This is a genomic window from Nocardioides sp. cx-173 (assembly GCF_021117365.1).
In the GTDB taxonomy this organism is placed as follows: Bacteria; Actinomycetota; Actinomycetes; order Propionibacteriales; family Nocardioidaceae; genus Nocardioides.
The window spans coordinates 2,065,001-2,121,633 of the sequence record NZ_CP088262.1; the positions used below are offsets into that span (position 1 = coordinate 2,065,001).

The 56,633-nt window shown below is 71.4% G+C and carries 54 protein-coding genes, 1 tRNA gene and 2 rRNA genes (2 of these 57 running past the window's edge); 43 read left to right on the forward strand and 14 right to left on the reverse strand.

What is annotated here, in order from left to right; genetic code table 11:
• The 3 genes from LQ940_RS10010 to LQ940_RS10020 all read left to right on the forward strand — a co-directional run.
• Nucleotides 1-1,655, forward strand: a 23S ribosomal RNA gene (locus LQ940_RS10010); it begins 1,478 nt to the left of the window's first position.
• 128 nt (nt 1,656-1,783) lie between these two features.
• Nucleotides 1,784-1,900 (forward strand): 5S ribosomal RNA (gene rrf, locus LQ940_RS10015).
• Nucleotides 1,901-2,165: 265 nt separating this feature from the next.
• Entirely contained in the window at nt 2,166-2,669 is a 504-nt protein-coding gene (locus tag LQ940_RS10020) for an ASCH domain-containing protein (RefSeq protein ID WP_231245111.1), read from the forward strand.
• A gap of 89 nt (nt 2,670-2,758) precedes the next feature.
• Here LQ940_RS10020 and LQ940_RS10025 read toward each other — a convergent pair whose 3' ends face one another.
• Nucleotides 2,759-3,223 carry a hypothetical protein gene (locus LQ940_RS10025; RefSeq protein WP_231245112.1) on the reverse strand — a complete coding sequence of 155 codons (465 nt, stop codon included), beginning with the start codon at nt 3,221-3,223 and terminating at the stop codon, nt 2,759-2,761.
• Between the two features lie 282 nt (nt 3,224-3,505).
• On the opposite strand from LQ940_RS10025, the gene LQ940_RS10030 reads away from it, so the two are divergent.
• Nucleotides 3,506-3,862, forward strand: coding sequence for a single-stranded DNA-binding protein (locus LQ940_RS10030; RefSeq protein ID WP_231245113.1), 357 nt, complete (start codon nt 3,506-3,508; stop codon nt 3,860-3,862).
• On the opposite strand, the gene LQ940_RS10035 is transcribed toward LQ940_RS10030, so the two are convergent.
• Nucleotides 3,840-4,964 (reverse strand): DUF1015 family protein, encoded by a 1,125-nt coding sequence (locus LQ940_RS10035; protein WP_231245114.1) that lies wholly within the window; start codon nt 4,962-4,964, stop codon nt 3,840-3,842. The genes LQ940_RS10030 and LQ940_RS10035 overlap by 23 nt on opposite strands.
• A gap of 49 nt (nt 4,965-5,013) precedes the next feature.
• Between LQ940_RS10035 and LQ940_RS10040 the strand changes: the two genes are divergently transcribed.
• The 24 genes from LQ940_RS10040 to LQ940_RS10155 all read left to right on the forward strand — a co-directional run bounded on the left by LQ940_RS10040 (nt 5,014) and on the right by LQ940_RS10155 (nt 28,012).
• A complete protein-coding gene (locus LQ940_RS10040) occupies nt 5,014-6,009 on the forward strand; it encodes an HAD-IIA family hydrolase (RefSeq protein ID WP_231245115.1) in 996 nt (331 codons plus the stop codon).
• 34 nt (nt 6,010-6,043) lie between these two features.
• On the forward strand, nt 6,044-6,337 hold the full coding sequence (locus LQ940_RS10045) for a hypothetical protein (RefSeq protein ID WP_231245116.1): 294 nt from the start codon (nt 6,044-6,046) through the stop codon (nt 6,335-6,337).
• A gap of 8 nt (nt 6,338-6,345) precedes the next feature.
• Complete coding sequence (locus tag LQ940_RS10050; RefSeq protein ID WP_231245117.1) at nt 6,346-7,185, forward strand: TlyA family RNA methyltransferase; 840 nt, start codon at nt 6,346-6,348, stop codon at nt 7,183-7,185.
• A complete protein-coding gene (locus LQ940_RS10055) occupies nt 7,182-8,129 on the forward strand; it encodes an NAD kinase (protein WP_231245118.1) in 948 nt (315 codons plus the stop codon). Before LQ940_RS10050 ends, LQ940_RS10055 begins: the two co-directional genes overlap by 4 nt.
• On the forward strand, nt 8,126-9,874 hold the full coding sequence (gene recN, locus LQ940_RS10060; protein ID WP_231245119.1) for a DNA repair protein RecN: 1,749 nt from the start codon (nt 8,126-8,128) through the stop codon (nt 9,872-9,874). The genes LQ940_RS10055 and recN overlap by 4 nt, the downstream gene beginning before the upstream one ends.
• Nucleotides 9,875-9,904: 30 nt before the next feature.
• Nucleotides 9,905-11,602 (forward strand): CTP synthase, encoded by a 1,698-nt coding sequence (locus LQ940_RS10065; protein ID WP_231245120.1) that lies wholly within the window; start codon nt 9,905-9,907, stop codon nt 11,600-11,602.
• 92 nt (nt 11,603-11,694) lie between these two features.
• A complete protein-coding gene (locus LQ940_RS10070; protein ID WP_231245121.1) occupies nt 11,695-12,291 on the forward strand; it encodes an NUDIX domain-containing protein in 597 nt (198 codons plus the stop codon).
• Between the two features lie 89 nt (nt 12,292-12,380).
• Nucleotides 12,381-13,496, forward strand: a complete 1,116-nt coding sequence (gene ald, locus LQ940_RS10075; protein WP_231245122.1) for an alanine dehydrogenase — start codon at nt 12,381-12,383, stop codon at nt 13,494-13,496.
• Between the two features lies 1 nt (nt 13,497).
• Nucleotides 13,498-14,457, forward strand: a complete 960-nt coding sequence (xerD, locus tag LQ940_RS10080; RefSeq protein ID WP_231245123.1) for a site-specific tyrosine recombinase XerD — start codon at nt 13,498-13,500, stop codon at nt 14,455-14,457.
• A gap of 124 nt (nt 14,458-14,581) precedes the next feature.
• Nucleotides 14,582-17,131: a DEAD/DEAH box helicase gene (locus LQ940_RS10085; RefSeq protein ID WP_231245124.1), complete on the forward strand. Its 2,550-nt coding sequence runs from the start codon at nt 14,582-14,584 to the stop codon at nt 17,129-17,131.
• A 535-nt stretch (nt 17,132-17,666) separates the two neighbouring features.
• A complete protein-coding gene (locus tag LQ940_RS10090) occupies nt 17,667-18,503 on the forward strand; it encodes a ParA family protein (protein WP_231245129.1) in 837 nt (278 codons plus the stop codon).
• On the forward strand, nt 18,488-18,829 hold the full coding sequence (locus LQ940_RS10095) for a hypothetical protein (protein ID WP_231245125.1): 342 nt from the start codon (nt 18,488-18,490) through the stop codon (nt 18,827-18,829). The genes LQ940_RS10090 and LQ940_RS10095 overlap by 16 nt, the downstream gene beginning before the upstream one ends.
• 7 nt (nt 18,830-18,836) lie before the next feature.
• Nucleotides 18,837-19,697 carry a segregation and condensation protein A gene (locus LQ940_RS10100; protein WP_231245126.1) on the forward strand — a complete coding sequence of 287 codons (861 nt, stop codon included), beginning with the start codon at nt 18,837-18,839 and terminating at the stop codon, nt 19,695-19,697.
• Entirely contained in the window at nt 19,694-20,383 is a 690-nt protein-coding gene (gene scpB, locus LQ940_RS10105; protein WP_231245127.1) for an SMC-Scp complex subunit ScpB, read from the forward strand. Before LQ940_RS10100 ends, scpB begins: the two co-directional genes overlap by 4 nt.
• Nucleotides 20,380-21,132, forward strand: coding sequence for a pseudouridine synthase (locus LQ940_RS10110; RefSeq protein ID WP_231245128.1), 753 nt, complete (start codon nt 20,380-20,382; stop codon nt 21,130-21,132). Before scpB ends, LQ940_RS10110 begins: the two co-directional genes overlap by 4 nt.
• 160 nt (nt 21,133-21,292) lie before the next feature.
• Nucleotides 21,293-22,105, forward strand: a complete 813-nt coding sequence (locus LQ940_RS10115) for a helix-turn-helix domain-containing protein (RefSeq protein ID WP_231245130.1) — start codon at nt 21,293-21,295, stop codon at nt 22,103-22,105.
• A gap of 9 nt (nt 22,106-22,114) precedes the next feature.
• The gene (locus LQ940_RS10120; protein ID WP_231245131.1) at nt 22,115-22,516 is read left to right on the forward strand and encodes a VOC family protein; all 402 of its coding nucleotides are present in this window, start codon (nt 22,115-22,117) and stop codon (nt 22,514-22,516) included.
• A 9-nt stretch (nt 22,517-22,525) separates the two neighbouring features.
• On the forward strand, nt 22,526-22,909 hold the full coding sequence (gene aroH / locus LQ940_RS10125) for a chorismate mutase (RefSeq protein WP_231245132.1): 384 nt from the start codon (nt 22,526-22,528) through the stop codon (nt 22,907-22,909).
• A 31-nt stretch (nt 22,910-22,940) separates the two neighbouring features.
• Nucleotides 22,941-24,002: a prephenate dehydrogenase gene (locus LQ940_RS10130; protein ID WP_231245133.1), complete on the forward strand. Its 1,062-nt coding sequence runs from the start codon at nt 22,941-22,943 to the stop codon at nt 24,000-24,002.
• An 11-nt stretch (nt 24,003-24,013) separates the two neighbouring features.
• On the forward strand, nt 24,014-24,688 hold the full coding sequence (gene cmk / locus LQ940_RS10135; RefSeq protein ID WP_231245134.1) for a (d)CMP kinase: 675 nt from the start codon (nt 24,014-24,016) through the stop codon (nt 24,686-24,688).
• On the forward strand, nt 24,685-25,434 hold the full coding sequence (locus LQ940_RS10140) for a lysophospholipid acyltransferase family protein (RefSeq protein WP_231245135.1): 750 nt from the start codon (nt 24,685-24,687) through the stop codon (nt 25,432-25,434). Before cmk ends, LQ940_RS10140 begins: the two co-directional genes overlap by 4 nt.
• Nucleotides 25,431-26,801: a ribosome biogenesis GTPase Der gene (der, locus tag LQ940_RS10145; RefSeq protein WP_231245136.1), complete on the forward strand. Its 1,371-nt coding sequence runs from the start codon at nt 25,431-25,433 to the stop codon at nt 26,799-26,801. Before LQ940_RS10140 ends, der begins: the two co-directional genes overlap by 4 nt.
• A gap of 79 nt (nt 26,802-26,880) precedes the next feature.
• Entirely contained in the window at nt 26,881-27,864 is a 984-nt protein-coding gene (locus LQ940_RS10150; RefSeq protein ID WP_231245137.1) for a hypothetical protein, read from the forward strand.
• Between the two features lie 74 nt (nt 27,865-27,938).
• Nucleotides 27,939-28,012, forward strand: a tRNA-Pro gene (locus tag LQ940_RS10155).
• Between the two features lie 61 nt (nt 28,013-28,073).
• Here LQ940_RS10155 and LQ940_RS10160 read toward each other — a convergent pair.
• From LQ940_RS10160 to LQ940_RS10170, 3 genes are all read right to left on the reverse strand, one after another.
• On the reverse strand, nt 28,074-29,297 hold the full coding sequence (locus LQ940_RS10160) for an IS481 family transposase (protein ID WP_231245226.1): 1,224 nt from the start codon (nt 29,295-29,297) through the stop codon (nt 28,074-28,076).
• A 170-nt stretch (nt 29,298-29,467) separates the two neighbouring features.
• Nucleotides 29,468-30,688, reverse strand: coding sequence for an IS481 family transposase (locus LQ940_RS10165; protein WP_231365089.1), 1,221 nt, complete (start codon nt 30,686-30,688; stop codon nt 29,468-29,470).
• A gap of 206 nt (nt 30,689-30,894) precedes the next feature.
• On the reverse strand, nt 30,895-31,641 hold the full coding sequence (locus LQ940_RS10170; protein WP_231244486.1) for an SDR family oxidoreductase: 747 nt from the start codon (nt 31,639-31,641) through the stop codon (nt 30,895-30,897).
• A gap of 101 nt (nt 31,642-31,742) precedes the next feature.
• On the opposite strand from LQ940_RS10170, the gene LQ940_RS10175 reads away from it, so the two are divergent.
• On the forward strand, nt 31,743-32,579 hold the full coding sequence (locus LQ940_RS10175; protein ID WP_231244487.1) for a helix-turn-helix transcriptional regulator: 837 nt from the start codon (nt 31,743-31,745) through the stop codon (nt 32,577-32,579).
• Between the two features lie 101 nt (nt 32,580-32,680).
• Here the strand turns inward: LQ940_RS10175 and LQ940_RS10180 are convergent, their stop codons facing one another.
• Nucleotides 32,681-34,414: a M28 family metallopeptidase gene (locus tag LQ940_RS10180; RefSeq protein WP_231244488.1), complete on the reverse strand. Its 1,734-nt coding sequence runs from the start codon at nt 34,412-34,414 to the stop codon at nt 32,681-32,683.
• Nucleotides 34,415-34,687: 273 nt separating this feature from the next.
• On the opposite strand from LQ940_RS10180, the gene LQ940_RS10185 reads away from it, so the two are divergent.
• The 9 genes from LQ940_RS10185 to katG all read left to right on the forward strand — a co-directional run bounded on the left by LQ940_RS10185 (nt 34,688) and on the right by katG (nt 45,145).
• Entirely contained in the window at nt 34,688-35,749 is a 1,062-nt protein-coding gene (locus tag LQ940_RS10185) for a DUF2776 family protein (RefSeq protein WP_231244489.1), read from the forward strand.
• Nucleotides 35,746-37,395 (forward strand): APC family permease, encoded by a 1,650-nt coding sequence (locus tag LQ940_RS10190; RefSeq protein WP_231244490.1) that lies wholly within the window; start codon nt 35,746-35,748, stop codon nt 37,393-37,395. Before LQ940_RS10185 ends, LQ940_RS10190 begins: the two co-directional genes overlap by 4 nt.
• A gap of 244 nt (nt 37,396-37,639) precedes the next feature.
• The gene (locus LQ940_RS10195; RefSeq protein ID WP_231244491.1) at nt 37,640-39,109 is read left to right on the forward strand and encodes an APC family permease; all 1,470 of its coding nucleotides are present in this window, start codon (nt 37,640-37,642) and stop codon (nt 39,107-39,109) included.
• A gap of 41 nt (nt 39,110-39,150) precedes the next feature.
• Complete coding sequence (locus LQ940_RS10200) at nt 39,151-39,555, forward strand: hypothetical protein (RefSeq protein ID WP_231244492.1); 405 nt, start codon at nt 39,151-39,153, stop codon at nt 39,553-39,555.
• Nucleotides 39,556-39,636: 81 nt separating this feature from the next.
• Nucleotides 39,637-41,025, forward strand: coding sequence for a glutamate decarboxylase (locus LQ940_RS10205; RefSeq protein ID WP_231244493.1), 1,389 nt, complete (start codon nt 39,637-39,639; stop codon nt 41,023-41,025).
• A gap of 101 nt (nt 41,026-41,126) precedes the next feature.
• Nucleotides 41,127-41,288 carry a hypothetical protein gene (locus tag LQ940_RS10210; protein WP_231244494.1) on the forward strand — a complete coding sequence of 54 codons (162 nt, stop codon included), beginning with the start codon at nt 41,127-41,129 and terminating at the stop codon, nt 41,286-41,288.
• Complete coding sequence (locus LQ940_RS10215) at nt 41,285-41,818, forward strand: hypothetical protein (protein ID WP_231244495.1); 534 nt, start codon at nt 41,285-41,287, stop codon at nt 41,816-41,818. The genes LQ940_RS10210 and LQ940_RS10215 overlap by 4 nt, the downstream gene beginning before the upstream one ends.
• 598 nt (nt 41,819-42,416) lie before the next feature.
• Nucleotides 42,417-42,875 (forward strand): Fur family transcriptional regulator, encoded by a 459-nt coding sequence (locus LQ940_RS10220; RefSeq protein ID WP_231244496.1) that lies wholly within the window; start codon nt 42,417-42,419, stop codon nt 42,873-42,875.
• Entirely contained in the window at nt 42,872-45,145 is a 2,274-nt protein-coding gene (katG, locus tag LQ940_RS10225) for a catalase/peroxidase HPI (RefSeq protein WP_231244497.1), read from the forward strand. The genes LQ940_RS10220 and katG overlap by 4 nt, the downstream gene beginning before the upstream one ends.
• A gap of 84 nt (nt 45,146-45,229) precedes the next feature.
• Here katG and LQ940_RS10230 read toward each other — a convergent pair whose 3' ends face one another.
• The 3 genes from LQ940_RS10230 to LQ940_RS10240 form a co-directional block, all read right to left on the reverse strand.
• The gene (locus tag LQ940_RS10230; protein ID WP_231244498.1) at nt 45,230-45,865 is read right to left on the reverse strand and encodes a hypothetical protein; all 636 of its coding nucleotides are present in this window, start codon (nt 45,863-45,865) and stop codon (nt 45,230-45,232) included.
• Nucleotides 45,862-47,406, reverse strand: coding sequence for a sulfatase-like hydrolase/transferase (locus tag LQ940_RS10235; protein WP_231244499.1), 1,545 nt, complete (start codon nt 47,404-47,406; stop codon nt 45,862-45,864). Before LQ940_RS10235 ends, LQ940_RS10230 begins: the two co-directional genes overlap by 4 nt.
• Nucleotides 47,407-47,554: 148 nt before the next feature.
• On the reverse strand, nt 47,555-48,541 hold the full coding sequence (locus LQ940_RS10240) for a hypothetical protein (RefSeq protein ID WP_231244500.1): 987 nt from the start codon (nt 48,539-48,541) through the stop codon (nt 47,555-47,557).
• Nucleotides 48,542-48,598: 57 nt separating this feature from the next.
• Between LQ940_RS10240 and LQ940_RS10245 the strand changes: the two genes are divergently transcribed.
• Nucleotides 48,599-49,021, forward strand: a complete 423-nt coding sequence (locus LQ940_RS10245; protein ID WP_231244501.1) for a hypothetical protein — start codon at nt 48,599-48,601, stop codon at nt 49,019-49,021.
• A gap of 19 nt (nt 49,022-49,040) precedes the next feature.
• On the opposite strand, the gene LQ940_RS10250 is transcribed toward LQ940_RS10245, so the two are convergent.
• Genes LQ940_RS10250 through LQ940_RS10260 form a run of 3 tightly spaced genes read right to left on the reverse strand, consistent with a single transcriptional unit; the run spans nt 49,041 to nt 52,659 of the window.
• Complete coding sequence (locus tag LQ940_RS10250; protein ID WP_231244502.1) at nt 49,041-51,158, reverse strand: xanthine dehydrogenase family protein molybdopterin-binding subunit; 2,118 nt, start codon at nt 51,156-51,158, stop codon at nt 49,041-49,043.
• Nucleotides 51,155-52,153 carry an FAD binding domain-containing protein gene (locus LQ940_RS10255; protein ID WP_231244503.1) on the reverse strand — a complete coding sequence of 333 codons (999 nt, stop codon included), beginning with the start codon at nt 52,151-52,153 and terminating at the stop codon, nt 51,155-51,157. Before LQ940_RS10255 ends, LQ940_RS10250 begins: the two co-directional genes overlap by 4 nt.
• Entirely contained in the window at nt 52,150-52,659 is a 510-nt protein-coding gene (locus LQ940_RS10260) for a 2Fe-2S iron-sulfur cluster-binding protein (protein WP_231244504.1), read from the reverse strand. The genes LQ940_RS10255 and LQ940_RS10260 overlap by 4 nt, the downstream gene beginning before the upstream one ends.
• Nucleotides 52,660-52,786: 127 nt before the next feature.
• On the opposite strand from LQ940_RS10260, the gene LQ940_RS10265 reads away from it, so the two are divergent.
• The gene (locus tag LQ940_RS10265; RefSeq protein WP_231244505.1) at nt 52,787-53,449 is read left to right on the forward strand and encodes a LysE family translocator; all 663 of its coding nucleotides are present in this window, start codon (nt 52,787-52,789) and stop codon (nt 53,447-53,449) included.
• Between the two features lie 41 nt (nt 53,450-53,490).
• The gene (locus tag LQ940_RS10270; protein WP_231244506.1) at nt 53,491-54,246 is read left to right on the forward strand and encodes a spermidine synthase; all 756 of its coding nucleotides are present in this window, start codon (nt 53,491-53,493) and stop codon (nt 54,244-54,246) included.
• Between the two features lie 152 nt (nt 54,247-54,398).
• Here the strand turns inward: LQ940_RS10270 and LQ940_RS10275 are convergent, their stop codons facing one another.
• Complete coding sequence (locus LQ940_RS10275) at nt 54,399-54,716, reverse strand: sigma factor (protein WP_231244507.1); 318 nt, start codon at nt 54,714-54,716, stop codon at nt 54,399-54,401.
• A gap of 129 nt (nt 54,717-54,845) precedes the next feature.
• Here LQ940_RS10275 and LQ940_RS10280 point away from each other — a divergent pair, with 129 nt between their 5' ends.
• Entirely contained in the window at nt 54,846-55,736 is an 891-nt protein-coding gene (locus tag LQ940_RS10280) for a B12-binding domain-containing protein (protein ID WP_231244508.1), read from the forward strand.
• A 104-nt stretch (nt 55,737-55,840) separates the two neighbouring features.
• On the opposite strand, the gene LQ940_RS10285 is transcribed toward LQ940_RS10280, so the two are convergent.
• Nucleotides 55,841-56,287 carry an Hsp20/alpha crystallin family protein gene (locus LQ940_RS10285; RefSeq protein WP_231244509.1) on the reverse strand — a complete coding sequence of 149 codons (447 nt, stop codon included), beginning with the start codon at nt 56,285-56,287 and terminating at the stop codon, nt 55,841-55,843.
• Between the two features lie 119 nt (nt 56,288-56,406).
• On the opposite strand from LQ940_RS10285, the gene LQ940_RS10290 reads away from it, so the two are divergent.
• A protein-coding gene (locus tag LQ940_RS10290; RefSeq protein WP_231244510.1) for a MerR family transcriptional regulator crosses the window boundary here: on the forward strand, nt 56,407-56,633 show its 5' portion. 52 nt of this gene lie beyond the right edge of the window; only the first 227 of its 279 coding nucleotides appear in the window; the start codon lies at nt 56,407-56,409; the stop codon falls past the right edge of the window.

The window sequence follows — 56,633 nt, forward strand, 5'->3', positions numbered from 1 at the left end:
GCGAGGCCGACAGGCGTAGTCGATGGACAACGGGTTGATATTCCCGTACCGGCAAAGTAGCGCCCATGACGAGCCCGGTGATGCTAACCATCTGAAACTCATCTGATCGGACCCTTCGGGGCGAGACGGGTGAGCGTAGCGTGGGATCCGAACCGGTAGTAGTCAAGCGATGGGGTGACGCAGGAAGGTAGCCCAACCGTGGCGATGGTTGTCCACGGGTAAGCAGGTAGGGTGTGTCCTAGGCAAATCCGGGACACTGTCTTTGATGACGGACCTGAGACGTGACGCCGACCCCGTATGGGGGAAGTGGGTGATCCTATGCTGTCGAGAAAAACCTCTAGCGAGCTATACGCCGCCCGTACCCCAAACCGACTCAGGTGATCAGGTAGAGAATACCAAGGCGATCGAGCGAACCATGGTTAAGGAACTCGGCAAAATGCCCCCGTAACTTCGGGAGAAGGGGGGCCCGAACCGTCATGACCTTTACGGTCGGCAGCGGGGAGGGCCGCAGAGACCAGGCCCAAGCGACTGTTTACTAAAAACACAGGTCCGTGCGAAGTTGTAAGACGATGTATACGGACTGACTCCTGCCCGGTGCTGGAAGGTTAAGGGGACCTGTTAGAGCCTTCGGGTTCGAAGCGGAGAACTTAAGCCCCAGTAAACGGCGGTGGTAACTATAACCATCCTAAGGTAGCGAAATTCCTTGTCGGGTAAGTTCCGACCTGCACGAATGGAGTAACGACTTGGGCGCTGTCTCAACCGTGGACTCGGCGAAATTGCACTACGAGTAAAGATGCTCGTTACGCGCGGCAGGACGGAAAGACCCCGGGACCTTTACTATAGTTTGGTATTGGTGTTTGGTTCGGCTTGTGTAGGATAGGTGGGAGACTGTGAAGCGGCCACGCCAGTGGTTGTGGAGTCAACGTTGAAATACCACTCTGGTCGTACTAGATATCTAACCTAGGTCCATGATCTGGATCAGGGACAGTGCCTGATGGGTAGTTTAACTGGGGCGGTTGCCTCCTAAAATGTAACGGAGGCGCTCAAAGGTTCCCTCAGCCTGGTTGGCAATCAGGTGGCGAGTGTAAGTGCACAAGGGAGCTTGACTGTGAGACAGACATGTCGAGCAGGGACGAAAGTCGGAACTAGTGATCCGGCGTCGGCATGTGGAAGCGACGTCGCTCAACGGATAAAAGGTACCCCGGGGATAACAGGCTGATCTTCCCCAAGAGTCCATATCGACGGGATGGTTTGGCACCTCGATGTCGGCTCGTCGCATCCTGGGGCTGGAGTAGGTCCCAAGGGTTGGGCTGTTCGCCCATTAAAGCGGCACGCGAGCTGGGTTTAGAACGTCGTGAGACAGTTCGGTCCCTATCCGCCGCGCGCGTAGGAAACTTGAGAAAATCTGTCCCTAGTACGAGAGGACCGGGATGGACGAACCTCTGGTGTGCCAGTTGTCCCGCCAGGGGCACGGCTGGTTAGCTACGTTCGGAAGTGATAACCGCTGAATGCATCTAAGCGGGAAGCACATTTCAAGATGAGGTTTCCCACCCCTTGTGGGTTAAGGCCCCCAACAGACTATTGGGTTGATAGGCCGGAGGTATACAGCAGCAATGCCTAGCCGACCGGTACTAATAGGCCGAGGGCTTGCCCCACAAACCCTCAACCAAAACCACAACCACCTGCTACTCAACGTATGCACGCGTCCACTACAAGACCACCCCACCCGGTGGCCCCCCAACTAACACGGGGGACCAGACCGGGTAATATGGGGTCATAGAGTTACGGCGGCCATAGCGTCAGGGAAACACCCGGTCCCATCCCGAACCCGGAAGTTAAGCCTGACAGCGCCAATGGTACTGCACCCGAGAGGCTGTGGGAGAGTAGGACGCCGCCGGACAATTCTTGAAGTAGGGCCATCCATTCGTGGATGGCCCTACTTTCATTTAGGTTCTCGTCAAGCCTGATCCGGTGATCGCTCGACGAGCCGGCGGCCCCCTCTGGCGGTTGAGGTGGGATAATTGAAGCCCAGCCGCGGTCATCCGTGCAATATGACTGTGTATCCATCCGCGCAGATTGCGGCATGAGGGGACGCGACCTACGAGCCGTTCGTCGGCGACAGTTCCAGTCCGTCGCCCTAGTCGACTCAAGGAGCAGTACCTAACGTGGACACCCCGCCAGCCGCCGCGGTGGACATCGCAGCTGCTCGTGCCATGTGGGCGGCGTATGCCGCTGCCCACCCCGAACGGGTACGGGCATGCCCGGAGTACACCGTCGAGCAGTTCGGCGACTCCCGCCGTTTGGCCGATGAGCTCTTGGCGGCTGTGACCGACGGACCGAAGCGGGCCACGTCCGAGTTGGTGACGGAGTTCCGCGCACGCGGCGACGACCTCCCACGCGTCGGGTCCCACTGGGTGGCGTGCGACGGCTCCGGGTCGCCTCGCGTGGTGCTGCGCAGCATCGAACTGCGAATCGGCACGTTCGACGAAGTCGATGAGCGGTTCGCCTACGACGAGGGCGAGGACGATCGATCCCTGTCGAGCTGGCAGTCCGAGCACCGTTGCTATTGGCAGCGCGCCTGCTCCGCCCGAGGCGCGGAGTGGTCAGAGCAGGACGAGATCGTCCTCGAGCGCTTCGCGATTGTCTGGCCACCAGAACTGGTTGGCTGAGCGCGTCAGTCTCGCTGAGTTGCCCTTCCGAGAGTGGGCTCTGACCCGCCCGCGCGCTGAATTCGGCCCTGTGCCGCGGGGACACCCGATTAGCGCCGTAGCGAGGGCAGAGCGCGGTCCTTCCGGTCGTTGTGGACGCTGGTTCCGGGGTCGTAGCCGTCTCGGTGGGGCAGGCCTACGCCGTGGCGGTCGGTGAGCCAGGTACGCAACAAGTTGGCGTAGCGGCTGGTGTCGTCGGTGCTGTTGAGGTGGAGGCGGACCGGGCCGAGCATGAGGGTGGTACGGCGCTGGTTGCGCAGGACGAAGGACCGCGAGTCGAGGTAGTCGCGCACGACCCCCAGTTGGACGTCGAGGGCGGCGGTCGAGTGGTGCTGGGCAGCAGTTTGGCGAGGCCCGACCTGGTGGATCACGAGGTCGGAGTTGGCGGCTACCCAGGTTCGCGAGCTCACGACCTTGGGGTGCTGGACGTTCGCGGCGAACTTGTCCCAGCCGGCGAGGGTCTGGAAGGCCTCGTTGAGGGCCTCAGCCCGCTTGGAACCCCAGCGCGAGACCATTGTCGGTGGTCAGCGCCTCGAAGGCGTTCTCGCGCAGGTGGTGCTCGCAGCGCGTCACGAATGGATCCGGGAAGGACGGAGCTGGGTGGGCTGGCCAGACACCTGACGGACGGCGTTGCCGATCTCGGCCGCGTTGTCGGTCATCGCTCTCACACGTCAATCGCGGAAGGGCCGGCAGGTGTCCACAGCGGTGCCTTGTGACGCTCCCTCTCCACAGGGGGTGCGGCTATGGGCAGCCATGGTCGGCGAACCCTGCGAGCGTTCCTCTCGGAGGTGGTGCGCATGTCGGCGCAGACGACAGAGGGCGGCGTCGAGGTCGCCAACGAGGTGCGGCTCGTGGGGCGGATTTCCCGCGACCCGGAGCTGAAGGAGCTGCCCAGTGGCGACTCGGTGTGGACGTTCCGGGTGGTCGTGCCGCGGGCGCCCGCGGCGGCGCGGCCGCACCAGAGCGTGGACGCCCTCGAGTGCTGCGTGTGGAGCGGGCGTCTCAGGCGCTCGGTCGCCGGCTGGCGTGCGGGTGACCGGGTGGCCGTGGAGGGCAGCCTGCGGCGTCGGTTCTTCCGCTCCGGTCACGGCGTTGCCTCCCTGGTGGAGGTCGAGGTCAGCGCCGGACGGCTCATCCGTCGTGCAGCGACCTGATCAGCACGCCGAGGCTGGGCTTGGGCTGGAACGACGTGGCCTTCTCGGGCAGCAGCCGGTCGTTGCGCACGATCCGCAGGATCCGGTCGACGAGCGGGGCCGGCATGAGCACGGCCACCCCGACATCGGGACTGACCTGAGCCAGGGCGTCGTCGACCGTGTGGTGGTACCGGATGTCGCGCGGGCCGTAGGGGAGCGCGGGGATGAGCTGGTCGTGGAGGAGCTGGACGGCCGTCCGGTCCGGCGGCACGGTGACCTTGAGTACCGCCCAGCGGTCGCTGTCGGTGACGACCAGGTGATCGGGGTCGAGAGCGGCGACGGCCGCCTCCGCGGTGGTCTCCTCGACGCCCATGCCCACACCGGCCGCCGCCGCGAGCACGTCGTCGACGGAGGTGCCGGTCAGCACCCGGTGGATCGCGCCGAGGAAGAGCGGGGTGTCCTCCTGGTCCACGAGCATGGCCAGCCCGTAGTCGCTGGCGCTGCCCGGGTCCCGGGTGTGCAGCCGCAGGTAGGCGGCGTAGCGGTGGTGGCCGTCGGCGATGAGGGCGGTCTCGTCCGCGAGCAGGTCCGCGATGGCGGCGAGGTCGCCGGGGTCGCGGATCGGCCAGACCCGGTGCTGCTGGCCGTTGCGGTCGGTGAAGTCGTGCTCCGGAGGGTGGCGCTGCACGCGGGCGAGGAGGGCCCGCAACGGAGCCGGGCCGCGGTGTACCAGCAGGATGGGCGCCGGATTCAGCTGCATCTGCGACATCCGGTCCGCCAGGTCGTCGGCCTGGGCCGGGTAGACGCCCTCGTGCGGCAGGATCGCGCGGTCCTCGGCGCGGGCGGCGCGTCGCGAGACGTCGAGCAGGCCCACGAGGCCGCGGATCGTGATGCCTGCCGCGGTGTACTCGTGCAGGTAGAGCGCGGGCTCCTCGTCCCTGGTCAGCTGGCCCTGGGCCCGCCACCGCTCCAGGCGCGCCGCGACGTCCCGATACGGACGCGCGAAGGCACGCGCCGAGCTGGGGTCTCCGATGCGCGAGGGCGCCAACATCAGGGCCCGGAAGGGGACCAGGCGCAGCGGACCGCCGACGTACGGCGGGGTGACCACGGCGCTGGACTCCATCATCGCATCGTAGGGTGCGCGGACCAGTCCACCTCACGAGGAGGCCCGCATGCTCGGCGTGTCCGGCACCAGCCTGTCCACCGACTACGACCTGGCGATGCTCGATCTGGACGGGGTGGTCTACATCGGACCGGACGCCGTGCCGGGCGCGGCCGGCCACCTGGACCGGGTGCGCGAGTCCGGGATGCGGCTGGCCTTCATCACCAACAACGCCGCCCGGCCACCGCAGGCCGTCGCGGCCCACCTGCAGGAGCTGGGGGTCACGGCGAGGCCCGAGGACGTGGTCACCTCCGCGCAGGCCGCGGCCCGGGTGCTGGTGGACCGCCTCGGCACGGGCGCCCGGGTGGTGCTCCTGGGCGCCGCCGGCCTGGAGGAGGCGCTCGCCGCCGAGGGCCTGGTGGCGACGCACGTGGAGGACGACGACGCGGTGGCGCTGGTGACCGGCTACGGGCCGGAGGTGCGCTGGCGCCACATCATGCGGGCCGCGGTGCGGGTGCGCGAGGGGCTCTGGTGGGTGGCGAGCAACACCGACTACACGATCCCCACCGCCTACGGCGTCGCGCCGGGCCACGGCGTGCTGGTGGACACCCTGTCCCGCTTCGCGGGGGTCTCGCCGGTCGTCGCCGGGAAGCCGGAGCGGCCGCTGCTCGACGAGACCGTGCGCCGCGTCGGCGGGCGCCGCCCGCTCATGGTCGGGGACCGCCTGGACACCGACATCGAGGGCGCCCGCAATGCCGGGATCGACTCGCTGCTGGTGCTGACCGGGGTCACCGGGCTGCCCGAGCTGGTCGCGGCGCGCCCGCAGGAGCGACCGACGTACCTCGCCCGCGACCTGGGTGGGCTGCTGCGGGCCCACGAGGCGCCCAGCCGGGCCGACGACGGGTGGGAGCTCGGCGGGTGGCGAGCGCGGGTCGCCGACGGACGCCTGGAGGTGTCCGGCTCCGGGGAGGCAGAGGCGTGGTGGGCGGTCGTCGCGTGCGCGGCGTGGGCCCACGTCGACGGGGGCGGGGACGTGCCCGTCGCCGACGACCTGGTGGCGCCCTGACGGGCGGACCCCGGCGGCCGGTAGCCTCGGAGCCATGACGCAGGAGCCCGTGCACGACGAGCACGACGCCGGGGACCAGCCCGGTGACCTCGAGGTCTCCCACGACCTGCCGGAGCGGGAGCGGGTGCGCACCGGCGACGAGCGGGTCGACGCCGTCCTGGCCGAGATCGAGGACCTGCGCGACCGGCCCGTGGAGGAGCACGTCGCGGCGTTCGAGCAGGCGCACGACAAGCTGCGCCGGGCCCTGGACGAGGTGCCCCCGGCGACGACGAGCGAGGCGAGCACTCCCACGGGGATGACGAAGCCCCTGCCCGCAGACCCGGCGTAGGCGGCGCCATGCCACCGCGCCGACTCCGCCTCGACGCCGAGCTGGTGCGCCGGGGCCTGGCCAGGAGCCGGGACCACGCCAGCGAGCTGATCGCGGCGGGTCGGGTCAAGGTGTCCGGCGCGGTCGCCGGCAAGCCGGCGACCGGCGTGACGACCGACGTCGCGATCGTGGTGAGCGACGACCCGGACCGCCCCGACTACGCCTCCCGCGGCGGCCACAAGCTGGCCGGCGCCCTCGCGGCGTTCGGGCCGCTCGGTCTCGAGGTGGCCGGGCGGCGCTGCCTGGACGCCGGCGCGTCCACCGGCGGGTTCACCGACGTGCTCCTGCGCGCCGGGGCGGCGCAGGTCGTGGCGGTCGACGTCGGGTACGGGCAGCTGGTCTGGCGCCTGCAGAACGACGAGCGCGTGGTGGTCCACGACCGCACCAACGTCCGGGAGCTGACGCCCGAGCTGATCGGAGGTCCGGTCGACCTGGTGGTGGGGGACCTGTCGTTCATCTCCCTGCCGCTGGTCCTGGACGCGCTGATCGGGGTGACCCGTGAGGACGGTGACCTGGCGCTCATGGTGAAGCCGCAGTTCGAGGTGGGCAAGGACCGCATCCCCAAGGGCGGGGTCGTGCGCGACCCGGGGCTCCGGGCGGAGGCGGTCATCGGCGTGGCCGAGGCGGCCGCCACGCGGGGCTGGGGCGCCGTCCACGTGGCGACCAGCCCGTTGCCCGGGCCCTCGGGGAACGTGGAGTTCTTCCTCTGGCTGCGGCGTGGCCCCGCGACGCTCACCGAAGAAGAGATCCACACCTGCGTGCGCCGAGCCACGGCGCCGGGGGTGCCGGGTGAGAGGGTGGAGCCGTGACCGACCACTCGCCCGTGCGCCGGGTCCTCGTGCTCGCCCACACGGGGCGCGAGGAGGCCCGCGACGTCGCCCGTGCCTTCTGCAAGGGCCTCACCGGCGAGGGCATCATCGTGCGGCTCCTGGCCGACGAGGCGGCCGACCTGGGGCTGGACCCGGTCGACTACGACCCCTGCATCGAGCTCACGGAGTCCGAGACCGACGCGAGCAGGGACTGCGAGATCACCTTGGTGATCGGCGGGGACGGCTCGATCCTGCGCGCCGCCGAGGTGACCCACGAGAGCCTTACCCCGGTCCTCGGCGTCAACCTGGGCCACGTGGGGTTCCTCGCGGAGGCCGAGCAGGACGACGTGGAGTCCACGCTCGCCGCGATCGTCGCTCGCGACTACACGCTCGAGGACCGGATGACGCTCGATGTCCGCGTCTACCGTGACGGTGAGCTGGTCACCAGCACCTTCGCGGTCAACGAGGCGAGCGTCGAGAAGGCCGCCCGCCAGCGGATGCTCGAGGTCGTCCTCGGCATCGACGGACGACCGCTGTCTCGCTGGGGCTGCGACGGCGTGGTGTGTGCGACCCCCACCGGCTCGACGGCCTACAACTTCAGCGCCGGCGGCCCCATCGTGTGGCCGAGCGTCGAGGCGATGTGCATCGTGCCGCTGAGCGCTCACGCCCTGTTCGCCCGGCCCCTGGTCGTCGCTCCGACCTCGGTCGTGGCCATCGAGGTGCTCGCACGCACCGAGGGTGCCGGCGTGCTCTGGTGCGACGGCCGCCGCACGGTCGACCTGCCACCCGGAGCCCGGATCGAGGTGCGCCGCGGCACCCAGCCGGTCCGGTTGGTCCGACTGCACGAGGCGCCGTTCACCGACCGCCTGGTGGCGAAGTTCGGGCTGCCCGTCGAGGGCTGGCGCGGCCCGGCCGAGCGCCGCTTCCGCGGGGAGGAGGCATGATCGAGGAGATCCGCATCGGATCCCTCGGGGTGATCGACTCCTCCGCGCTCGAGCTCGGGCCCGGGCTCACGGTCATCACCGGCGAGACCGGCGCCGGCAAGACCATGATCGTCACCGCGCTCGGCCTGCTGCTGGGCGGGCGCGCCGACACGGGCGCGGTCCGCACCGGGTCGAAGACCGCTCGCGTCGAGGGCGTCGTGACCGTCTCCGACCTGCCCGGCCTGGCTGAGGCGGTCGAGGACGCCGGGGGAGTGGTGGAGGACGACCGGGTCGTCCTGGCCCGCAACGTCTCCGCCGAGGGCCGGTCCCGCGCGTTCGTCGGCGGCGCCTCGGTCCCGGTCGCCACCCTCGCCGAGGTCGCTCAGCCCCTGGTGGCGGTGCACGGCCAGTCCGACCAGCACCGCCTCCTGCAGGCGAGGGCCCAGCGTGAGGCGCTGGACCGGTTCGGGGGCGAGGCTCTGGGCGCTGCGGCCGCCTCCTACGCGCGGGTGCACGCGCGGCTGGAGGACGTCGAGTCCGAGCTGGTCGAGGTGGTCTCCAGCGCTCGGGAGCGGGCTCGCGAGGCCGACCTGCTGCGGTTCGGGCTCGAGGAGGTCGAGGCCGTCTCACCAGAGCCCGGCGAGGACGTGGAGCTGGCCGCCGAGGAGGCGCGGCTGGGGTTCTCCGACACCCTTCGTGCCGCGGCGGAGACGGCGCGTGAGGCGCTGAGCAGCGAGCAGGAGGCACCCGACGCGCTGGCCACGACGTCGGCTGCCCGCACCGCGCTGGACGGCGTGCGCGAGCACGATGCCGAGGCGGGCGAGCTCGCCGACCGGCTCGCCGAGGTCACCTACCTGCTCTCCGACGTGGCCGCCGACGTGGCGTCGTACGCCTCCCGCATCGACACCGACCCCGCCCGGCTCGCCGTGGTCTCCGAGCGCCGGGCCGCGCTCACCGCGCTCACCCGCAAGTACGGCGACAGCGTCGAGGAGGTCCTGGCGTGGGCGCAGGAGGCGTCCCAGCGGCTGCTGGACCTCGACTCCACCGACGACCGCATCGCCGAGCTCAAGGGCGAGCGCGAGACCCTGCGCACCCAGTTGGCCCAGGCCGCCGCCGAGCTCTCCCGCCTGCGACAGGACGCCGCCGGACGGCTCGGCGACCAGGTCAGCGAGGAGCTGAGCCTGTTGGCGATGCCGCACGCGCGGCTGACCGTCGCGGTGACCCAGACCGAGGCCGAGCCCAGCGAGGGGCGCCGGGCGCCGTTGCGGATCGGCGCGAGGTGGCTGCGCTACTCCGCCCATGGCGTCGACGACGTGGAGCTCCTGCTCGCGGCCAACACCGGCTCCGAGCCGCGCCCGCTCGGCAAAGGGGCCTCGGGGGGCGAGCTGTCCCGGGTGATGCTCGCGATCGAGGTGTCCCTGGCGGGCACCAGCCCCGTGCCGACCTTCGTCTTCGACGAGGTGGACGCGGGCGTGGGGGGTGCGGCGGCCGTCGAGGTCGGACGCCGCCTGGCGCAGCTGGCCCGCACCGCGCAGGTCCTGGTCGTGACCCACCTGCCCCAGGTCGCCGCCTACGCCGACCGGCACGTCGTGGTCGAGAAGTCGAGCGACGGCTCGGTCACGAGCTCGGGCCTGACGGTCCTCGACGACGAGAGCCGCGAGCGCGAGCTGTCGCGGATGCTGGCCGGGCTCACTGACTCCGACACCGCGCTGGCGCACGCCCGTGAGCTGCTCGAGGTGGCCCAGTCGGCGCGTGGACGCGGATAGATCACCGATTCTGGGATACCCTGGTCTTCCGTGAAGAGCCCCACGCCGACCAAGCACGTGTTCGTGACCGGAGGCGTCGCCTCCTCGCTCGGGAAGGGGCTCACGGCTTCCAGCCTAGGCCGCCTGCTGCGCTCGCGCGGCCTGCGCGTGACCATGCAGAAGCTCGACCCCTACCTCAACGTCGACCCCGGGACGATGAACCCGTTCCAGCACGGCGAGGTCTTCGTGACCAACGACGGGGCCGAGACCGACCTGGACATCGGCCACTACGAGCGGTTCCTCGACACCGACCTGGGACAGATCGCCAACGTCACGACCGGGCAGGTCTACTCCAGCGTGATCGCCAAGGAGCGTCGGGGCGACTACCTCGGGGACACCGTCCAGGTGATCCCGCACATCACCAACGAGATCAAGGAGCGCATCCTCGCGATGGGCTCCGGCACCGGGGACGGTGAGGTCGATGTGGTGATCACCGAGGTCGGCGGCACGGTCGGCGACATCGAGTCGCTGCCGTTCCTCGAGGCCGCCCGTCAGGTGCGTCACGACATCGGTCGCGCCAACTGCTTCTTCCTGCATGTCTCCCTCGTGCCCTACATCGGGCCCTCCGGGGAGCTGAAGACCAAGCCGACCCAGCACTCGGTGGCCGCGCTGCGCCAGGTCGGCATCCAGCCCGACGCCGTCGTCTGCCGCGCCGACCGCGAGCTGCCGCAGTCGATCAAGAAGAAGATCTCGCTGATGTGCGACGTCGACGAGGAGGCCGTCGTCACCGCGGCGGACGCCCCGTCGATCTACGACATCCCGAAGGTCCTGCACCGCGAGGGCCTCGACGCCTACGTCGTACGCCGTCTGGACCTGCCCTTCCGCGACGTCGACTGGACCGTCTGGGACGACCTGCTGCGCCGCGTGCACCACCCCAAGGAGGAGGTGACCGTCGCCCTGGTCGGCAAGTACATCGACCTGCCCGACGCCTACCTCTCGGTGGCCGAGGCGCTGCGCGCGGGCGGCTTCGCCCACGAGGCCAAGGTGCAGCTGAGGTGGGTCGCCTCCGACGAGTGCGCGACACCCGCCGGGGCCCACAAGCACCTCCACGACGTCGACGCGGTCTGCGTGCCCGGGGGCTTCGGCGTCCGTGGCATCGAGGGCAAGCTGGGGGCCCTGACCTACGCGCGCACTCACGGCATCCCGACGCTGGGTCTGTGTCTGGGGCTGCAGTGCATGGTCATCGAGTACGCACGATCGGTGGCCGGCCTGTCCAAGGCCGCGTCCACCGAGTTCGACCCGGACTGCCCCGAGCCGGTGATCGCGACGATGGCCGAGCAGAAGTCCATCGTGGAGGGCGCCGGCGACCTGGGCGGCACGATGCGGCTGGGCCTCTACCCCGCCGATCTCGCGCCCGGCACCGTCGTACGCGAGGCCTACGGCGAGGCCACGATCCAGGAGCGCCACCGGCACCGCTACGAGGTCAACAACGCCTACCGCGACCAGCTCCAGGAGGCCGGCCTGGTCTTCTCGGGCACCAACACCGACCTGGGCCTGGTGGAGTTCGTCGAGCTGCCTCGCGAGGTGCACCCCTACTACGTGTCCACCCAGGCCCACCCCGAGCTGCGCTCCCGGCCCACCCGCCCGCACCCGCTGTTCGCCGGCCTCATCGGCGCGGCGATCGAGCGCCAGAAGGAGCTCCGCTTCCCGATCGACGAGAGCGCCCTGCGCCGCGCCGACGACGACTGACCCGTCACCAACTGCACGACATCCCCGCTGACCCGTCAGAAAGTTTGTGACGGGTCAGCGTTGGCGAGGGGCGGACCGATAGCGTCGGTGGGGTGAGCAACCCGGAGATCGCGGACGTCGAGGAGCACTGGCCGGTCGAGGACAGCACCGAGGTGTACGACGGAGGCGGCTGGGTGGTGCGCGTCCGCGCCGACCGGGTACGCCGGCCGGGTCGCCCCGAGGAGCGGCCGTTCACGCGGGTGGTGGTCGAGCACCCAGGCGCGGCGGTCGTCCTCGCCGTGGACGAGGAGGACCGCGCCCTATGCCTGTGGCAGTACCGCCACCCGGTGGGCCGCCGGCTGGTGCAGCTCCCGGCGGGGCTGGTCGACGTCCCCGGCGAGGAGCCGGCGGAGGTGGCGCGTCGCGAGCTGCGTGAGGAGGCCGGGCTCGAGGCGGGCGATTGGACCCACCTGGCGACGATGCTCTCCTCTCCGGGCCTGACCGAGGAGCGGGCGCACTACTACCTGGCGCGCGGACTCACCGACGTGGGCAGAGGCGACTTCGAGCTCGCGCACGAGGAGGCCGAGATGGAGGTCGGCTGGGTGCCGCTCGAGGAGCTGCGCGACGCCGTACTCTCCGGCGCGGTCGCCGACGCCCATGTGGCGATCGCGGTCCTCACAGCGCAGGCACGCGGGCTCACCTCCTCATGAGCCGTCCGGTCATCGTCCGTGTCGCCGGTGGCTCCGGGCGATAGTGTCGCGCGTGGCGCCACTGCGCCGCCCGGCGGAAGGAGCTTCAGGTGAAGGTCGGCGTGCCGAAGGAAGTCAAGAACCACGAGTACCGCGTGGCGATCACTCCGGTGGGGGTGCACGAGCTGACCGCGCACGGCCATGAGGTCGTGGTCGAGCGGGGCGCGGGGGTGGGCTCGTCGATCGACGACGAGGAGTACGTCGCGGCCGGGGCGCGGATCCTGGACTCCGCCGACGAGGTGTGGGGCTCGGTGGACCTGGTGCTCAAGGTCAAGGAGCCGGTGGCCGAGGAGTACCACCGACTGCGCGAGGGGCTGACGCTGTTCACCTACCTGCACCTGGCGGCGGACAAGCCGCTGACCGAGGCCCTGCTGGCGAGCGGGGTCACCGCGATCGCCTACGAGACCGTGCAGCTGCCCTCGGGTGGGCTGCCGTTGCTGTACCCGATGTCGGAGGTCGCGGGGTGTCTGGCGCCGCAGGTCGGTGCGCACAGCCTGCTGAAGGCCGAGGGTGGCCGGGGGGTGCTGATGGGTGGTGTCGGTGGGGTGGCCAACGCCAAGGTCGTGATCATCGGGGCGGGGGTCTCGGGACAGAACGCCGCGAACATCGCGCTGGGGATGGGCGCGGACGTGACGTTGCTGGACACCGACCTGGACAAGCTGCGGATGTCGTTCTGGCGCTACAGCAACCGGGTGCACGGGCTGGCCTCCTCGAAGCTGGCGGTGGAGCAGCAGGTGCTGGAGGCCGACCTGGTGATCGGTGCGGTGCTGATCCCGGGGGCGGCGGCGCCCAAGCTGGTCTCCAACGAGCTGGTCTCGCGGATGAAGCCGGGCAGTGTGCTGGTCGACATCGCGGTCGACCAGGGCGGCTGCTTCGAGGACACCCACGCCACGACGCACGCGGACCCGACGTACCAGGTGCACGGCTCGACGTTCTACTGCGTGGCGAACATGCCCGGTGCGGTGCCGAACACCTCGACGTACGCGCTGACCAACGCGACGCTGCCCTACACCGTCAAGCTGGCCGATCGGGGCTGGATCGAGGCGAGCCGTCAGGACCACAGCCTGGCGCTGGGGCTCAACACCCATGCCGGACAGCTCACCAACGGGCCAGTCGGGGAGGCCGTCGGCATCGAGGCGGTCGCCCTGGAGAGCGTGCTGGGCTGAGTTGGGCGACACGAACCGGCCGGCCGATGTCGGCAAGGACATCGAGCGGGCGATCCGCACCTACCTCGAGCACCTGTCGGTGGAGAAGGGCCTCGCGGCCAACACCCTGACGTCGTACCGTCGCGACCTGCGGCGCTACCGGGCACACCTCGCGGCCGAGGGCGTCGAGCGGCTGGACCAGGTGAGCGAGGCGACCGTGTCCGGCTTCCTGATGCGGCTGCGCGAGGGGGACGAGGACCACCAGCCGCTCAGTGCCACCTCGGCCGCCCGGACCGTGGTCGCGGTGCGGGGCTTCCACAAGTTCGCCGTGGCCGACGGCCTGGCCACGCTGGACCCGGCCAGGGGCGTGAAGCCGCCGACCCCGGCCAAGCGGCTGCCCAAGGCGCTGCCGCTCTCGGACGTCGAGGCGATCCTGGAGGCGGCGGGTGCTCCGGGCACGACGCTGGCACTGCGCGACCGGGCGCTGCTCGAGGTGCTCTACGGCACCGGGGCCCGGATCTCGGAGGCCGTGGGCCTCGATGTGGACGACCTCGACGACGTCGACGGCACGGTCCTGCTGCGGGGCAAGGGCAGCAAGGAGCGCCTGGTGCCGATCGGCTCGTACGCCCGCGAGGCACTGTCGGCCTACCTGGTGCGGGCCCGGCCCGAGCTGGTGGCCACCGGCTCCGGGAGGGTCGGTGGCGCGCTCTTCCTCAACGCCCGCGGCGGTCGTCTCTCGCGCCAATCGGCGTGGGCGGTGCTGGTCAAGGCGGCCGACCGCGCCGGCATCACGCGCGACGTCTCGCCGCACACGATGCGCCACTCCTTCGCCACGCACCTGCTCGACGGCGGCGCCGACGTCCGCGTCGTTCAGGAGCTGCTCGGTCACGCCTCGGTGACCACGACTCAGGTCTACACGCTGGTCACCGTCGACAACCTGCGCGAGGTCTTCGCGACCGCGCACCCCCGGGCGCGCGACTGAGTCCGCGGGCGTTGGGGAGAATGTCCCTCGTGAGCCCCCCACGCGCCTGCGCCCATCCCTCCGACGGTCCGGCCCTGACCGCCGGCGCCGGGTGGCACCACGTCCCGACGGTGCTGGACGAGCGGTGAGCGACCTCCTCGAGGAGATCACCACCGCGGTCGCCGCACGCGGCCTGGAGCTCTACCCGCATCAGGAGGAGGCCATCCTCGCGCTGCTCTCCGGCGACAACGTGGTGCTCGCGACGCCGACCGGCTCCGGCAAGTCGCTGGTGGCGGAGGCCGCGCACCACGCCGCGCTCGCCGAGGACCGGGTGTCGTTCTACACCGCGCCCATCAAGGCGCTGGTGAGCGAGAAGTTCTTCGCGCTGTGCGCGGTCTTCGGAGCCGAGAACGTCGGCATGCTCACCGGCGACGCCTCGGTCAACGTCGACGCGCCCATCATCTGCTGCACCGCCGAGGTGCTCGCCAACATCGCCCTGCGCGAGGGCGCCGACGCCGACGTCGGGCTGGTCGTGATGGACGAGTTCCACTACTACGCCGAGCCGGACCGCGGCTGGGCCTGGCAGGTGCCGATCCTGGCGCTGCCGCACGCGCAGTTTCTGCTGATGTCGGCGACCCTGGGCGACGTCAGCGACATCGCCGCGGACCTGAGCCGGCGTACCGGCCGCGAGACCGCCGTCGTGGACGACGCCGAGCGCCCGGTGCCGCTGTCGTTCGAGTGGTCGCTCACCCCCCTCGACGAGACCGTGCAGCGGCTCGTCGAGGAGCGGCAGGCCCCGGTCTACGTCGTGCACTTCACGCAGAAGGACGCCGTGGAGCACGCCACCAGCCTGCTCTCGCCGAGCTCGGCCATCGGCAAGCTCAGCCAGGCCGACAAGGACGCCATCGCCGAGGTGATCGGCGCGTTCCGGTTCGGGTCGGGCTTCGGCAAGACGCTGTCCAAGATGGTGCGCCGCGGGATCGGCATCCACCACGCCGGCATGCTGCCGCGCTACCGGCGCCTGGTGGAGCAGCTGGCCCAGGCGGGGCTGCTCACCGTGATCTGCGGCACCGACACGCTCGGCGTGGGCATCAACGTCCCGATCCGCACGGTGCTGTTCACCGGGCTGGCGAAGTTCGACGGCAGCCGGCAGCGGATCCTGCGCACCCGGGAGTTCCTGCAGATCGCCGGCCGTGCCGGACGGGCCGGGTTCGACACGGCGGGCTACGTCGTGGTCCAGGCGCCCGAGCACGTCATCGAGAACGACCGCGCCCGCAAGAAGGCCGACGCCAAGAACGCCACGATGAGCGCGGAGAAGCAGGCCAAGCGCAAGAGCAAGGCGCAGCTCAAGAAGCCCCCCGAGGGCATGGTGGTGTGGACCGAGCAGACCTTCGACAAGCTGGTCAACGGCGAGTCCGAGCGGCTGCAGTCGCGGATGAGGGTTGACAACGCGATGCTGGTCAACGTCCTCGCCCGCGAGGAGGACGCCTTCCCGGTGCTCCGCAGCCTGCTCGAGGACAACCACGAGGACCGCCGCAGCCAGCTCCGGCTCTGCCGGCGCGCGTTGCGCCTGATGCGGAGCCTGGTGCACTCCGGCACGGTGACGCGCCTCGACGAGCCCGACGAGTTCGGCCGGCGCTACGTCCTCACGGTCGACCTCCCGGAGGACTTCGCCCTCAACCAGCCGCTGGCGCACTTCGCCCTGGCCGCGCTCGACGTCCTGGATCCGGAGAGCGAGACCTACACCCTCGACATCCTCTCGGTGATCGAGGCGGTGCTCGAGGCACCTCGGCAGATCCTGTTCGCCCAGCAGCGCGCCGCGCGCGGCGTCGCGATCGGGGAGATGAAGGCCGACGGCATCGAGTACGACGAGCGGATGCTGCTGCTGGACGCCATCACCTGGCCGCAGCCGCTCGCCGAGCTGCTGGAGGGCGTCTACGAGATCTACCGCGGCACCCACCCGTGGCTGCGCGAGGACGCGCTGGACCCGAAGTCGATCGTGCGCGAGATGTACGAGCAGGGGATGAGCTTCACCGACTTCGTCGGCCGCTACGAGCTGGCGCGCTCCGAGGGGCTGGTGCTGCGCTACCTCACCGACGCCTACCGCACCCTGCGCCAGACGGTCCCCGAGGCGCACCGCACGCCCGAGCTCGACGACCTCATCGAGTGGCTGGGGGAGACCGTGCGCCAGACCGACTCCTCGCTGCTCGACGAGTGGGAGGCGCTCTCGGACCCCGAGCACGTGGCCCGGACGGTCGCCGAGGGCACGCCGCCGCCGATGAACCGGCCGATCAGCGCGCAGGAGCGGCCGTTCACGATCATGATCCGCAACGCGATGTTCCGCCGGGTCGAGCTGGTCGCGCGCGACGACCTGGACGGGCTGATGGCCCTGGAGCGCGCCGCTGCGGACCGGACCGACCCGCCCGGCGAGGTGCTCATGACGCGCTCCGCCTGGGACGCCGCGATCGAGGAGTATTACGCCGAGCACGACCGCGTCGACCTCGGCCCGGACGCCCGGGGCCCGTCACTGCTCGCCGTACAGCGCAGCGGTCGGCGGTGGGAGGTCCGTCAGACCATCCACGACCCCGAGGGCAACCACGACTGGGTGATCGAGGCGGTCGTCGACCTCGACCTGTCCGACGAGCTCGGAGAGCTCGCGCTCACGACCACCGCGATGCGCTGCCTGGGCGACTGATCCGGCCGACCGATCCGGGCGACTGATCCGGGAGGAGACGCTGGACCAGTGGTCCTCGCTCCTCCACAGGAAAGTGCACAGGCCGGCCTTCGCCTGTGCAGTCGAGCGGGCGCGAGTGCACAGGTCATGCACAGATCGCCCTTGCGCCTGTGGGATCTCGCCGTCGTCTTGGTCCGCCGTCGGCACCGGACCTAGAGTCCCCGGCGAGCCTGCGCAATGTCGTCGTGTCGACATTGTGTGATGGGGAGCAGAGCCCCACCGGACCACCTGACCGACATCCTGGGCCGACCACGAGGAGTGGCACATGAGCGACAACGGGACGTACCCCGGATCCGCCGGCAGCAGTGCCTTCGACATGCCACCCCGCGTGCCGGTCCCTTCCCCAGCAGCAGGAGATGAGCACGTGTCCGACCCCCTTCCCTTCGAGCGTCCCCAGCGCGAGGGAGTGCCCGAGATGGCCGCCAGCAACGAGGCGCCGTCCACCACGCTGGCGCCCGACCCGGTCCTCGAGGGCATCGAGGTCGCCGAGGTCGTCATGGGCCCCACCGGTCGGCCGATGCCGGTCCTGCCCGAGCCGCGGCCGGTCTCCGGGCCGACTCGCGCGCGGGTGATCTCGATGTGCAACCAGAAGGGCGGCGTCGGCAAGACCACGACGACCATCAACCTGGGGGCGGCCCTGGCCGAGCACGGCCGCAAGGTGCTGCTGGTCGACTTCGACCCGCAGGGCTCGCTGTCGGTCGGCCTGGGTCTCAACCCGCACGAGATGGAGCTGTCCATCTACAACCTGCTCATGCAGCGCGACGTGAGCGTCGAGGACGTCGTGGTGCCCACCCGGGTCCCCGGCATGGACCTGCTGCCCTCCAACATCGACCTGTCCGCCGCCGAGGTGCAGCTCGTGCACGAGGTGGCCCGGGAGCAGACCCTGCAGCGGGTGCTCGCGCCGGCCATGGACAAGTACGACGTCATCCTCATCGACTGCCAGCCCTCCCTGGGCCTGCTGACGGTCAACGCGCTCACCGCCTCCAACGGCGTGATCATCCCGCTGGAGTGCGAGTACTTCGCCCTGCGCGGCGTGGCGCTGCTGAAGACGACCATCGACAAGGTGCGCGAGCGGCTCAACCCGAGCCTGGAGATCGACGGCGTGCTCGGCACCATGTTCGACGGCCGCACGCTGCACTCGCGCGAGGTCATGGACCGCCTCGTGCAGGCCTGGGGCGACAAGGTCTTCCACACCGTCATCCGGCGGACCGTGAAGTTCTCCGATGCCACCGTCGCCGGCGAGCCGATCACGTCGTACGCCTCCACGTCCGGCGGCGCCGACGCCTACCGCCAGCTGTCCAAGGAGGTGCTCGCCCGGTGCCTCGACGCGTGAGCATGCCTACCGCCGACGACCTCTTCCGCCCGACCGCCGTCCACGCGGTCCCCGACGCTCCGGAGGTCACCGAGGACGCCAGGGAGGCGCCGGAGCCCGCGGTCCCCAAGCCGAGCGGCCGGATCCGGCACGACGAGAAGATGACGGTCTACGTCACCTCCGACGAGCTGCTGCACATCGAGCAGGCGCGGCTCACGCTGCGCAGCGCCCACGGGCTGGCCGTCGACCGTGGCCGACTGGTGCGCGAGGCGGTGGCGCTGGTGCTGGCCGACTTCGACGCCCAGGGCGACGACAGCGGGCTGGTGCGGCGGCTGACCGAGGTATGACTCCCCGATGACCGCGCTCGCCGCTCCCGGCGAGACGGGTGAGGCCACGCCGGGATTCGAGCTCCGGCTGGACAACTTCGAGGGCCCCTTCGACCTCCTGCTGAGCCTGATCTCCAAGCACAAGCTCGACATCACCGAGGTCGCGCTCTCGCGGGTGACCGACGAGTTCATCGCCCACGTCAAGGCCGGGGGACCGGTCTGGGACCTGGAGCAGACCACCTCCTTCCTGCTGGTCGCCTCGACGCTGCTCGACCTCAAGGCGGCCCGGCTGCTGCCGCAGGGCGACGTCGAGGACGAGGAGGACCTGGCGCTGCTGGAGGCGCGCGACCTGCTCTTCGCCCGGCTCATGCAGTACAAGGCCTTCAAGCAGGTCGCCGCGTTCCTGGACGTGCGCCTCGCCGAGGAGTCGCGCCGCTACCCGCGCGCGGTGGGCCTCGAGGAGCGCTATGCCAACCTGCTGCCGGAGGTGCTGATCGGGCTCGGCCTGGAGCAGTTCGCCGAGCTGGCGGCCAAGGCGCTGGCGCCCAAGCAGGTGCTGGAGGTGTCGCTGCAGCACATCCACGCCAACAAGGTCAGCGTGCGCGAGCAGGCCGCCCTGGTGGTGGACCGGCTGCGCCGTACCGGCACCATGACCTTCCGCGCGCTGTGCGGCGACTCGCCCGACCGGCTCACGACCGTGGCGCGTTTCCTCTCGCTGCTCGAGCTGTTCCGCGAGGGGGCGGTGTCCTTCGAGCAGGTGACCGCGCTGGGCGAGCTCACCATCCGGTGGACCGGCGCCGACGAGGACGAGATCGAGATCACCGACGAGTTCGACGGGGCGCCGCCCGAGCCGCAGGCGAGCGCCCCCGCTGACGAGGAGACCCCATGAGCGACACCCGCCCCGAGGCGCCCACCGACGACGGCGGCGAGCTGCTCGCCGTACCGCTGGCGGAGCTGCGCCCCGCCCTCGAGGCGGTGCTCATGGTCTCCGACCTGCCCCTCGACGACGTGAGCCTGGCCTCCACCGTCGGCTACCCCGCCGAGGAGGTCTCCGCGGCGCTGCGCGAGCTGGCCGAGGAGTACACCGCGCAGGGACGCGGCTTCGAGCTGCGCAACGTCGCGGGCGGCTGGCGCTTCTACTCGCGCGCCGAGTACGCCCCGGTCGTCGAGGCGTTCGTCCTGGAGGGCCAGCGCGGCCGGCTCACCCAGGCGGCGTTGGAGACGCTCGCCGTGGTCGCCTACAAGCAGCCGGTCTCGCGCGCGCGGATCTCCGCGATCCGCGGCGTCAACGTCGACGGCGTCATGCGCACCCTGCTCTCGCGCGGCCTGGTCGAGGAGGCCGGCCAGGACGGTGAGACCGGTGCCAACCTCTTCCGCACGACCAGCTACTTCCTGGAGCGGATCGGGGTGACGTCCGTCGAGGACCTGCCCGAGCTCGCGCCCTACCTGCCCGACCTGGACGACCTCGAGGACGAGCTGGCCGAGATGGCGGCCTCCGAGAGCGTGCACGAGGGACCCGCCGGCGGTGCCGAGCCGGTGCCCCAGCCGGAGCCCCAGCCGGAGCGGCAGCCGTGAGCCGCGAGGTCGCGACCGACGAGGACGGCCTGATCCGGCTGCAGAAGCTGCTGGCGCAGTCGGGGGTGGCGTCGCGCCGCAAGTGCGAGGAGCTGATGCTCGACGGGGAGGTCGAGGTGGACGGCGAGGTGGTCACCCGGCTCGGCACCAAGGTCGACCCGCGCACCGCGGTCATCCGGGTCTCGGGAAAGCGGCTGCCGCCGGTGTCGGACCTGGTCTACCTGGTGCTCAACAAGCCCACGGGCGTGGTGTCGACGATGTCGGACCCCGAGGGCCGGCGCACCATCTCCGACCTGGTCGAGCACCGCTCCGAGCGGCTCTTCCACGTCGGCCGCCTCGACACCGACACGTCGGGGCTGCTGCTGCTCACCAACGATGGCGACTTCGCCCAGCGCATGGCCCACCCGTCGTACGAGGTGGACAAGACCTATGTCGCCGAGGTGAGCGGTGAGGTCGGCAAGGCGACCGTCGCCCGGCTGCTGAGCGGGGTGACGCTCGAGGACGGCCCGGTGACGGTGTCGTCGGCGCGGGTCGTGGCGGCGGCGCCGGATAAGTCGATCGTCGAGCTGGTCATCCACGAGGGCCGCAACCGGATCGTGCGTCGGCTGCTCGACGAGGTCGGCCACCCGGTCCGCAAGCTCACCCGCACCGCCATCGGCCCGGTCTCGCTCGGCACCCTCAAGCCCGGCCACCTGCGCGAGCTCACGCTCGACGAGCTCGGTGAGCTGTTGGACGGGGCGCAGCTGTAGGCAGTGGATGGATACCCGGCTGACCGGGTATCCCGTCGCTTGTCAGGGGTTGCAACCCCTGACAAGCGACCGACACGCGCGCGCAGTGCGGCGTAAGGGATGGATACCCGGCTGACCGGGTATCCATCCACTCGGGGCGCCAGCGGCGTAGCGTGACGCCATGGACGCCCCGGCACCCGTCCCCGCCGCGCTGCGGCCGTACGTCGCCTGGCTGAGCGCCTACGACGTGGTCGGGCCACCGGGTGTCCACCGCGGGCTGCCGGGGACCTCGCTGACGTTCGTGCTGCCGATCGGGGCGCCGCTGGACGTGGCGTGGAGCGGAGATCCCGGGTCGAGGCGCGCGGTCTGGTCCAGCGTGGCCGGGCTGCACGCGGCGCCCGCCGAGATCCGCCACGACGGTCACCAGGAGGGGTTCTTCCTGGCGCTCACGACCGCGGGCGCACGGGCGCTGCTCGGGCTGCCGGCCGCGGCGATCGCGGGGCAGCTGCTGACCCTGGACGACCTGGTCCCCGGTCTGCGGCACCTGCCCGAGCAGCTGCATCAGTCGCGGACCTGGAGCGAGCGCGTCGCCACCCTGCACCAGGCGCTCACCACCGCCCTCGCAGCCGGGGGAGCTCCCGCGGCGCGGGCCGAGGTGGGGCGCGCGCTCGCCCGGCTGGCCCGAGGTGCCGCGGTCGCCGACGTGGCCGAGGAGGTCGGCTACAGCCGGCGCCACCTGCGCAACCTCGTGGTCGCCGAGACCGGGCTCGGCCCCAAGGAGTACCAGCGCGTCGCCCGCTTCGAGGCCAGCCGCGACCAGGTGCTGGCCGCGGCGCGGCGCGGCGGCACGCTCGCCGAGGTCGCGGCCAGGTGCGGGTACGCCGACCAGGCCCACCTGGCCCGCGAGTGGCGCGAGCTGGCGGGCTGTGCCCCGACCACGTGGCTGCGCGAGGAGTTCCCAGACGTCCAAGCCGGCGGCGTACCCGTCGGGTGAGGGTGGGGCATGACCTCGACGACCAGCAGAGCAGCAGACATCCGGCACTGGCAGAGCATGAGCTTCCGCGACGCGGACGCGATGATGCGCTGGCTCGGCGCCCTCGGCTTCACCGAGCACGCGACCTACCGCGACGAGCACGACCCCTCGGTGGTGGTGCACGCCGAGTGGGTGTGGGCCGGAGGCGGCGTGATGTTCGGCTCCGAGCGCCCCGACGCCGCCGTCGACAACGCTGGCGGCTCCGCGGCGTACCTGGTCACCGACGACCCCGACGACCTGTTCGAGCGGGCCGTCGCTGCCGGAGCGAGGGTGCTGAGGCCCATGGTCGACCAGGACTACGGCGGTCGCGGCGGCAGCGTGATCGATCCAGAGGGCAACCACTGGTCATTCGGGAGCTACCAGCCCCGATAGCATCGTGGGGTGCCAGTCAGAGCCGTCCGCGGCGCCACCCAACTCGATGTCGACCAGCGCGAGCACCTGCTCGAGCGGGTCTCGGAGATGGTCACGGACGTGATGACGTCCAACGGCCTGGAGGTCGACGACTTCATCTCCGTGATCTTCACCGCCACCTCGGACGTGGTCTCGGAGTTTCCGGCGTACGCCGCCCGCCAGCTCGGGTTCGGCGAGGTGCCGCTGATCTGCGCGCGGGAGCTCGAGATCGCGGGCTCCATGCCGCGGGTGGTGCGCATGATGGCGCACATCGAGACCGACCTGCCGCGCGCCGACATCACCCACGTCTACCTGCACGGCGCCGCCGCGCTGCGCACCGACCTGAGCCGCGTGCGGTCGGTCCCCGATGAGTGACTGCGACGAGCGGCCGGCATGAGTGACCGGCATGAGTGACACGCTCGTCGGTCCGGTCGAGATCGTCGGCGCCGGCCTCATCGGCACCTCCATCGCACTGGCCTGCCGCCGGGCCGGGCTCGAGGTGCTGCTGACCGACCCCTCCGACGACCACCTGCGCACCGCCTCCGGCCTCGGCGCCGGTCGTGCCAGCGCCCCCGGGGACCGGCCCCAGCTGGTCGTGGTCGCGGTGCCGCCGGACCACCTGGCGCAGGAGATCGGGCGGGCGCTCGCGGGCGACGCGGTGGTGACCGACGTCGGCAGCGTCAAGGCCGCCCCCCTGGCGGCGCTGGCCGGCGTGCCCGGCATCGCGCGGTACGTCGGCGGGCACCCGATGGCCGGCAGTGAGCGCTCCGGCCCCCTGGCGGCCAGTGCGGCGCTCTTCGACGGCCGGCCCTGGGCCGTCACACCCCACCCGGAGTCCGACCCCGCCGCGGTGGGGCTGGTCGAGGAGCTCGCGGCGCTGTGCGGGGCGGTGCCGGTCCGGCTGACCCCGGAGGAGCACGACAAGGCCGTCGCCCGCACCTCGCACGTCCCGCACCTCATGGCGTCCCTGGCCGCGGGGGCGCTGGCCGGCGCCCCGGCCGGCCACCTGGCGCTCTCCGGCCAGGGCGTGCGCGACGTCACCCGGGTCGCCGCGGGCGACCCCGCCCTCTACGGGCAGATCGTGGCTGCCAACGCGGCGGCCGTGGGTGCCCTCCTGACGGGGGTCCGCGCCCGTCTCGACGCGGTCATCGAGGCCCTGGCCGCGGGGGACCGCGCCGGCGTCGAGCGGGTCCTCGGCGAGGGCGTCCGCGGGACCCGCGCGATCCCGGGCAAGCACGGCGGCACGCCGCGTCCGACCGGAGCGGTGTTCGTGGCCGTCCCCGACCACCCCGGCGAGCTCGCGCGGCTGTTCGCCGACGCGGGGGAGAGCGGCGTCAACATCGAGGACGTGCGGATCGACCACGACCCGGGTCGTCCCGTGGGCCTGGTGGAGCTGATCGTCGACGAGGATCGCGCCGAGCACCTGCTGGACTCTCTCGAATCACGGGGTTGGGTGACTCACCGGTAGGGTCACCTCCCGTGGAGAGCAGCACCGGGGGGCCCGTGGTGGCCGTGGACGGCACCTCGGGCTCGGGGAAGTCGAGCACCTGCCGAGGCGTCGCCGATCGGCTCGGGCTGCGCTACCTGGACACCGGGGCCCAGTTCCGTGCCATGACCTGGTGGATGCTGCGCGAGGGCGTGGACATCCATGACGCCGACGCCGTCGCCGCGCGCGCCGGTGAGCCCACGATCGTCTCCGGCACCGACCCGCTGGCCCCCACCATCGAGGTCGACGGCGTCGACGTGGCCGTCGAGATCCGCTCCGACCGGGTCACCGGCGCGGTGTCGCCGGTGAGCACGGTCCCCGAGGTCCGAGCCCGGCTGCTGGAGCTCCAGCGCGAGATCATCGACGCCGACGGCGGCATCGTGGTCGAGGGACGCGACATCGGCTCGGTGGTCTGGCCCCAGGCCGAGGTGAAGCTCTACCTGACGGCCGACGCCAATGCGCGCGCCCTGCGCCGCGCCGCCGAGGAGGGCGGCTCCGACGTGGCCGCCACCGAGAGGGTGCTCGCCGAGCGCGACCGGATCGACTCCGGGCGCGCCACCGCCCCGCTGGTGATGGCCGACGGCGCCGTCCACGTCGACACCACCTACCACTCGCTCGACGAGGTCATCGACCAGGTGGTGCAGCTCGTCCAGCAGGCCGTCGGATGAGCCAGCACACCCAGCCGCCCCGCACCGACCGCACGCCCCACCCGCCACGGCCGATGCTCCAGGGGCTGCGGCCGCTCGCCCGCTGGCTGCTCCGGCGCCGCTACGACGTACGCGTGCACGGCGCGGAGCACGTCCCCGCCTCGGGGCCGGTGATCTTCGCGGCCAACCACGTCGGGGTGATCGACGGACCGCTGCTGGCGATCTTCGCGCCGCGCCCGGTCCACGCCCTGACCAAGATCGAGATGTTCCGCGGCCGGCTGGGCCGCTTCCTGCGCTACTCCGGGCAGATCCCCCTCGACCGCTTCGTCTACGACCCGGGCGCGGTCCGGCAGGGCCTGCGGGTGCTGCGCGACGGCGGCACGGTCGGGATCTTCCCCGAAGGACACCGCGGCGCCGGCGACCTCGACCGCTTCCACCGCGGAGCCGCGTACTTCGCCCTGGTGACCGGCGCCCCGGTCGTGCCGGTGATCCTGATCGGCACCCGCGAGCCCGGCGGTCACACCGGATCGCTCCCGCGCAGGGGCGCGAGGATTGAGCTGGTCTTCGGGGCACCCTTCACACTGGAGCAGACGGCATGGCCGCGCCGTCGCGACGACGTGGAGACCGCGTCGCTGCAGCTGCGCGACCGCATGCTCGACGACCTTCGAGAGGCGCTGGTGACCACCGGCCGGAGCCTCCCGGGACCCCTCCCGTCAGGGGAGCAGGAGCCCGACCCTTCCGGTGGCGTGACAGGAACGACGACGTGAGCCAGACCCCCGACAACTCCGAGACCACCCAGGGCCCCGACACCCCCGACGGGCCCGTGCCCGTGCTGGCGGTGGTCGGGCGCCCCAACGTGGGCAAGTCGACCCTGGTCAACCGGATCATCGGCCGCCGTGAGGCCGTCGTCGAGGACGTCCCCGGCGTCACCCGCGACCGGGTCTCGTACGACGCCAACTGGGCCGGTCGCGCCTTCACGGTCGTCGACACCGGCGGCTGGGACCCCGATGCGCGCGGGCTGGCGCAGAGCATCGCCGCCCAGGCCGAGATCGCGGTGACGCTCGCCGACGCCGTCCTCTTCGTCGTCGACGCCTCCGTCGGCATCACCGACCTCGACGAGTCGGTCGTCAAGATCCTGCGCAAGTCCGGCAAGCCGGTCGTCCTGGCCGCCAACAAGGTGGACGACCAGCGGGCCGAGGCCGAGGCCTTCGGACTGTGGAACCTCGGCCTGGGGGAGCCGTGGCCCGTCTCGGCGCTGCACGGGCGCGGGTCCGGCGACATGCTGGACGCGATCCTGGCCGCCCTCCCGGAGCCGCCGCCCGAGCGCGAGCACGAGGCCGGCGGACCGCGCCGCGTCGCGATCGTCGGCAAGCCCAACGTCGGCAAGTCCTCGCTCCTCAACCGCCTGGCGGGGGAGGAGCGCGTGGTCGTCGACAACGTCGCCGGCACGACGGTCGACCCGGTCGACGAGCTCATCGAGCTGGGCGGACGCCAGTGGCGCTTCATCGACACCGCGGGCATCCGCAAGCGGGTCAAGGAGGCCTCCGGGCACGAGTACTACGCCTCGCTGCGCACCTCCACCGCCATCGACCGCGCCGAGGTGGCCGTGCTGGTCGTCGACGGCGGCGAGTCGCTCTCGGAGCAGGACGTCCGGATCATCCAGACCATCCGCGAGGCCGGCCGCGCCCTGGTCATCGCGTTCAACAAGTGGGACCTGGTCGACGAGGAGCGCCGCTACTACCTCGAGCGCGAGATCGAGCGCGACCTCGTCCAGGTGCAGTGGGCGCCGCGGATCAACATCACCGCCCGCACCGGCTGGCACGTCGACCGCCTCGTCCCTGCCATCGACAAGGCGCTGGAGGGCTGGGAGACCCGGATCTCCACCGGCACGCTCAACGCGTTCCTCGGCCGCCTGGTCGCCGAGCACCCCCACCCGGTGCGCAGCGGCAAGCAGCCCAAGATCCTCTTCGGCACCCAGGCCAGCACGGCGCCGCCGATGTTCATCCTCTTCACCAGCGGCAAGCTCGACGCGTCGTACGAGCGGTTCATCGAGCGCCGCCTGCGCGAGGAGTTCGGCTTCGCCGGCACCCCGATCCTGCTGCAGCAGCGCCCGCGGGAGAAGCGCAAGCGCTAGCTCCCGGCGGTGACCAAGGGATCTCTCACGAACGACGGTTTCCCCTTCCAGGGCGGGTCGACTCCCCTAGTCTGGGCCGGTGCGCACGCTGGTGGGACTGACCCTCGGCGCGGTGGCCTTGGCCCTGCTGTCGCCGGTGGCCGGCGCCCAGGGGACACGCACGTCGTCGCCGGCGCCGGGAGACAGGCTGGTGGCCGGCACCCGCTGCTCGGAGTTTCCCGCCGACAGCTGGTGGCGCGCCGACGTGAGCCGGTTGCGGGTGCACCCGCGCAGCCGGGCCTGGCTCTCGCACATGTCGCCGGCCTCCGACCTGCACCCCGACTTCGGACCGTCGTACAGGACCGGGCCGGACCAGGGGATCCCGATCACCGTGGTGAAGTCCTCGCACCGCAAGGTGAAAGTGTCGTTCGGCTACGCCGACGAGTCGGACAAGGTGGGCTACCCGCTCGGCGCGGACACCCGCATCGAGGGCGGTCGCAGGTCGGCGGGCGACCGGCACGCCGTCGTGATCGACCGCGACCGCTGCCGGCTCTACGAGACCTACGACACCCGCGTGCGCGACGGCCGCTGGAGCGCCGGCTCGGGCGCCGTCTGGTCGCTGCGCAGCAACCGCCTGCGCCCGGAAGGCTGGACGTCGGCCGACGCCGCCGGCCTGCCGATCCTGCCCGGGCTGCTGCGATGGAACGAGGTGCGCGAGGACCGCATCGACCACGCGATCCGGTTCACCACCGACGTCACGAGCCGGCACCACCTGTGGCCGGCACGCCACGACGCGGGCTCGCGTGACAGCCTCGCCTACCCGCCGATGGGGGCGCGGTTCCGGCTGCGCGCCGGCTGGTCGCCCGCCGGCCTCTCGCCGTACGCCCGACGGGTCGTGCGCGCCCTGAAGACCTACGGCCTGGTGCTCGCCGACAACGGCTCGCCGTGGTTCTTCCAGGGCGAGCAGCACGCCCGCTGGCCCACCCGGCTGATCGAGGACCTCAAGACCATCCCCGCCGCCGCCTTCGTCGCCGTCGACACCACGCCACTCCAGGTCGACGACGACAGCATGGCCGTCCGGTGAGCCCGATTCCCGCGTGAGGGCAGCGCTGTTGTAGTGTTCCAGCGCCTGGTCAACGCAGCATCGACCGGGAGATTCGGGCTGTGGCGCAGCTTGGTAGCGCACTTGACTGGGGGTCAAGGGGTCGCAGGTTCAAATCCTGTCAGCCCGACCGTGTGATGTCTCAGGACATCGGCGACACCCGGACCTGCGAACGCAGGTCCGGGTGTTGTTTATTTCGGGGTTCGCCGGGTGGGGCCTTTGGGTGCTCCGGTGGGCTGGTAGTCGCGGCTCGGGTCGAGGATCAGTTCTCGTAGGAGCTCGCCGGTGGCCGCGTTGAGGATCCTGATCTGGAGGTCCTGGACGAGCAGGATGACGCAGGTTCCGGCGTGGGTTCGGCCGACGCCGATGTGGTGCAGACGGCTGTTGTGGCGCAGCGTGACCGAGCCGGCTTTGTCGACGCGGTCGTGTCGAACCCGCTCGTGGGTCTCGGGGTCGGTGGCCGGACCCGGCAGGGCTTTGGGCATCGAGTCGTAGAGCGTTGCCGGGGTCGCCCGGTGGGGCAGCGAGCGGTGTGGTCGCTGGTGGTTGTACTGGTCGAGGAAGAGGTCCAGGAGTGCCTGCAGCTCGACGATCGTGGTCGGCTGGGCGGGCTGGGCGCGCAGCCACTTCTTCATCGTCTGCTGGAACCGCTCGGCTTTGCCGCAGGTGGTGGGGTGGCCGGGGCGGGAGTTCTTCTGGACGACGTGACGTCGTCGTAGCTCGTCTTCGAAGCTGTTGCGGCCGCCGCGTCCTCCGGCGAATCTGACGGTGTAGACCATGCCGTTGTCAGTGAGCGTGGACGCGGGGATCCCGTGCCGGGCGAGGGCTTCGCGGAAGGTTGTGACCACGATCGGGGTGGTGATCCGCGGGTGTGCGCTCACGTGCAGCGCGTAGCGGGTGCAGTCGTCGAGCCAGGTGATGATCTCCGCGTCCGCGCCGGGGCGGGCGTCGGGACGGGTGAGCCGGTAGTGGGTGAAGTCGGACTGCCAGGTCTCGTTTGGCATCGCGGCCTGGAAGCGGATGTAGGAGGACTTGGGTCGCTTCTTGGGCTCGGGGGTGACCAGTCCGGCCGCGGTGAGGTGACGGCTGATGGTCGACCTGGACACCCGGTGTCCGTGCTGGTGCTCGAGGTGCCAGGCGATGGTTTCGGGTCCGGCGTCCAGGCCGGCCTCGGTCAGCTCCTTGCGGATCCGGGCGATCAGGTCGACCAGCTCGGCTGCGAGGGCGTTGGGGGAGGTCTTGGGGCGCCGGGAGCGGGGTTCCAGTGCGGTGTCGCCCTCGGCTTCGTAGCGGGCCTTGAGCTTGTAGACCCAGGCGCGATGCACGCCGTAGCGGGCGGCGACCTCGGCAGGGGTCTGGTTGTCGACGAACAGAGCGGTGATGACCAGGCGGGCCTTCGACGTGGGCTGCGACATGGCCGAGCATCGAGCCTCCTGAAGCTGTCGCCAATGACCCGAGACAGGTGTCGCCTATGTCTTGAGACATGTGTCGCCGATGTCCTGAACCAGAACACTGTCAGCCCGACCGTGTGATGTCTCAGGACATCGGCGACACCCGGACCTGCGAACGCAGGTCCGGGTGTTGTTTATTTCGGGGTTCGCCGGGTGGGGCCTTTGGGTGCTCCGGTGGGCTGGTAGTCGCGGCTCGGGTCGAGGATCAGTTCTCGTAGGAGCTCGCCGGTGGCCGCGTTGAGGATCCTGATCTGGAGGTCCTGGACGAGCAGGATGACGCAGGTTCCGGCGTGGGTTCGGCCGACGCCGATGTGGTGCAGACGGCTGTTGTGGCGCAGCGTGACCGAGCCGGCTTTGTCGACGCGGTCGTGTCGAACCCGCTCGTGGGTCTCGGGGTCGGTGGCCGGACCCGGCAGGGCTTTGGGCATCGAGTCGTAGAGCGCCGGGGTCGCCCGGTGGGGCAGCGAGCGGTGTGGTCGCTGGTGGTTGTACTGGTCGAGGAAGAGGTCCAGGAGTGCCTGCAGCTCGACGATCGTGGTCGGCTGGGCGGGCTGGGCGCGCAGCCACTTCTTCATCGTCTGCTGGAACCGCTCGGCTTTGCCGCAGGTGGTGGGGTGGCCGGGGCGGGAGTTCTTCTGGACGACGTGACGTCGTCGTAGCTCGTCTTCGAAGCTGTTGCGGCCGCCGCGTCCTCCGGCGAATCTGACGGTGTAGACCATGCCGTTGTCAGTGAGCGTGGACGCGGGGATCCCGTGCCGGGCGAGGGCTTCGCGGAAGGTTGTGACCACGATCGGGGTGGTGATCCGCGGGTGTGCGCTCACGTGCAGCGCGTAGCGGGTGCAGTCGTCGAGCCAGGTGATGATCTCCGCGTCCGCGCCGGGGCGGGCGTCGGGACGGGTGAGCCGGTAGTGGGTGAAGTCGGACTGCCAGGTCTCGTTTGGCATCGCGGCCTGGAAGCGGATGTAGGAGGACTTGGGTCGCTTCTTGGGCTCGGGGGTGACCAGTCCGGCCGCGGTGAGGTGACGGCTGATGGTCGACCTGGACACCCGGTGTCCGTGCTGGTGCTCGAGGTGCCAGGCGATGGTTTCGGGTCCGGCGTCCAGGCCGGCCTCGGTCAGCTCCTTGCGGATCCGGGCGATCAGGTCGACCAGCTCGGCTGCGAGGGCGTTGGGGGAGGTCTTGGGGCGCCGGGAGCGGGGTTCCAGTGCGGTGTCGCCCTCGGCTTCGTAGCGGGCCTTGAGCTTGTAGACCCAGGCGCGATGCACGCCGTAGCGGGCGGCGACCTCGGCAGGGGTCTGGTTGTCGACGAACAGAGCGGTGATGACCAGGCGGGCCTTCGACGTGGGCTGCGACATGGCCGAGCATCGAGCCTCCTGAAGCTGTCGCCAATGACCCGAGACAGGTGTCGCCTATGTCTTGAGACATGTGTCGCCGATGTCCTGAACCAGAACACTGTCAGCCCGACCGTGTGATGTCGCAGGACATCGGCGACAACGGACCTACGGAAACGTAGGTCCGTTGTTCATTTCCGGGTGGGTCCTGCGGGGGCGCCGGTGGTCTGTCAGCGCTGCCGGGTGGGGCGGACGACGATCTCGTTGACGTCGACGTCGTCGGGTTGCGCGAGCGCGAACGAGATCGCCCCGGCAACGGCGTCGGGGGAGATGCTGGCGGCTCGGTAGGTGGTCATCAGCTCGGCGGCGTGCGGGTCAGTGATGTGGTCGGCGAGCTCGGACTCGACGACGCCGGGGGAGATGGTGGTGACCCGGATGCCGGGGTCGGCCTCGAGGCGCAGCCCCTCGGTCAGCGCCCACGCGGCGTACTTGGTCGCCGAGTAGACCGCGGACGTGGCCGAGACCTGGTGGGCGCCGATGGAGGCGAGGGTCACCACGTGGCCGCCGCCCTGCTCGCGGAAGCGGGGCAGCACCGCCGCCACGCCGTGCAGGAGCCCGCGCACGTTGACGTCGAGCATCCGGTCCCACTCGTCCACGAGGAACGAGTCCAGCCGCGAGAGCAGCATGGCGCCGGCGTTGCCGACGAGGACGTCCAGCCGGCCGTGGTCGGCGACGACGCGCCCCACCAGGTCGGCGAACGCGGCACGGTCGGTGACGTCGAGGGCGCGGGCCTCCATCCGGTGCCCGGCCGCGCTCGCGTCGTGCGCCAGCTCCTCGAGGCGGTCGGCACGTCGGGCGGTCGCGACTACGACGTGGCCCTCGGCAGCGAGCCGGCGGGCGGTCGCTGCGCCGATGCCGCTGCTGGCGCCGGTGACAAGGACGATCTTCGGACGGGGTGAGGCAAAGGTGTCGGTCATGTCGTCGACGGTGCCCCCTCGCGCGGCCCCCTGCTAGGACGTGTCGTGCCTGGGAGCGCTGCACCCACCCACGGCGCCACGTTCGTACCTAGGATCGAGGCATGCCGACCACCGCGCTGGGGGAGTACCTCCGCGCCCGCCGCGCCCAGGTGACCCCCGAGTCCGCGGGCGTCCGGGTCCACGGCGTACGCCGGGTCCCGGGCCTGCGCCGCGAGGAGGTCGCGACCATGGCCGGGATGAGCGTCGACTACTACATCCGCCTCGAGCAGGGGCGAGAGCGGCGTCCCTCCGCGCAGGTGCTCGACGCCCTCAGTCAGGTCCTGCGGCTCGACGACGACGCCCGTCAGCATCTCTACCAGGTCGCCGGCCTGACCCCCGGCACCCCGCGCCCCCCGCTTCCCGAGCGGGTCGACCCCGAGCTGCTGCGCCTGCTGGGCCTCTGGCCCGACACGCCGGCCCTGGTGCTCGGCCGCGCCTACGACGTCCTCGCCGGCAACCCGCTCGCCTATGCCCTCTTCGACGGGTTCCAGCAGGGGCCGAACCTGATGATGAAGGTGTTCCTGGACCCCGACGCCCGGACCTTCTACGTGGACTGGGAGCGGGTCGCGCGCCACACCGTGGCGGGCTTCCGCGTGCTCCACGGCCGCAGCCCGCACGACCCGCGCATCACCGAGGTCGTCGCCCTGCTGAGCCGGGAGAGCCAGGACTTCGTGGCGATGTGGGACAGGCACGAGGCGCGCACCAAGCGCCTGGAGCGCAAGCGCTTCCGCCATCGCGAGGTCGGGGAGCTCGCCCTCGGCATCCACGCCTTCGACGTCCGCACCGCTCCCGGCCAGGAGCTGATCGTCTACCACGCAGAGCCGGGCTCGCGGAACGCGGAGGCGCTCTCCCTACTCGGGAGCCTGGCCGCCACGCGGGCGTCGGAGCAGCGCGGCTGACGTCCTGCCCGGCCTCATCACCCGTCGGTCGCACGACGGCGCTCGCTGCCCGGTCATCGAGCAGCGAGCGCCCTCACCTGTGCGGACGAGCGGTCAGTGGCTCACCGCCGGCGGGCCGTGAGACCGCCGACGTAGTGCCGGTCGTGGTCCTGACGCTGCCAGGCCTGCCACTTCTTGCCGTGGCCCTTCCAGCCTCCACCATGGTGGCCGTGGCCGTGGCCGGGCTGGGTCACCACGCCGTTGACCGTTGAGGTGTCCTTGGCGAAGGTGAGCACCGCCGTGGCGATCGCGTCGGAGTTCACATCCAGCGCGCCCACGTTGATGTTCCCCTTGAGCCAGTAGTCCTCGTCGAGCTGGTCGTAGAGCGCCTCGTCCTGGCCCTCACCGGTGAGGTTGTCGCACGGCTGGTGGTAGCACGGGTCGTACGCCGCGCCTGCCACGCCGCCGTACCGCGCGGCCTCCTCTTCGGTCTTGACGACCTCGGCGCCGGTGAACAGGCCACCGGCCGGGATCCCGACCGCGATGAACGGTCCGTAGTCGGAGCGGCCGGAGAACTCGCTGTCCTGGAACGGCTCCCCGCGGCGGGCGTAGAACTTCTCGAAGACGTCCTCGATCTGCGCCGATCCCTCGGGGATGAAGCCGTCGGGTGCGGTGCCGCCGGAGTTGTCGCCGTCGTACACGCCGAAGATGTAGTTGGGCGAGGCGACCATGTCGAAGTTGAGGTAGAGCGCGATCGCCTCGGCCTGCTCCTCGCTCAGCTCGGCGACGTAGTGCTCGGAGCCGAGCAGGCCGCTCTCCTCCGCGCCCCACCAGGCGAACCGGACCTGGTTGGCCGGCCTCACCTTCGCCATCTTCAGCGCGACCTCGAGGAGCGCGGCGCTGCCGGAGCCGTTGTCGTTGATGCCCGCACCCTCCTGGACGCTGTCCAGGTGGGCGCCGGCCATCACGACGTTGTCCGTGCGGCCCCGGCGGGTCTCGGCCAGGACGTTGTAGCTGGTGCGCTCCTCGGTCGTGTACTCGACGGTCACGGTCACCGTGGCCCCAGGGGTGGCCGCGAGGTTCGCCCCCGCGTCGTACGTCGCGAAGACCGCGGGGATCGTCAGTCCGGTCGCGTCGCCGATCATGTTGATCAGCCCGGTGCGACCCGGCTGGCCCTCGTTCATGATCACCACGCCGGCCGCACCCGCTGCCTGGGCGTTGAGCGCCTTCACGCTGAAGCCGCAGGTGCCTCGCTGGAGCAGCGCGATCGAGCCGGCGACGAAGCCGGCGAAGTCCGCAGCCTCGCAACCACTGGAGTTGGTGCCGACCGGTGCGGTCGGGTCGAGCACCAGGCCCACCGGGGCCAGGGCGCCGGTGGCGGTGCCCTCGGGCGAGCCGGTGTCGAAGGTGTTGCGCAGGAAGTCCTGCTCGTCGACGAACTCGGTGGGATCGGGGCTGACCCGGATCAGCTCGGAGTTCTCCTCGAAGTAGTCGAAGGGGAACTCCTGCACCGTGGGCCGGTAGCCCGCGTGCCGAAGCCTCTTGACCACGTAGCCGACGGAGGCCTCGTAGCCCGGGCGTCCGGCGGCGCGGTCCCCGTCCTCGTCGGCGATGCGCTGGAGGGCCTGGAGATGGCGGAGCACACCCCTGGCCGAGACAGCCCTGGTGAGCTTGCGGACCGAGTCGTTGCTCGAGTGGTGCCCCCCACCGCCGTGCCAGTGGTGGCCCTGATGGTGGGCGTGGTGGCCGTGGTGGCCGCGGTGGGGTGAGTCGGCGTACGCGGGGACGGTGGCGGCCGCGCCGAGCACGGCCAGCGTGACACCGGCCGCGGTGAGCGCCCTGAGGGGTCTGGACATCGTCGGTCTCCTTCGTCGGGGGTACCGGGTCCAGCCGGGCCAGGCCACGGGTCCCCGGTTGAACAGGCGATGATCGCCGCACCGTTGGTCGAGTGGGGGTGAACGAGGCAGATATCCCCAAAATTGGGGACGCACCCTCTCGACAACGCACACCGCTCGCCGGCCGTGGTCCTCGCCGGACTGGGTCACCCGTGCTCTACTGGGACGACGGGTGGACGCGTGGCCGTCAGGTCGCGTGCGGGCCGACTTCAACCAGTTGAAGGTCGTGCTCTCGTGAACTATTGGGTCAGCGTCATCTTCCGAGCCATTCCGCTTGCCATGATGGGCGTCTGCGTCGGGTTCGGCGTCTACGTCTGGAACGCCGGCGATGCGCCGGGCAACTTTGTTGCGGGGCGGGTGGTCACGTTCCTCGGCGCCATCTGCCTGTGCCTGTTCTGCACGGCCGCCACGATCATCCGCCAGCTGATCGGCCGCTTCAACGCCGTCGATCGGGTGCTCTACCCGGCGCTCGGGTACCTGTCGGCGATCGGCACCGTGGCGTACGGCATCACCGTCTTCGCCGGCGCCTCCGGTGAGGGTGCCAACCCGGAGTACGTCGCCGGCCACGTCATCCTCGGACTCGGCTTGATCAGCGGCTGCGTGTCCACGGTCGCCGCCGCCTCGACGAAGTTCTCGCTGATCCCCGTCAACTCCGCGAAGGCGGCCGGCGACCGGACGCCTCCAGCCGGGGCGTTCTCCGGGGTCGTGCTGGTCGTGCTGGGTGCGCTCCCGGTGCTGCTGGCGGCTGTGGCCTGGGGGTTCGGGATCACGAACCTGCTGCTGACCACCTCGCCGAGCAGGTTCACGGTGGGCCACGTGGTCAGCGGTCTCGCGATGATCTGCACGAGCCTGATCGGCCTGGTGTGGAGCATCCTGCGCCAGGTCCAGGACTCCTACGGCCCCCGGGACCGCGTCGTGTGGCCCTGGCTCGTCATCGTGATGGGGTCGCTCGCCATGGTGTGGGGCGTCGTGCTGCTGATCCTCGACCGTGAGCCCTACTACCGGACTCCTGGGTACGTGATGATCGGCCTGGGCCTGGTCTGCTTCAGCATCCTCAGCAAGGTCGGGCTCCTCGCGCTCGTGTGGCGCCGCACGTTCAGCCTCGCCAACCGGGTCCCGCTCATCCCCATCGTCACCGCCCTCAGCTGCCTGTTCCTGGCCGCGTTCGTCTTCCAGGCCGCGTTCACCGACACCAACGTGTTCATCGCCGCGCACGTGCTGGTGGGCCTGGGGGCGATCTGCTTCACCCTCTACTCGATCGTCTCGATCCTGGAGAGCGGCACGTCGTCGTCATGACCCGCATCCGGCAACCCCACGTTCGCCCGAGCGACGAGCCGCACGCTCCCCGTCGCTCGGTGGGGCCGCTCGGGCTGACCTTCGTCGCCGTCGGCGGGGTGGTCGGCTCCGGCATCCTGTTCGCGCCGCTGTTCGCCGCCCGCCAGGCCGGGCCCGCCGCCATCATCGCGTGGCCGATCGCGGGCCTGATGCTCATCACGGTCGCGCTGGTGTACGCCGAGATCTCCGCCATGCTGCCGGTCGTGGGCGGCCTCGGGCTGCTGCCCACCTTCAGCCACGGGCAGGGGGTGGGCATCGCGATCGGCTGGGTGGCCTGGGTCGGCTACGTGACCGCCGCACCGATCGAGACGCAGGCCATGCTGGAGTACGCCAGCAACGAGCGGGCCTTCGACTGGCTCTTCGTCGCCAAGGCGTCCGCCAGCGGAGACAGCGCCCTGAGCCTGCCGGGCATCGCCGCCGCCGCCGTCGTGCTGGCGGCGTTCACGGCACTCAACGCCTACGGCGTCGCGCTCTTCACTCGGGTCAACACCGCACTGACGTGGATGAAACTCGTCATCCCGGTGGTCATCGCGGTCGCGCTGCTCACCGAGTTCTCCTCCGCGCCGATCCGCGAGACGGGCTTCGCCCCCGAGGGGATGGCCGGCGTCCTGAGCGCCATCACCACGGGCGGGGTCGCCTTCGCCTTCCTGGGCTTCCGGCATGCGCTCGACCTCGCCGGCGAGGCGAAGCGGCCGCAGGTGACCATCCCGGTGGCCCTGGTGGGTGGCATCCTCATCTGCACCCTGCTCTTCACCGTCCTCCAGATCGGCTTCATCGGCGCCATCGACCCCGCCGTTCTCGGCGACGGCTGGGGAGCCCTCGACCGAGGCGGCGCGAACGGACCCCTCGCAGCACTGCTCACCGCGCTCGGCATGACGGCGCTCGCGAAGCTGGTCGTCGCCGACGCCATCCTCGGTCCGTTCGGCGCCGGGCTCGTCTCGACGGCCTCCACCGGTCGGCTGGCGGTCGCGGTCGCACAGAACGGCCTCTTCCCGCGGGCCCTGTCGATCTTCTCGCGGCACGGTGTCCCCATGCGCGCGATGCTGCTGAACCTCGCCGTCGGGCTGCTCCTGTTGCTCGCCTTCCGCGACGGCTGGTCGGAGCTGCTCTCCTTCAACTCCGGCGCCATCGTCCTGTCGATGTGCCTGGGGCCGGTCACCGTCGTCGCGCTGCGCCGCCAGGTCCCCGAGCGGGCCCGACCGTTCCGACTCGCAGCGCTGCCGGTGCTGGCGCGGGTCGCGTTCGTCGTGGTCAGCCTGATCATCTACTGGACCGGCTGGGAGACGATGATCAAGCTGACCATCCCGATCGCCGTCGGCGTCGGGGTGCTGATCTGGCGCGTGGTCCGCGACCCGGCGCTGGGCCGCTCGTTGTCGCTGGGGTCCCTCGTCTGGCTCGGCCCGTACTACGTCGGCTTGCTGGTCCTGACCTTCCTCGGGAGGTTCGGCGGCGGTCGCGAGGTGCTGCCCTTCGGTGTCGACCAGGTAGTGGTCACGTTGTTCGCGCTGGCGCTGTTCGAGTGGGGCGTGCGCTCGGCCCTGCCCGCTTCCGCCGCCGCATCCGCGGTCGCGACCGTCCCCGAGGCACGTCAGTCCACCGCCGGCTGACCAGGCCGAGGACACGCCTCTGGCCGGCGGCCCGGGATGGTCCCGGATCTGGGGGGGCCATTTGTCACTGGTGGGCCCTGGTTGCCAGGGGCACGCTCGGAGGACACGCAGCCCGAGTCGACAGGGAGAACCGGCATGGAGTCAGCAGCCGCCTCGCAGGGGACCACCCCACCTCGTGAGCATGGACGTCGGCGCTCACCACGACAGGCGAGCGACCTCGCAGCACCCACCGGAAGGCGTTGAGATGGCTACTCAGGAAGAGGGTCAGCCCACGGCATCACAGACGTCGGCGCCCGGCCGGACCTTCATCAGCTGGACCTCGATGGCGATCCTCATCGCCACGGCGGTGGCCAGCGTGCGCGGGCTTCCGGCCATGGCGGCCTACGACTGGGCCTCGATCTTCCTCTACGTCCTGCCCGCCATCTTGTTCATGGTGCCGGTCGCGCTCGTCGCTGCCGAGCTGGCCAGCGGCTGGAAGGGCGGGGTCTTCGTCTGGGTCAAAGAGGCCTACGGCGACCAGATCGGCTTCTTCGCGATCTGGCAGCAGTGGATGCAGAACGTCGCCTGGTACCCGGCACAGCTGGCCTTCTTCGCCTCGGCGCTGGCCTACGTGTTCGACCCGAGCCTGGCCAACTCCGGGCTCTTCACCGGCTTGGTGATCCTTGTCGTCTACTGGTTCTCGACCCTCATCGCGACCCGCGGCGTCGACGCATTCGCCAAGGTGGGGACCTGGGGGTTCCTGATCGGCACCATCGTGCCGGCCGCGGCACTGATCGTCTTCGCCGTCATCTACTGGCAGGACGGCGGCACCTCGCACCTGCCGGCTGTCGGTGATGCCGAGTGGTTCCCGAAGTTCACCGGCCTGGCGAGCATCGTGCTCATCGTCAGCAACTTCCTCTCCTACGCCGGCATGGAGATGAACGCCGTGCACGTGACCGAGATGCGCAGGCCCAGCATCGAGTTCCCGAAGGCGATCGTCCTGTCCGTCGTCCTCATCCTGTTCGTCTTCATCCTGCCGACGCTGGCCATCTCCATCGGGGTGCCCGGATCGAGCGTCAACCTCACGCAGGGTGTGCTGCAGGCCTTCGACGTCTTCTTCCACCATCTGGGGATGTCCTGGGGCACCACGGTGATGGCCCTGCTGATCGTCGTGGGCATCCTCGCGTCGGTGGTCACCTGGATCCCCGGGCCCAGCAAGGGCCTGCTCCTCGTGGGCAAGGAGGGCTACCTGCCTCCGCGTCTGCAGGGCACCAACAGTCGGGGGATGCAGGTTCCGATCATGGTCGTCCAGGGCCTCATCGTGACCGCTATGGCCGTGCTGTTCGCGGTGCTGCCGTCGGTGCAGTCGGTCTTCTGGATCCTCACAGCCATGGCCGTCCAGCTCTACCTGCTGATGTACATGGTCATGTTCCTGGCGGCGATGCGACTGCGCCGCACCCACCCCAACGTCAAGCGCGGCTTCCGCACGCCATTGATGCCCGTGGTCGGCACGGTGGGCTTCCTGGGCAGCCTGGCGGCCTTCCTCCTCGGCTTCGTGGAGCCGTCGGGGAACGCGGATGCCACGCCCCAGGGCGTCTACATCCTGATCCTCGTGGCCGGCATCGTCGTGCTCGGCGTCTGGCCGTTCGTCCTGTACAAGCTGCGCAAGCCGGAGTGGAAGATCGACTCCTCCCCGGACCACACCCATTCCGACACGCCGGTCCAGGAGGGCTGAGTCCGATGATCTCCACGCGCTCACGAGCGGTCCGTTCCCCGATGCTTCGGACGGCGGCACTTGCCCTCGCCGCCGGCCTTGCGCTCGCCGCATGCTCGCCGGCCGGCACCGCGTCCGATCCGGACAGCGCAGAGGCCCAGGGGCTGGCCGAGCAGCTCAACGCCAACCTCGCCGAGCTGGGTCTCCCCCAGATAGGCCTGGAGACGGCGGAGGCGCTCTACGGCACCGATGGCGGGGTGAGCTGCGAGAACATCGACGAGCTCCAACATCAGCTGTCGCTGTCCCAGTTCGGCAACAACGCCAACAACCTGCGCCGAGTGGTGCTGGACCCGAGCCTCGTCGCCTACGACCTCGCGGTGATCGCGACCTACTGCCCCGACAAGGCCGACGAGTTCAAGCACGCGTTCCGCAAGCTCGACACCGAGGAGACGATCCCCACCCCATAGGCGACGGAGCCCGACCACCTCGCCACAGGCACACCCCGACCCCCCCCGCGCCCCCGGGCGCTGACCAGAGGAGCAATTTTCATGCTGCACAACAAGGACTCCGTCCGAGGCGCCCTCGAGGACGACGTCTTCGCCTCCACCGACCTGTCGGTCGCGATGCCGAAGTACAAGTTCCCCCAGGACGAGCACGTCGCCAGGCACGTCTTCCAGGTGGTGCACGACGAGCTGATGCTCGACGGCAACTCGCGTCAGAACCTGGCGACGTTCTGTCAGACCTGGGTCGAGCCCGAGATCGACGAGCTCATGACGCTGTCGGTCGACAAGAACATGATCGACAAGGACGAGTACCCGCAGACGGCCGAGCTCGAGGCCCGTTGCGTGCACATGCTCGCCGACCTGTGGAACAGCCCCGATGCCGCCGACACGATGGGCACCTCGACCACCGGCTCGAGCGAGGCGGCGATGCTCGGCGGGATGGCGCTGCTGTGGAAGTGGCGGGAGCGTCGTCGCGCCGACGGCAAGCCCACCGACCGCCCCAACCTGGTCACCGGCCCGGTGCAGATCTGCTGGCACAAGTTCGCCCGCTACTGGGACGTCGAGCTCCGCGAGATCCCGATGGAGGGTGACCGGCTCATCATGAACCCCGAGGAGGCGGTGAAGCGCGTCGACGAGAACACCATCGGCGTCGTCCCGACCCTGGGTGTCACGTTCACCTGCCAGTACGAGCCGGTGGCCGACGTCGCGGCCGCCCTGGACAAGCTGCAGGAGGAGACGGGGCTCGATGTCCCGATGCACGTCGACGGCGCCAGCGGAGGGTTCATCGCGCCGTTCGTCGAGCCGGACCTGATCTGGGACTTCCGTCTGCCTCGGGTGAAGTCGATCAACGCCTCCGGACACAAGTTCGGCCTGGCGCCCTTGGGCGTCGGTTGGGTCGTGTGGCGCGACGCGGAGGACCTGCCCGGTGACCTGGTCTTCCACGTCAACTACCTCGGCGGCGACATGGCGGTCTTCGCGCTGAACTTCTCGCGCCCCGGCGGCCAGATCGTCGCGCAGTACTACAACTTCCTCCGGCTCGGCAGGGAGGGCTACCGCAAGATCCACCAGGCCGGCTACGACACCGCTCGCTACCTCGCCGACGAGATCGCCAAGATGGGTCCGTTCGATCTGATCTACGACGGCCGCGGCGGTATCCCGGGGCTCACCTGGAAGCTCAAGGAGGGGGTGGACCACGGGTTCAACCTCTTCGACCTGGCCGATCGCCTGCGCACCCGCGGGTGGCAGGTCCCCGCCTACACGCTGCCCCCTGACCGGGAGGACCTCGCCATCCAGCGGGTGCTCGTGCGGCACGACTTCAGCCGGGACATGGCCACCCTGCTCCTCGACGACTACCGACGCTCGATGAAGGTCCTGGACAAGCATGGCCCCAAGGAGTCGCTGACGGCGGAGGAGGGCACCAGCTTCCACCACTGAGACCCGGTCGGCGACGTACCCGGCGTGGCACCGGCATGTGATCCGCGGATGAGGGTACCCGCAGCACGGCCGAGCTGGCCCCGGAGCTGCTCCGCGAGGAGATGGACCTCGCTCTCGCCGTGGTGCTCACGGCCCGCCGAGAGGGGATCGACGCCGAGACCGCCCAGGCCCGGCTGGCGGAGGCCGCACAGCGGGCGGGCGTCACTCCGGCCCAGCTGGCCCGGCTGCTGGTGGACCTGGATCAGGCGCCGGACCCCGAGTGAGCCTGCCGAGTCGGCCCTGGACCCGGATCGGCATCCTCGGCATGGCCGGCCACCTCGGTTATGAGCTGGCGGCGGGGGTGGGGGTGCCGCTGGCACCGCGCCTCGGCGTGGGCCCCGCCGTGCTGGGCTACGCAGCGTCCGCCGGCGCCGCCTACGTGGCGGCCGGTCGCCTGCGCAGCCCGCGCGGCGATCAAGCGTTCGCGGCGGCGAACGGTCTCTTCCTGGCAGCGGTGCTGGGGCACTACACGAGCTGGCCCCGGACCACTCGTCGAGGACTGCCCTGGCTGGAGGAGTGCGAGGGGATGCGAGGCCCGGTGATGGGTCCGTACAACCTGCTGTTGCAGGTCTCCGGCGTCGCCGCCGTCGCCGGCCTCGTCGAGACCAGACGACGGTGGCGGTGGGGCGCGGCAGCGTGCGCCGTGGCGCTCCCGGCGCTGCGCTGGGCGACCCCCCGCGAGTACGCGGGACTGGTTCAGCAGGCCCAGGGTCGGCCGCGGTGGTGGAACCGAAGGCTGGCCGCCCTCGCCTGAGCTCGCGTTCGGGGCCCGCGCACGGCCCTCACGGCCAGTCGCCCTCATGCGGTAGGTCCCAGCGTCACGCGCCTGCCGATCCGAGACTCAGCGACAGCCACCGCAACCTGCCTACGGGGTCGGACGCCTCACGACCCCGGGCGATGTGGTCGCCCGCGCCGGACGTGCGCCACGACGGTGGCATCCGGTCGCCCGGACAGGTGAAAACCGGCCGTCCCCCTCACCCGTGCAGGCGAAAGCCGACGACGGATCTTCCCCGGCCCCCTACCGCGAGGCACCATGGAGTCGGGCCGGCCCAGCCTGGTGGCGGCCCAGTGAAGGAGGGGACCATGACCACCATCATCGTCATTCTGCTCCTCCTGGCGCTCCTGCGGATCTGGGTCGAGCATCAGGTGCGGCCGGCACGGGGGCCACGGAGCTCCTGGCGCGTGAGACTGGCGGGGGTCGTCGCCAACGACGGCGCCGGGGCGAGGTACCGGGCTCACGCACGGGGAGGCCGCCGGCGCTGAGCCGACCCAGCCCACCCAGCCGGCCGCGCAGGCCATCCGCCCGCTGGTCAATCTTGAACTAATCCAGAAAGAGCCCTAGTCTGGCGGCCATGTCCATGGTGCAGTACGAGTCGCTGCTGCGGGAGGCGTCCCTGAGGGTGACGCAGCCCCGGCTGGCCGTGCTGGCCGTGGTCTACGACCACCCCCACCTCGACACCGACGACGTGCTCGAGCAGGTCCGCCGCGAGTACGCGAGCGTCTCGCACCAGACCGTGTACGACGTCCTGCGCGCCCTCACCGAGGCGGGCCTGGTCCGCCGGATCCAGCCCGCAGGCACCACCGCGCGCTATGAAGCCCGGGTGGGGGACAACCACCACCACATCGTGTGCCGCTCCTGCGGCACCATCGCCGACGTCGACTGCGCCGTCGGCCAGGCCCCTTGCCTTGCCGCCTCCGACGACCACGGTTTCGTGATCGACGAGGCGGAGGTCGTCTACTGGGGCCTCTGTCCCACGTGCCGCGGCCGTCAGCACCACCCAGTGAACCGTCAGTTGGAAGGAAGCACATGAGCGACAGCCAGGACAGCACCACCCCGGAGAGCCCCCAGGGGGTGGACCGCAAGGCCGAGGGTGGGTGCCCGGTGATGCACGACTCCGCCGCGGCGCACGGCAGCGAGAGCGAGAACCCCGCGATCCCCTCGCCGCAGCCGAAGGCCGGGCGGCCCCACACCAACCAGGACTGGTGGCCCAACAGCCTCGACCTCACGCCGCTGCACGCGCACTCGTCGAAGAGCAACCCGCTGGGCCCCGACTTCTCCTACTCGGAGGAGTTCAAGAAGCTCGACCTCGCCGAGCTGCGCCGTGACATCGTCGAGGTGCTCAACTCCTCGCAGGACTGGTGGCCCGCCGACTTCGGTCACTACGGCGGCCTCTTCATCCGGATGAGCTGGCACGCGGCCGGCACCTACCGCATCTACGACGGCCGCGGCGGCGCCGGCGAGGGCAGCCAGCGGTTCGCCCCGCTGAACAGCTGGCCCGACAACGCCAACCTGGACAAGGCGCGCCGCCTGCTGTGGCCGGTCAAGCAGAAGCACGGCCAGAAGATCTCCTGGGCCGACCTGCTGGTCTACGCCGGCACCGTCGCGCTGGAGGACATGGGCTTCCAGACCTTCGGCTTCGGCTTCGGCCGCGAGGACATCTGGGAGCCCGAGGAGATCATCTGGGGCCCCGAGGACACCTGGCTGGGGGACGAGCGCTACACCGAGGAGCGCACCCTCGACGAGATGCTGGGCGCCGTCCAGATGGGTCTGATCTACGTCAACCCCGAGGGACCCAACGGCAACCCCGACCCGCTCGCGTCGGCCCGCGACATCCGCGACACCTTCGCCCGGATGGCGATGAACGACGAGGAGACCGTCGCACTCATCGCCGGCGGCCACACCTTCGGCAAGACCCACGGCGCCGGTGACCCCGACCTGGTCGGGCCCGAGCCCGAGGCCGCGCCGATCGAGGAGCAGGGCCTGGGCTGGAAGAGCTCCTTCGGCTCCGGCAAGGGCGCCGACGCGATCACCTCGGGCCTGGAGGTCACCTGGACCTCGACGCCGACGCGCTGGAGCAACGACTTCTTCAAGTTCCTCTTCAAGTACGAGTGGGAGCTCGTCAAGAGCCCCGCCGGTGCCTTCCAGTGGGTCGCCAAGGACGCCGAGGACATCATCCCCGGACCCGCCGCCGACTCCCCGAAGCGCAAGCCCACGATGCTGACCAGCGACCTGGCGCTGCGCTTCGACCCCGAGTACGAGAAGATCTCGCGCCGGTTCCTGGAGAACCCCAACGAGTTCGCCACCGCCTTCGCCAAGGCCTGGTACAAGCTGCTGCACCGCGACATGGGCCCGATCGACCGCTACCTCGGGCCCTGGGTCGCCGAGCCGCAGCTGTGGCAGGACCCGGTCCCGCCGGTGCAGGGCGAGCTGGTCGGCGACGCCGACATCGCCTCGCTCAAGGCGAAGGTGCTGGAGTCCGGGCTCTCGGTCTCCGAGCTCGTCTCCACCGCGTGGGCCTCGGCCTCGACCTTCCGCTCCACCGACAAGCGCGGCGGGGCCAACGGCGCCCGCATCCGCCTGGAGCCGCAGCGGAACTGGACGGCCAACCAGCCCGAGCAGCTGGCCGCCGTGCTCGGCAAGCTCGAGGCCATCCAGGCCGACTTCAACGCCGCCGGCGGCGCGCAGGTCTCGCTGGCCGACCTGATCGTCCTCGCGGGCAACGCGGCGATCGAGAAGGCGGCCAAGGACGCCGGCATGGAGGTCACCGTGCCGTTCCACGCGGGACGCACCGACGCCACCCAGGAGCAGACCGACACGGACTCCTTCCGGGTGCTCGAGCCTCGCGCCGACGGGTTCCGCAACTACCTGCGGGCCGGTGAGAAGCTGATGCCGGAGAAGCTGCTGGTCGAGAAGGCCTACATGCTCGACCTGACGGCTCCCGAGATGACCGTGCTGGTCGGCGGTCTGCGGGCGCTGGGCAACAACGTGGGCGGCGTGCAGCACGGCGTGCTCACCGATCGTCCGGGCGTCCTGACCAACGACTTCTTCACCCACCTGCTCGCGCCCGGTGCGCGCTGGGTGGCCTCGGAGTCGGAGGAGAACGTCTACGAGATCCGCGACGTCGCGACCGACGAGCTCAAGTGGACCGCCACCGCGGTCGACCTGATCTTCGGCTCCAACTCGCAGCTGCGGGCGCTGGCCGAGGTCTACGCGAGCGACGACGCTCGCGAGAAGTTCGTGGCCGACTTCGTCGCCGCGTGGACCAAGGTCATGGAGCTGGACCGCTTCGACCTCGTCTGATCCTCACCACCCGAGCCCGGTCGACCGCCACGGTCGGCCGGGCTCGAGTGCGTTCTGGCGTGGGCTGGGGCGTGGGCCGGCCCTTCAGCCGGAGGCGGCGACTCGCTCGGCCAGCCGGAGCGCCGCGTAGCGCACCAGGTCTGCCTCGGCCGGGTCGGCGACCAGCCGCTCCGGCACCTGCCCGCCCAGGAGCCCGGCCGGCTGGGTCAGCCAGGCCCAGGAACGCCACGGGTCCATGCCCGCCGCGAGCAGTGGCTCGAGCACCGGCGCCAGGTCGGGCCGCGGCTCGCCGTCCGCCGTGAGCTGGAACGCCGGGATCACGGTGCCCGTCTCGGTCGCGAGTAGCAGCAGCCGGTGCTCGGCGTGGGCCTTGTGGACGGCGAAGCGGGTCGCGTTGACCGAGGCGCCGCGCAGCGCGGCCAGCGTCTCGTAGGTGAACCACTCACCGGCCAGCAGCTCCTCGCGCACCCGCGCGTGGCGCGCGAGGAGGAGCAGCGCCACGGGGACGGCGTGCTCGGGCTCGGAGCCCTGCTGGTGCAGCAGCCGGTCGAGCTGGTCGAGCTGGTCGGCGTTGAGCGGCTCACCCGTGCCCGGGTCGGTCCAGCGGGCGTGGCCGCGCTCGTCGCGGACGTACGTCGGCAGACCGGCCTCCGCGAGGTGGTCGGCCAGGCCGAGGCGGTCCAGCCAGTCGGCGAGGCGCTCGCCCCGCTCCGCGGTCACGACGCCCTCACCGGGTCGTCCGTCGGCCGAGGGTCCGGCCCGAAGACGCGGTTGCACGCCCGTCCGACACAGTCCACGAGCGCCGCGGTGCGCCGCTGCAGCTCCGCCACGACACCGGCGTAGGCGGGGTCATCCACCACGTTGGTGAGCTCGTAGGGGTCGCGCTCGCGGTCGAAGAGGAACTCCGGCCAGTTGCCGGTGGTGCCCCCGGGGTCGTAGCCGTAGAGATAGCGCCGGGTCTGGACGCCGCGGGACTCCCAGAACGGCTCCGGGCCCGCATCCTGGTTGTTGCCGGTCTGCACCAGCGTCGTGTCGCGCCAGCCGCGCGGGCGGCGCTGCGGGTGCCGCAGCTGCGGCAGCAGCGAGACCCCGTCCAGCCGGTGCCGGGCCTTGACGGCCGCGATCTCGAGGAACGTCGCCGGGAGGTCGACGAGCGAGGTGATCGCGGTGCTGGCGCCGCGGGCGACGCCGGGACCCCTGACCACCAGTGGCACGTCGAGCATCTCGCGCATCAGGTAGTTCTTGGTGCGGTAGCCGTGCTCACCCAGGGCGTGACCGTTGTCGGAGGTGAAGACGACGTAGGTGTTGGCGAGCTCACCGGTGCGGCGCAGGGTCCGGACCAGCGAGGCCACGGCGTCGTCGACAGAGGCGAGGGATCGCGCTCGGGCCAGGTGGAGCTCGCGCATCTCCTCGCGGGTCAGGGTCTTGCCGCCGGGCCACGGCACCAGGAAGGACGGCTTGCGGAAGAACGCCGGGTCAGCCGCGTCGTCGTAGCGGTGTGCGTAGCGCGGCTCGGCCGGCGGCGGGAGCTGCTCGTAGCGGCCGTTGTCGCGCTCCTTCATCTGCACGTGGGGCGCGGTGTGGTTGCTGACGAGGAAGAAGGGCGAGCCCTTCCCGGCCACGTCGGTGACCAGGTCGTTGGTGCGTTGCTCGATCTGGGTGGTCACGTAGCCACGCTCGACCTTCTCACCGAAGAAGCGGGCGCGCCGGTAGGCCGAGACCCGGTCGACCTGCGCGCTCCAGACGTCCCAGCCCGGCTCTCGCGGGTCCCGGTGGCTGTAGTCGTTGAGGAACTTGCCGACGAACGCGGTGCGGTAGCCGGACCGCTGCAGCCAGGGGGCATAGGTCTGGCCCGGCTCGAGCGCCTCGTAGCCACCCCGGTCACCGCTGTTGTGCAGGACCCCGTTGGTCTGCGCGTAGGAGCCGGTGGCCAGTGAGGCTCGGGCCGGGCAGCACAAGGGATGCGGACTGATGTTGTGCGGGAAGCGCACGCCGTGGCGGGCCAGCAGGGCGCGGGTCTTGGGCAGGTAGGCCAGCTCGTCGGTGCGCATGTCGTCGACGAGCACCATGACGATGTTGGGACGGTCGTCGGCCGGCCTCGGCGGCGGGACGACGTTCTGGCCGGCGTCCTGCGTCGACTCGGGGGGTGCCGGCTGGGCCGGCGGCTCGGCCGGGTCGGACCCGAGGTCGCACGCGCCCAGCAGGCCGGCCGCGAGCACCAGGGTGAGGAGCGAGCGCGAGGTCGCGGATCGCAGGGACACGGGGGAGGCCTCTCGTGGGTCGGAGCCCGCGGTCTCTCACGCGGTGGCGCGCGGGCGGACCGCGACCGACATCGTACGGCGCGGGCCCAGCCGGTCCCGGCGCCACTCCCGTCACCAGGACGCGCTCGAGGGCGCCGGGTCGTCGCCGTCAGCGCATGCCCGGGAGCTCGAAGGTGCGGAGCAGCTCGAGGACGCCCCTGACCAGGCCCTCTGTCGGCGACGCGGTCACCACCATGACCCTGCCCCTCGCCTCGATCTGCTCCACGTCGAGATGCTCGGAGACCTCCGGGGCGGCGTAGGACTCGCGCAGGGACGCGAGGCCAGCGGCGGCAGCGTCGCTGTCGCCGGCGTCGTAGACGACGAGCACACCTGGTCCGTCCGCGTCGACCGTCCAACCCAGGGCGAGCGCGGAGGGGTCGTCGCCCCCTATGTGCACGAGGTAGGCCGAGAGGACCTCCTCCTCGTCGAGCGCGGCCGCGAGGGAGGTGAGGGACTCGTCGTCGGCGAGGGTCGGCCCCTCGTCCGCCAGCCAGTCGGCCAGGTCGTCGCGATCGCGCGAGAGGGCCGCCTGGCTGCCCTCCACGGCAGCGAACACCGCGTTGTCGTCGTCGGGGTCGGAGACGGTCGACAGCATTCCGTCGCCCACGTCCTCGAGGCCGTCGGCCGGCTCGACCGGATCGGCGTACGCCGTCCAGGTGAACTCCCCGGGGGCCGCGTAGACGGAGGCCAGCGCGTCGGCCTCCAGCCAGGAGAACCCGAAGCGGTCGAGCTCGTCCTTCCAGTGCAGGCCGTGGCTGAGGTTGCCCGGCACCAGCATGGCCCTCGCGTCGTCGTCGGCGCCGGTCATCTCGATCCCGTAGTCGCCGACCGCGTCCAGATCGGAGAGGTCGGGTATCTCCAGGTCGTTGGCCGCTCGGATCGCGGCGACGTCCGCGACCGTGACCATCACGCCGTCGTCACCGATGGCGGGAAGTCGCCCCAGCGCCGAGGCGACCGAGAAGGCCGAGGAGGCCGAGGAGCCGCCGCGGGGCCCGTCCGGCTTGCTGGGTCCTTCGTCATCGCTGCAGCCGGCGGTCGTCGTGGCCACCGCCACCGCCGCCGCCAGGGTCAGTGCGTAGGTACGTCGTCGTCGCATGCCGCCACCCTTCCCCCGGCCGACGGCGCTCAACCCCGTCCCGGATGATGGTGCTCCATGAGGTTCACCGAGCACGAGATGACGGTGGGGGTCGACGCGGTGGCGCGCCGGCTGTTCATTGCGACCCGGCCGCCGTGGCGCCGCGGCGACGCCGCCGCGGCCTACGAGGCCTTGGGCAGGGCCGAGACCTACCCGCGCAAGGTGGCGGCCGGGGAGATCGTGCTGCCGGTGCTGACCGCCCTGCCCGAGCGTCCGACCGTGGGCGCCCGACCGGAGTTCAGCGCAGCGGAGTACGAGGCGGCGGCGGAGGCCGGCAGCCGGCAGCTCCTCGAGCACCGGCGCCCGGAGGCATGGGACGCCATGTCGCCCCGCAAGCGCCGGCGCCTGGTCGCCGCGGCCGCCGAGCTCACCCGGGTCGCGGTCGCCGCGATGCCGGTGCGCCAGGATCCCGACGCGCTGGTCGTGCCGGACCACCTCTGACGGTGGTCGCGAGGGCGGGTCACTCCACGAAGCGGTCGGGGGTGATCGGGATCGAGCGGACCCGCACCCCCGTCGCGTGGTAGGTCGCGTTGGCGACCGCGGCGGGGGAGCCGACGATGCCGATCTCCCCGATGCCGCGCGAGCCCATCGGGTTGACGTGCAGGTCCTCCTCGTCGAGCCAGACGGCCTCGATGCCGCGGACGTCGGCGTGGGCGGCGACGTGGTACGTCGCGAGGTCCTGGGTGACGACGTGGCCGAAGCGCGGGTCGCGGTGGGACTCCTCGAACAGCGCCGCCGAGAGCCCCATCGTCAGCCCGCCGAGGAGCTGGGAGCGGGCCGTGACCGGGTTGAGGACGCGACCGACGGAGTAGACGCCCAGCAGCCGGGGCACCCGCACCTCGCCGGTGTAGCGGTGCACCCGGGCCTCGGCGAAGACCGCGCCGAACGCGTGGGTGGCGTACTGCTCCATGCCGGGGCTCTCGGCGGCGGACGCCGTCGTGTGGACCCCGGCGTCGGGGCCGTCCCCGTGGTCGTGGCGGAACTGCTGCGCGGCGGCGACGATCGCGGAGCCCCAGGAGCTGGTGCCCGAGGAGCCGCCGGCGACGGTCGCCATCGGCAGGTCGGTGTCGGCGATCTGCAGGTCCACGTCGTCGACCGCGACGCCCAGGGCGTCGGCGGCGATCTGGGCCAGCACCGTGCGGGCGCCGGTGCCGATGTCGACCGAGCCGATGGCGACGGCGTAGCGGCCGCCGCCGAGAGCGCGCACCCGCGCCTGGCTGCCGGCCATGGTCATCGTGGGGTACGTCGCGCTGGCCACGCCGGTGCCGACCCACCACTCGCCGTCGACGGTGGCGCGCGGCTCGGACGGCCGGTCGGCCCAGCCGAACAGCTCGGCGCCGCGCTCGAGGCACTCGACCAGGCGTCGTCCCGAGAACGGCTTGCCCGTCTCGGGGTCGACGTCGGGCTCGTTGCGCACACGCAGCTCGACCGGGTCGATCCCGCATGCGGTCGCCAGCTCGTCCATCGCGACCTCGTGGGCGTAGACGCCGGGCATCTCGCCGGGCGCCCGCATCCACGAGGGGACCGCGACGTCGAGCTCGACCAGCCGGTGTCGCGTCCGCCGGTGGGGGGCGGCGTAGAGCATCCGGGTCGGGGTCGCGGTCTGCTCGGCGTACTCCTTGAGGGCGGAGGTCTGCTCGCGCACCTGGTGCTCGATGGCGAGCAGGGTCCCGTCGGCGCGGGCGCCGAGCCGGAAGCGGGAGACCGTCGCCGTGCGGTAGCCGGTCAGCGCGAACATCTGCTGGCGGGTGACGGCCAGCCGGACCGCGCGACCGGGCACCGTGCGCGCGGCGAGCGCGGCGGCCATCTCGGGGGCGTGGGGCAGCCCCTTGCTGCCGAACCCGCCCCCGACGTACGGCGCGAGCACCCGGAGCCGCTCCTTCGGCAGCCCGAGCATCGGGGCCAGCGTCGCCGCGACCGGGTGCACGCCCTGGGTGGAGTCGACGAGGGTGAGCCGCGGGCCGTCCTCGTCCTCGGTCCAGGTGGCCGTCACGGCGTGCGGCTCCATGGGGTTGTTGTGCTCGTAGGCGGTCCGGTAGGTCTCGTCGACCACCACGTCGGCCTCGGCGAGGCCGGCCTCCACGTCGCCGTCGTCGGTGTCGGTCGGCTGGTCGGGGTTGACGCTCTCGGGCGCGTAGGCCGGGGAGTCGTCGCGCATCTCCGCGCGGTGGGGCTCCGTCCCGTAGTGGACGCGCACCAGAGCGGCGCCCTCGCGGGCGGCCTCGACGGTCTCGGCCAGGACGGCGGCGACGATCTGGCCGCGGTAGGCCACGGCCGGGTCCTGCAGCACCACGAGCTCGGGGTCGGTCGCCTCCGGGTCGTCGGTGACCAGGCGCGGCGCGTTGGTGTGGTCGAGCACCGCGACGACCCCCGGGTGCGCCAGCGCGGCGTCGTGGTCGAGCCCGGTGACCCGGCCCTTGGCGACCGTCGACTGCACCAGCCAGAGGCAGAGCGGGTCCTGCGCCGCGTGCTCGACGGCGTACGCCGCGAGCCCGGTGACCTTGGCGCGTCCGTCGGCGCGGACGCGGGCCGAGCCCATGGCGCGGGCGGGGACGGGGTCGGGCAGCAGCTCGGTCATCGCGCCTCCCGGACCAGCCGGGTGAGCACCAGCGCGGAGGCGTTGCGGACCATCGGCACCTTGAAGGCGGTGCCGGGGGAGGTGGACGCTGCGGCGAGCTCCTCCTCGCACGCGGCGCGCACGGCGTCCTCGCTGAACGGGCGACCGCGCAGTGCGTCCTCGGCGCGCGTGGCGCGCCACGGCCGGTGGGCGACCCCGCCCCACGCGAGCCGGACGTCGGTCACGGTGTCGTCGTCGAGCTGGAGCGCGCCGGCCACCGAGACCAGCGCGAACGCGTACGACGCCCGGTCGCGGGCCTTGTAGTACGTCGAGCGGCGGGGCAGCCGACCGGCGGTCAGCTCGACCGCGGTGACCAGTTCGCCGTGCGCCAGGGTGGTGTCCTGCTCGGGCCGGTCCCCGGGGAGCCGGTGCAGGTCGCCCATCGCGACCCGGCGCTCGCCGTCGGGACCGAGCACAACGACCGTGGCGTCGAGCGCGACGAGCGCCACCGCCAGGTCTGAGGGGTGGGTCGTGACGCAGGCCTCGCTCGCGCCCAGGATCGCGTTGTAGCGGGGGTAGCCCTCCAGCGCGGAGCAGCCGGTGCCGGGCTCCCGCTTGTTGCAGGGGGTGGTCACATCCTGGAAGTACACGCAGCGAGTGCGCTGAAGGAGGTTGCCGGCGGTCGTGGCCTGGTGACGGATCTGGGCCGACGCCCCGGAGAGCAGCGCGCGGGAGACGGCGGGGAAGAGGCTGCGCACGAGCGGATGCGCCGCCAGGTCGCTGTTGCGCACGTTGGCGCCGATGCGCAGGCCGGGTCCGTCGGGCGTCTCGGTCTCGGTGACCGCGTCCATCGGGAGGCGGCGCACGTCGACGAGCAGCTCCGGTGCGGTGACGCCGAGCTTGAGGTGGTCGACCAGGTTGGTGCCGCCGCCCACGAAGCGCGCCGCCGGGTTGCCGGCGACCGCCTCCACCGCCGACGCGGCGTCGTCGGGACGCAGGTAGGCCAGCTCCCTCATGCCCGGCCCGCCGACTCGCGGACCGCGGCGAGGATCCCGGCGTACGCGCCGCACCGGCACAGGTTGCCACTCATGCGCTCGCGGATCTCGTCGTCAGTGAGGTCCGCCTCCGCCTCGAGGTCCTCGGTGACGTGGCTCGGGTGGCCCTGCTTCGCCTCGTCGAGCATGCCCACCGCGGAGCAGACCTGGCCCGGGGTGCAGTAGCCGCACTGGAGGCCGTCGTGGTCCAGGAACGCCTGCTGCACCGGGTGCAGCTCCTCACCTTCGGAGAGCCCGGCGGCGGTGGTGACCTCGGCGCCGTCGTGGGCGACCGCGAGCGCCAGGCACGTCAGGTGGCGCCGGCCGTCGAGCAGGACGGTGCACGAGCCGCACTGGCCGTGGTCGCAGCCCTTCTTGGGCGAGGTCACCCCCAGCCGCTCGCGCAGGAGGTCGAGCACTGTCGTGCGGGTGTCGACGGTCGTGTGGTGCTCGGTGCCGTCGACGGTGATCGTGATGTCGGACTGCATGTCCCCCGGTGACCGGGCGGCCGTGGCTCAAACGGGTCCAGCCGATGCGGGACTGCGGCGCTCGGGAGATCGCTTGGGGGATCGCCTGGGGGATCGCTTGGGGGATGACTTGGGGGATACTGCGGCCATGGAACTGGCCGCCCCGACCCCCAGCCAGTGGCTTGCGTTCGCGGTCGCCAGCATCCTGTTCATCCAGGTTCCGGGGCCGAGCCTGCTGTTCACGATCGGCCGGGCGCTCACCGTCGGGCGGCGCGACGCGCTGCTCTCTGTGGTGGGCAACGCCGCCGGGATCGTCGCGCAGGTCGTCGCGGTCGCGTGGGGACTCGGGGCGGTGGTCGCGGCGAGCGCCACGGCCTACACGGCCATCAAGCTCGCGGGCGCCGGGTACGTCGTGTGGCTGGGCGTACAGGCCATCCGTCACCGCGCCGACGCGCGGACGGCGCTCGGCGCCGTGGACGAGGAGGCGCGGGCGCTCGCGCGGGGGCAGTCGGCTCGGCGCTCGCTGCGCATCGGCTTCCTGGTCGGGCTGACCAACCCCAAGACCGTGGTCTTCTTCGTGGCCTTCCTGCCGCACTTCGTCAACGACGCAGCCGGTCACACGCGCCTGCAGCTGCTGATGCTCGGGGCGGTGTTCGGCGCACTGTGCGTCGCCTCCGACAGCCTGTGGGCGCTGGCGGCGGGGAAGGCGCGCGACTGGTTCGGGCGGCGCCCGGAGCGGCTCGACGCCCTCGGCGTGGCCGGCGGCACGATGATGGTCGGGCTCGGCGTCAGCATGGCCGCCGTCGAGTAGTGCCGGACTGGCCCCTGAGAGGCCCGTGAGAGGGTCGCCGCGTGTGGGAGCTGCTGCCGACCGAGCGGGTGCGGGCCTTCGTGCTGCGCCACGACGGTCGCGACCAGTCGCACGTCGACCTGGACGACCCGACGTACCTCGCCTTCGACTACGTGCGGCGCATGGGTGACGTCGTGGATGTGCTGGCCGGTCCGGGGGTGCCCGTGCGGGTCGTGCACGTCGGCGGCGCCGGGATGACGCTGCCGCGCTACGTCGCCGCCACGCGTCCTACCTCCGCGCAGGTGGTGCTGGAGCCCGACACCGAGGTCACCGAGCTGGTGCGGGCCCGGCTGCCGCTGCCACGACGCAGCGGGATCAAGGTGCGCCCGGTGGACGGTCGCGCCGGGGTGGCGGCGCTGCCGGAGGGGCGCGCCGACCTCGTCGTCCTGGACGCCTACGCCGACGGGCGGGTGCCCGACGACCTGGTGACGCTCGAGCAGGCGGCGGCGATCGCGCGCGCCCTGGCACCGGCCGGCCACTACCTGCTCAACCTCAGCGACCGGGCGCCATTCGCGCACACGCGCCGGGTGGTGGCCGGCGTGCGGGCGCACTTCCCCCACCTGGCCCTGGGCGCCGAGCCCGCGACCCTGCGGGGGCGACGCGAGGGCAACCTGATGCTGTGGGCCGGCCGGGTCGCACTGCCGGTGGCCGCGCTGCGCCGGCGGGCCTCGGCGTCGCCGGCGCCGTACCGGGTCCTGGACGGCCGGCTGGTCTCGGACTCCTTCGGCGGCGGCGCGCCGTTCCGCCAGCCGGGCTGAGGGAATCTCGTCATCGCCCTGGCATGGGGTGCATACGCGGGGGTACCGAAAGGCCTCGCGACTCAGCATCAGGTCGGGTGAGCATCACTCCGCACCGCGGGTCGAGGGCCACCGTCTCCGCCCATCCACCGGGCGGAGACGGTGTGCTGTGCTCAGGACGCCACGAGCGCGGGGCGCGGGCCGACGGCCGCCTCGGCGATGCCGAGCAGCCAGGCCAGCGGGTCCTGCCGACCGGGGCGGAAGGCCGGAGCGCTGCGCCAGACGTCCTGGAACACCTCGACCAGCACGTCCTCGGTCGCCTCGGTGGCGATCCGGCGACGCAGGCTCGCGGCGACAAGGGCGTAGGTCAGGTCGAAGAGCGTGCCGAGCGCCTGGGTCTCACCGCGGGCGCACCGCAGCACCAGGCCGGTGAGCAGTCCCTCGCACGCCGGGGCGGTGGGGGAGGCGGGGGGCGCCACGGGCGGGGTCATGGCTCCACCCTGCCGTCGGACTGCGGGCCGGTGAAGGTCCGAACTTATGCAAAGTCTGAGGGTGGTTGCACAATCTCTCTGCGGGAGGTCGGATAGATACGGGTCAACGTGGCCCGGGACGGGACGTGGATGAGCGCCGACGACGACGCGCGCGTGGGGGACGGCCTGCCGATCCAGGAGGCGAGCCGCCTGCTCGGCGTGCCCGCGCCGACTCTGCGCTCGTGGGAGCGGCGGCACGGGATCCCGACGACGCCGCGCAGCCCCGGTGGGCACCGCCGCTACTCGGCGGCGGCGCTCGAGGAGGTCCGCCTCATGCGCGACGAGGTCGCGCGCGGGCTCAAGGCGTCGGCGGCCGCCCGCGCCGTGCGCGCGCTGCTCGACCGCGACGACCCGGCCCAGGTGTGGGTCGAGCGGATGCTGGCCGCCTCCGCGGCGCTGGACCCGACCGCCGTACGCGCGGTCCTGGACGAGGCCTTCGCCGAGCTGGGTCTGCCGGCCGCGCTGGACTCGGTGCTGATGCCGGGCATGCGGCGGGTCGGCAACCTGTGGGAGAGCGGTCGCTGCGACGTCGGACAGGAGCACCTGACGACCGAGGCCGTGCGCGGCTGGCTCGCCCGGATCACCACGCTGGCGCCCGCGCCGACGGTGTCCGGGACCGCCCTGCTGGCGTGCGGTCCCCGGGACCTGCACACGCTCGGCCTGGAGGCGCTGGCTGCGCTACTGGCCCACCGCGGGATCGGCTGCCGGGTCCTGGGCGCGCGGACGCCCCAGCGGACCCTGGTCACCGCGCTGGCCGCGACCGAGGCCGCCGCCATCGTGGTCGTCTCCCATCTCCCCACGCACCGGCGCCAGGCGGTCGAGAGCCTGGCGGCGGTCGCCGGGAAGGGCGTGCCGCTCTTCTACGCCGGCAACGGCTTCGCCTCGGTCGATGCTCGGGTCGGGGTGCCCGGCACCTGGCTCGGCGAGAGCCTCGCCGAGGCGGCCGACCTGGTCGCGGCCGCGGTCCTGCCGCCGGCCTGAATACGGCCGGATCCGCGGGATACGGCGAAGCGCGGCCCCCTCGGGCTGCGTAAGTCGAGGGGCCGCGCTCGGGTGCGGCCGGGGTCAGCCGGGCTCAGCCGGGCTCAGGCCTGGATGGCCCTCTGCTCGCCGCCTGACTCGACGGCGTCGTCGGAGCGGCCGGTCAGCTGGATCTTGCGCGGCTTGGCCTTCTCGGCCACCGGGACCAGCAGGCGCAGGACGCCGGCGTCGTAAGACGCCTCGATCCGGTCGAGGTCGAGGTTGTCGCCCAGCACCAGCTGGCGGCTGAAGACGCCGCGCGGACGCTCGGAGGCGAGGGCCTCCCAGTCGCCGTTGCGGGCGACGCGTTCGGCGCGGACAGTGAGGACGTTGCGCTCGACGTCGAGGTCGATGGTGTCCTCGGTGACGCCGGGCAGGTCGAACTCGATGACGAAGCGGTCGCCCTCGCGCCAGGCGTCCATCGGCATGACGGCCGGACGGTTGGTCGTGCCCAGGATCTGCTGGGCCAGACGGTCGAAGTCGCGGAACGGGTCGGTGGTGCGCAGCAGCATCGCTGTCCTCCTTGGATTCTGGGGGTCGTGCGTGACGACCTATACTGGCTGTTACAGGTTTTATATAGAACGAAGCACACCTGGAAATCAACCCCCTGACGAGCGAGGAGGTGGACGACATGACCGACCCGAGCCGGGGCGTCTTCGCGATCTCCGTCGCCGCCGACCTGGCGTCGATGCAGATCCAGAACCTGCGCGTCTACGAGCGTCGCGGACTGGTCAGCCCGGCCCGCACACCGGGCGGCTCACGGCTCTACAGCCGCGACGATGTCAAGCGGCTGCGCCGCATCGGCGCGCTCCTCGAGGAGGGCCTCAACCTGGCCGGCATCGCCCGCGTGCTGGTCCT

Coding starts and splice junctions, on each gene's coding strand:
- LQ940_RS10200 (WP_231244492.1), top strand. CDS start 39,151: ATGCTTCGGACGGCGGCACTTGCCCTCGCCGCCGGCCTTGCGCTCGCC.
- katG (WP_231244497.1), top strand. CDS start 42,872: ATGAGCGACAGCCAGGACAGCACCACCCCGGAGAGCCCCCAGGGGGTG.
- LQ940_RS10035 (WP_231245114.1), bottom strand. CDS start 4,964: ATGGAGTCCAGCGCCGTGGTCACCCCGCCGTACGTCGGCGGTCCGCTG.
- LQ940_RS10175 (WP_231244487.1), top strand. CDS start 31,743: ATGCCGACCACCGCGCTGGGGGAGTACCTCCGCGCCCGCCGCGCCCAG.
- LQ940_RS10140 (WP_231245135.1), top strand. CDS start 24,685: ATGAGCCAGCACACCCAGCCGCCCCGCACCGACCGCACGCCCCACCCG.
- LQ940_RS10285 (WP_231244509.1), bottom strand. CDS start 56,287: ATGCTGCTGCGCACCACCGACCCGTTCCGCGACTTCGACCGTCTGGCC.
- LQ940_RS10045 (WP_231245116.1), top strand. CDS start 6,044: ATGACGCAGGAGCCCGTGCACGACGAGCACGACGCCGGGGACCAGCCC.
- scpB (WP_231245127.1), top strand. CDS start 19,694: ATGAGCGACACCCGCCCCGAGGCGCCCACCGACGACGGCGGCGAGCTG.
- LQ940_RS10275 (WP_231244507.1), bottom strand. CDS start 54,716: ATGACCCCGCCCGTGGCGCCCCCCGCCTCCCCCACCGCCCCGGCGTGC.
- LQ940_RS10130 (WP_231245133.1), top strand. CDS start 22,941: ATGAGTGACACGCTCGTCGGTCCGGTCGAGATCGTCGGCGCCGGCCTC.
- LQ940_RS10090 (WP_231245129.1), top strand. CDS start 17,667: ATGGGCCCCACCGGTCGGCCGATGCCGGTCCTGCCCGAGCCGCGGCCG.
- LQ940_RS10250 (WP_231244502.1), bottom strand. CDS start 51,158: ATGACCGAGCTGCTGCCCGACCCCGTCCCCGCCCGCGCCATGGGCTCG.
- LQ940_RS10255 (WP_231244503.1), bottom strand. CDS start 52,153: ATGAGGGAGCTGGCCTACCTGCGTCCCGACGACGCCGCGTCGGCGGTG.
- LQ940_RS10280 (WP_231244508.1), top strand. CDS start 54,846: ATGAGCGCCGACGACGACGCGCGCGTGGGGGACGGCCTGCCGATCCAG.
- LQ940_RS10220 (WP_231244496.1), top strand. CDS start 42,417: ATGTCCATGGTGCAGTACGAGTCGCTGCTGCGGGAGGCGTCCCTGAGG.
- LQ940_RS10160 (WP_231245226.1), bottom strand. CDS start 29,297: ATGTCGCAGCCCACGTCGAAGGCCCGCCTGGTCATCACCGCTCTGTTC.
- LQ940_RS10240 (WP_231244500.1), bottom strand. CDS start 48,541: ATGCGACGACGACGTACCTACGCACTGACCCTGGCGGCGGCGGTGGCG.
- LQ940_RS10115 (WP_231245130.1), top strand. CDS start 21,293: ATGGACGCCCCGGCACCCGTCCCCGCCGCGCTGCGGCCGTACGTCGCC.
- LQ940_RS10040 (WP_231245115.1), top strand. CDS start 5,014: ATGCTCGGCGTGTCCGGCACCAGCCTGTCCACCGACTACGACCTGGCG.
- LQ940_RS10165 (WP_231365089.1), bottom strand. CDS start 30,688: ATGTCGCAGCCCACGTCGAAGGCCCGCCTGGTCATCACCGCTCTGTTC.
- LQ940_RS10210 (WP_231244494.1), top strand. CDS start 41,127: ATGGACCTCGCTCTCGCCGTGGTGCTCACGGCCCGCCGAGAGGGGATC.
- LQ940_RS10265 (WP_231244505.1), top strand. CDS start 52,787: ATGGAACTGGCCGCCCCGACCCCCAGCCAGTGGCTTGCGTTCGCGGTC.
- recN (WP_231245119.1), top strand. CDS start 8,126: ATGATCGAGGAGATCCGCATCGGATCCCTCGGGGTGATCGACTCCTCC.
- LQ940_RS10180 (WP_231244488.1), bottom strand. CDS start 34,414: ATGTCCAGACCCCTCAGGGCGCTCACCGCGGCCGGTGTCACGCTGGCC.
- LQ940_RS10245 (WP_231244501.1), top strand. CDS start 48,599: ATGAGGTTCACCGAGCACGAGATGACGGTGGGGGTCGACGCGGTGGCG.
- LQ940_RS10100 (WP_231245126.1), top strand. CDS start 18,837: ATGACCGCGCTCGCCGCTCCCGGCGAGACGGGTGAGGCCACGCCGGGA.
- LQ940_RS10030 (WP_231245113.1), top strand. CDS start 3,506: ATGTCGGCGCAGACGACAGAGGGCGGCGTCGAGGTCGCCAACGAGGTG.
- LQ940_RS10195 (WP_231244491.1), top strand. CDS start 37,640: ATGGCTACTCAGGAAGAGGGTCAGCCCACGGCATCACAGACGTCGGCG.
- LQ940_RS10190 (WP_231244490.1), top strand. CDS start 35,746: ATGACCCGCATCCGGCAACCCCACGTTCGCCCGAGCGACGAGCCGCAC.
- LQ940_RS10025 (WP_231245112.1), bottom strand. CDS start 3,223: ATGGTCTCGCGCTGGGGTTCCAAGCGGGCTGAGGCCCTCAACGAGGCC.
- LQ940_RS10050 (WP_231245117.1), top strand. CDS start 6,346: ATGCCACCGCGCCGACTCCGCCTCGACGCCGAGCTGGTGCGCCGGGGC.
- LQ940_RS10120 (WP_231245131.1), top strand. CDS start 22,115: ATGACCTCGACGACCAGCAGAGCAGCAGACATCCGGCACTGGCAGAGC.
- LQ940_RS10260 (WP_231244504.1), bottom strand. CDS start 52,659: ATGCAGTCCGACATCACGATCACCGTCGACGGCACCGAGCACCACACG.
- LQ940_RS10170 (WP_231244486.1), bottom strand. CDS start 31,641: ATGACCGACACCTTTGCCTCACCCCGTCCGAAGATCGTCCTTGTCACC.
- LQ940_RS10205 (WP_231244493.1), top strand. CDS start 39,637: ATGCTGCACAACAAGGACTCCGTCCGAGGCGCCCTCGAGGACGACGTC.